58 protein-coding genes and 2 pseudogenes are annotated in these 57,671 nt (G+C 36.8%); 9 read left to right on the forward strand and 51 right to left on the reverse strand.

Features of this window, described 5'->3' with window-relative positions:
• Nucleotides 1–2,124, reverse strand: a 2,124-nt coding sequence (gene cpdB / locus KFD70_RS16550) for a bifunctional 2',3'-cyclic-nucleotide 2'-phosphodiesterase/3'-nucleotidase (RefSeq protein ID WP_431613247.1), incomplete at its 3' end; no start/stop codon positions are given.
• Between the two features lie 282 nt (nt 2,125–2,406).
• On the opposite strand from cpdB, the gene KFD70_RS16555 reads away from it, so the two are divergent.
• A complete protein-coding gene (locus KFD70_RS16555; protein WP_336450000.1) occupies nt 2,407–3,177 on the forward strand; it encodes a GDSL-type esterase/lipase family protein in 771 nt (256 codons plus the stop codon).
• Nucleotides 3,178–3,248: 71 nt separating this feature from the next.
• Nucleotides 3,249–3,695: a MarR family winged helix-turn-helix transcriptional regulator gene (locus KFD70_RS16560; RefSeq protein ID WP_336450001.1), complete on the forward strand. Its 447-nt coding sequence runs from the start codon at nt 3,249–3,251 to the stop codon at nt 3,693–3,695.
• Nucleotides 3,696–3,718: 23 nt separating this feature from the next.
• Here the strand turns inward: KFD70_RS16560 and KFD70_RS16565 are convergent, their stop codons facing one another.
• The 6 genes from KFD70_RS16565 to argC all read right to left on the reverse strand — a co-directional run bounded on the left by KFD70_RS16565 (nt 3,719) and on the right by argC (nt 9,195).
• Nucleotides 3,719–3,892 (reverse strand): hypothetical protein, encoded by a 174-nt coding sequence (locus KFD70_RS16565; protein ID WP_336450002.1) that lies wholly within the window; start codon nt 3,890–3,892, stop codon nt 3,719–3,721.
• Nucleotides 3,893–4,019: 127 nt separating this feature from the next.
• Entirely contained in the window at nt 4,020–4,973 is a 954-nt protein-coding gene (gene argF, locus KFD70_RS16570; protein WP_336450003.1) for an ornithine carbamoyltransferase, read from the reverse strand.
• 12 nt (nt 4,974–4,985) lie between these two features.
• Nucleotides 4,986–6,146 carry an acetylornithine transaminase gene (gene argD / locus KFD70_RS16575; protein WP_336450004.1) on the reverse strand — a complete coding sequence of 387 codons (1,161 nt, stop codon included), beginning with the start codon at nt 6,144–6,146 and terminating at the stop codon, nt 4,986–4,988.
• Entirely contained in the window at nt 6,143–6,910 is a 768-nt protein-coding gene (gene argB / locus KFD70_RS16580; RefSeq protein ID WP_336450005.1) for an acetylglutamate kinase, read from the reverse strand. Before argB ends, argD begins: the two co-directional genes overlap by 4 nt.
• A gap of 11 nt (nt 6,911–6,921) precedes the next feature.
• Nucleotides 6,922–8,145, reverse strand: coding sequence for a bifunctional glutamate N-acetyltransferase/amino-acid acetyltransferase ArgJ (gene argJ, locus KFD70_RS16585; protein ID WP_336450006.1), 1,224 nt, complete (start codon nt 8,143–8,145; stop codon nt 6,922–6,924).
• Between the two features lie 12 nt (nt 8,146–8,157).
• The gene (argC, locus tag KFD70_RS16590; protein ID WP_336450007.1) at nt 8,158–9,195 is read right to left on the reverse strand and encodes an N-acetyl-gamma-glutamyl-phosphate reductase; all 1,038 of its coding nucleotides are present in this window, start codon (nt 9,193–9,195) and stop codon (nt 8,158–8,160) included.
• 225 nt (nt 9,196–9,420) lie between these two features.
• Between argC and KFD70_RS16595 the strand changes: the two genes are divergently transcribed.
• The gene (locus tag KFD70_RS16595) at nt 9,421–9,606 is read left to right on the forward strand and encodes a YqzH family protein (protein ID WP_336450008.1); all 186 of its coding nucleotides are present in this window, start codon (nt 9,421–9,423) and stop codon (nt 9,604–9,606) included.
• Between the two features lie 29 nt (nt 9,607–9,635).
• On the opposite strand, the gene KFD70_RS16600 is transcribed toward KFD70_RS16595, so the two are convergent.
• Complete coding sequence (locus tag KFD70_RS16600) at nt 9,636–10,430, reverse strand: SDR family oxidoreductase (RefSeq protein ID WP_336450009.1); 795 nt, start codon at nt 10,428–10,430, stop codon at nt 9,636–9,638.
• Between the two features lie 9 nt (nt 10,431–10,439).
• Entirely contained in the window at nt 10,440–11,393 is a 954-nt protein-coding gene (locus tag KFD70_RS16605; RefSeq protein ID WP_336450010.1) for an MBL fold metallo-hydrolase, read from the reverse strand.
• Between the two features lie 167 nt (nt 11,394–11,560).
• Between KFD70_RS16605 and proI the strand changes: the two genes are divergently transcribed.
• Nucleotides 11,561–12,400, forward strand: coding sequence for a pyrroline-5-carboxylate reductase ProI (proI, locus tag KFD70_RS16610; protein ID WP_336450011.1), 840 nt, complete (start codon nt 11,561–11,563; stop codon nt 12,398–12,400).
• A gap of 52 nt (nt 12,401–12,452) precedes the next feature.
• Here proI and sdaAA read toward each other — a convergent pair whose 3' ends face one another.
• The 4 genes and pseudogenes from sdaAA to rnz form a co-directional block, all read right to left on the reverse strand.
• Nucleotides 12,453–13,331, reverse strand: coding sequence for an L-serine ammonia-lyase, iron-sulfur-dependent, subunit alpha (gene sdaAA, locus KFD70_RS16615; protein ID WP_336450012.1), 879 nt, complete (start codon nt 13,329–13,331; stop codon nt 12,453–12,455).
• Nucleotides 13,332–13,349: 18 nt separating this feature from the next.
• The gene (sdaAB, locus tag KFD70_RS16620) at nt 13,350–14,009 is read right to left on the reverse strand and encodes an L-serine ammonia-lyase, iron-sulfur-dependent subunit beta (RefSeq protein ID WP_207993132.1); all 660 of its coding nucleotides are present in this window, start codon (nt 14,007–14,009) and stop codon (nt 13,350–13,352) included.
• A 48-nt stretch (nt 14,010–14,057) separates the two neighbouring features.
• Nucleotides 14,058–14,422 (reverse strand): annotated as a pseudogene (locus tag KFD70_RS16625) (PTS sugar transporter subunit IIC); the annotation flags it as partial.
• Between the two features lie 284 nt (nt 14,423–14,706).
• Nucleotides 14,707–15,630 (reverse strand): ribonuclease Z, encoded by a 924-nt coding sequence (rnz, locus tag KFD70_RS16630; RefSeq protein WP_336450013.1) that lies wholly within the window; start codon nt 15,628–15,630, stop codon nt 14,707–14,709.
• Between the two features lie 188 nt (nt 15,631–15,818).
• Here rnz and KFD70_RS16635 point away from each other — a divergent pair, with 188 nt between their 5' ends.
• Nucleotides 15,819–16,070, forward strand: coding sequence for a DUF3932 family protein (locus tag KFD70_RS16635; protein ID WP_336450014.1), 252 nt, complete (start codon nt 15,819–15,821; stop codon nt 16,068–16,070).
• 48 nt (nt 16,071–16,118) lie between these two features.
• Here KFD70_RS16635 and KFD70_RS16640 read toward each other — a convergent pair whose 3' ends face one another.
• Complete coding sequence (locus tag KFD70_RS16640; RefSeq protein WP_336450015.1) at nt 16,119–17,357, reverse strand: DNA polymerase IV; 1,239 nt, start codon at nt 17,355–17,357, stop codon at nt 16,119–16,121.
• Nucleotides 17,358–17,517: 160 nt separating this feature from the next.
• Here KFD70_RS16640 and KFD70_RS16645 point away from each other — a divergent pair, with 160 nt between their 5' ends.
• Nucleotides 17,518–17,724, forward strand: coding sequence for a hypothetical protein (locus KFD70_RS16645; protein WP_336450016.1), 207 nt, complete (start codon nt 17,518–17,520; stop codon nt 17,722–17,724).
• A 53-nt stretch (nt 17,725–17,777) separates the two neighbouring features.
• On the opposite strand, the gene KFD70_RS16650 is transcribed toward KFD70_RS16645, so the two are convergent.
• Nucleotides 17,778–18,896 carry a tripeptidase T gene (locus KFD70_RS16650; protein WP_336450017.1) on the reverse strand — a complete coding sequence of 373 codons (1,119 nt, stop codon included), beginning with the start codon at nt 18,894–18,896 and terminating at the stop codon, nt 17,778–17,780.
• A gap of 127 nt (nt 18,897–19,023) precedes the next feature.
• On the reverse strand, nt 19,024–19,569 hold the full coding sequence (locus KFD70_RS16655; protein WP_026049154.1) for a GNAT family N-acetyltransferase: 546 nt from the start codon (nt 19,567–19,569) through the stop codon (nt 19,024–19,026).
• 201 nt (nt 19,570–19,770) lie between these two features.
• Between KFD70_RS16655 and prli42 the strand changes: the two genes are divergently transcribed.
• Entirely contained in the window at nt 19,771–19,863 is a 93-nt protein-coding gene (gene prli42, locus KFD70_RS16660; protein WP_016116231.1) for a stressosome-associated protein Prli42, read from the forward strand.
• 124 nt (nt 19,864–19,987) lie between these two features.
• On the opposite strand, the gene KFD70_RS16665 is transcribed toward prli42, so the two are convergent.
• The 19 genes from KFD70_RS16665 to KFD70_RS16755 form a co-directional block, all read right to left on the reverse strand.
• Complete coding sequence (locus tag KFD70_RS16665) at nt 19,988–20,227, reverse strand: DUF3894 domain-containing protein (RefSeq protein ID WP_336450018.1); 240 nt, start codon at nt 20,225–20,227, stop codon at nt 19,988–19,990.
• 63 nt (nt 20,228–20,290) lie between these two features.
• The gene (locus KFD70_RS16670) at nt 20,291–20,851 is read right to left on the reverse strand and encodes a L,D-transpeptidase (protein ID WP_336450019.1); all 561 of its coding nucleotides are present in this window, start codon (nt 20,849–20,851) and stop codon (nt 20,291–20,293) included.
• 205 nt (nt 20,852–21,056) lie between these two features.
• Nucleotides 21,057–22,025, reverse strand: coding sequence for an aromatic acid exporter family protein (locus tag KFD70_RS16675; protein WP_336450020.1), 969 nt, complete (start codon nt 22,023–22,025; stop codon nt 21,057–21,059).
• A 100-nt stretch (nt 22,026–22,125) separates the two neighbouring features.
• Nucleotides 22,126–22,848 carry an amino acid ABC transporter ATP-binding protein gene (locus KFD70_RS16680; RefSeq protein ID WP_336450021.1) on the reverse strand — a complete coding sequence of 241 codons (723 nt, stop codon included), beginning with the start codon at nt 22,846–22,848 and terminating at the stop codon, nt 22,126–22,128.
• Nucleotides 22,841–23,500 (reverse strand): amino acid ABC transporter permease, encoded by a 660-nt coding sequence (locus KFD70_RS16685; RefSeq protein ID WP_336450022.1) that lies wholly within the window; start codon nt 23,498–23,500, stop codon nt 22,841–22,843. The genes KFD70_RS16680 and KFD70_RS16685 overlap by 8 nt, the downstream gene beginning before the upstream one ends.
• Nucleotides 23,501–23,537: 37 nt before the next feature.
• Nucleotides 23,538–24,317 carry a transporter substrate-binding domain-containing protein gene (locus tag KFD70_RS16690; RefSeq protein WP_336450023.1) on the reverse strand — a complete coding sequence of 260 codons (780 nt, stop codon included), beginning with the start codon at nt 24,315–24,317 and terminating at the stop codon, nt 23,538–23,540.
• A gap of 554 nt (nt 24,318–24,871) precedes the next feature.
• Nucleotides 24,872–25,285 (reverse strand): BrxA/BrxB family bacilliredoxin, encoded by a 414-nt coding sequence (locus KFD70_RS16695; RefSeq protein ID WP_336450616.1) that lies wholly within the window; start codon nt 25,283–25,285, stop codon nt 24,872–24,874.
• Between the two features lie 140 nt (nt 25,286–25,425).
• The gene (locus tag KFD70_RS16700) at nt 25,426–25,833 is read right to left on the reverse strand and encodes a YjdF family protein (RefSeq protein WP_336450024.1); all 408 of its coding nucleotides are present in this window, start codon (nt 25,831–25,833) and stop codon (nt 25,426–25,428) included.
• Between the two features lie 126 nt (nt 25,834–25,959).
• On the reverse strand, nt 25,960–26,427 hold the full coding sequence (locus tag KFD70_RS16705; protein ID WP_336450025.1) for an NUDIX hydrolase: 468 nt from the start codon (nt 26,425–26,427) through the stop codon (nt 25,960–25,962).
• 296 nt (nt 26,428–26,723) lie between these two features.
• Nucleotides 26,724–27,902, reverse strand: coding sequence for an FtsW/RodA/SpoVE family cell cycle protein (locus tag KFD70_RS16710; RefSeq protein ID WP_336450026.1), 1,179 nt, complete (start codon nt 27,900–27,902; stop codon nt 26,724–26,726).
• Between the two features lie 411 nt (nt 27,903–28,313).
• A complete protein-coding gene (locus tag KFD70_RS16715; protein WP_336450027.1) occupies nt 28,314–29,015 on the reverse strand; it encodes a DUF421 domain-containing protein in 702 nt (233 codons plus the stop codon).
• 117 nt (nt 29,016–29,132) lie between these two features.
• Nucleotides 29,133–30,452, reverse strand: a complete 1,320-nt coding sequence (locus KFD70_RS16720; protein ID WP_336450028.1) for a dihydrolipoamide acetyltransferase family protein — start codon at nt 30,450–30,452, stop codon at nt 29,133–29,135.
• Nucleotides 30,453–30,467: 15 nt separating this feature from the next.
• Complete coding sequence (gene bfmBAB, locus KFD70_RS16725) at nt 30,468–31,451, reverse strand: 3-methyl-2-oxobutanoate dehydrogenase subunit beta (RefSeq protein WP_098490143.1); 984 nt, start codon at nt 31,449–31,451, stop codon at nt 30,468–30,470.
• A 13-nt stretch (nt 31,452–31,464) separates the two neighbouring features.
• Complete coding sequence (gene bfmBAA, locus KFD70_RS16730) at nt 31,465–32,466, reverse strand: 3-methyl-2-oxobutanoate dehydrogenase subunit alpha (protein ID WP_336450029.1); 1,002 nt, start codon at nt 32,464–32,466, stop codon at nt 31,465–31,467.
• Nucleotides 32,467–32,492: 26 nt separating this feature from the next.
• Nucleotides 32,493–33,914 carry a dihydrolipoyl dehydrogenase gene (gene lpdA, locus KFD70_RS16735; RefSeq protein ID WP_336450030.1) on the reverse strand — a complete coding sequence of 474 codons (1,422 nt, stop codon included), beginning with the start codon at nt 33,912–33,914 and terminating at the stop codon, nt 32,493–32,495.
• 4 nt (nt 33,915–33,918) lie between these two features.
• Nucleotides 33,919–35,022: a butyrate kinase gene (gene buk / locus KFD70_RS16740; RefSeq protein WP_336450031.1), complete on the reverse strand. Its 1,104-nt coding sequence runs from the start codon at nt 35,020–35,022 to the stop codon at nt 33,919–33,921.
• A gap of 89 nt (nt 35,023–35,111) precedes the next feature.
• Nucleotides 35,112–36,212 carry a leucine dehydrogenase gene (locus KFD70_RS16745; RefSeq protein ID WP_336450032.1) on the reverse strand — a complete coding sequence of 367 codons (1,101 nt, stop codon included), beginning with the start codon at nt 36,210–36,212 and terminating at the stop codon, nt 35,112–35,114.
• Between the two features lie 34 nt (nt 36,213–36,246).
• Complete coding sequence (gene yqiS / locus KFD70_RS16750; RefSeq protein ID WP_336450033.1) at nt 36,247–37,146, reverse strand: phosphate butyryltransferase; 900 nt, start codon at nt 37,144–37,146, stop codon at nt 36,247–36,249.
• Nucleotides 37,147–37,341: 195 nt separating this feature from the next.
• Nucleotides 37,342–39,414 (reverse strand): sigma 54-interacting transcriptional regulator, encoded by a 2,073-nt coding sequence (locus tag KFD70_RS16755; RefSeq protein ID WP_336450034.1) that lies wholly within the window; start codon nt 39,412–39,414, stop codon nt 37,342–37,344.
• Between the two features lie 138 nt (nt 39,415–39,552).
• Here KFD70_RS16755 and KFD70_RS16760 point away from each other — a divergent pair, with 138 nt between their 5' ends.
• A complete protein-coding gene (locus KFD70_RS16760) occupies nt 39,553–39,786 on the forward strand; it encodes a DUF2627 domain-containing protein (protein WP_336450035.1) in 234 nt (77 codons plus the stop codon).
• Nucleotides 39,787–39,825: 39 nt separating this feature from the next.
• Here KFD70_RS16760 and KFD70_RS16765 read toward each other — a convergent pair whose 3' ends face one another.
• Nucleotides 39,826–40,554 carry a glycerophosphodiester phosphodiesterase gene (locus tag KFD70_RS16765; protein ID WP_336450036.1) on the reverse strand — a complete coding sequence of 243 codons (729 nt, stop codon included), beginning with the start codon at nt 40,552–40,554 and terminating at the stop codon, nt 39,826–39,828.
• A gap of 49 nt (nt 40,555–40,603) precedes the next feature.
• On the opposite strand from KFD70_RS16765, the gene KFD70_RS16770 reads away from it, so the two are divergent.
• Entirely contained in the window at nt 40,604–40,750 is a 147-nt protein-coding gene (locus KFD70_RS16770) for a YycC family protein (protein ID WP_174099073.1), read from the forward strand.
• A 579-nt stretch (nt 40,751–41,329) separates the two neighbouring features.
• On the opposite strand, the pseudogene KFD70_RS16775 reads toward KFD70_RS16770, so the two are convergent.
• The 15 genes and pseudogenes from KFD70_RS16775 to accB all read right to left on the reverse strand — a co-directional run bounded on the left by KFD70_RS16775 (nt 41,330) and on the right by accB (nt 57,517).
• Nucleotides 41,330–42,653, reverse strand: a pseudogene (locus KFD70_RS16775) (glycosyltransferase family 2 protein).
• 291 nt (nt 42,654–42,944) lie between these two features.
• Entirely contained in the window at nt 42,945–43,739 is a 795-nt protein-coding gene (spo0A, locus tag KFD70_RS16780) for a sporulation transcription factor Spo0A (RefSeq protein WP_241814720.1), read from the reverse strand.
• 286 nt (nt 43,740–44,025) lie between these two features.
• Complete coding sequence (spoIVB, locus tag KFD70_RS16785) at nt 44,026–45,327, reverse strand: SpoIVB peptidase (RefSeq protein ID WP_336450037.1); 1,302 nt, start codon at nt 45,325–45,327, stop codon at nt 44,026–44,028.
• Between the two features lie 118 nt (nt 45,328–45,445).
• Entirely contained in the window at nt 45,446–47,185 is a 1,740-nt protein-coding gene (gene recN / locus KFD70_RS16790; RefSeq protein ID WP_336450038.1) for a DNA repair protein RecN, read from the reverse strand.
• Nucleotides 47,186–47,448: 263 nt separating this feature from the next.
• Nucleotides 47,449–47,898 (reverse strand): arginine repressor ArgR, encoded by a 450-nt coding sequence (gene argR / locus KFD70_RS16795; RefSeq protein ID WP_001032579.1) that lies wholly within the window; start codon nt 47,896–47,898, stop codon nt 47,449–47,451.
• Between the two features lie 142 nt (nt 47,899–48,040).
• Entirely contained in the window at nt 48,041–48,880 is an 840-nt protein-coding gene (locus KFD70_RS16800; RefSeq protein WP_336450039.1) for a TlyA family RNA methyltransferase, read from the reverse strand.
• 3 nt (nt 48,881–48,883) lie between these two features.
• Nucleotides 48,884–50,776 carry a 1-deoxy-D-xylulose-5-phosphate synthase gene (dxs, locus tag KFD70_RS16805; protein WP_336450040.1) on the reverse strand — a complete coding sequence of 631 codons (1,893 nt, stop codon included), beginning with the start codon at nt 50,774–50,776 and terminating at the stop codon, nt 48,884–48,886.
• Between the two features lie 349 nt (nt 50,777–51,125).
• On the reverse strand, nt 51,126–52,019 hold the full coding sequence (locus KFD70_RS16810) for a polyprenyl synthetase family protein (RefSeq protein ID WP_336450041.1): 894 nt from the start codon (nt 52,017–52,019) through the stop codon (nt 51,126–51,128).
• Nucleotides 52,019–52,249, reverse strand: a complete 231-nt coding sequence (gene xseB, locus KFD70_RS16815; protein ID WP_241814725.1) for an exodeoxyribonuclease VII small subunit — start codon at nt 52,247–52,249, stop codon at nt 52,019–52,021. The genes KFD70_RS16810 and xseB overlap by 1 nt, the downstream gene beginning before the upstream one ends.
• Nucleotides 52,239–53,597 carry an exodeoxyribonuclease VII large subunit gene (xseA, locus tag KFD70_RS16820; protein ID WP_336450042.1) on the reverse strand — a complete coding sequence of 453 codons (1,359 nt, stop codon included), beginning with the start codon at nt 53,595–53,597 and terminating at the stop codon, nt 52,239–52,241. Before xseA ends, xseB begins: the two co-directional genes overlap by 11 nt.
• A 26-nt stretch (nt 53,598–53,623) precedes the next feature.
• On the reverse strand, nt 53,624–54,484 hold the full coding sequence (gene folD / locus KFD70_RS16825; RefSeq protein WP_017150887.1) for a bifunctional methylenetetrahydrofolate dehydrogenase/methenyltetrahydrofolate cyclohydrolase FolD: 861 nt from the start codon (nt 54,482–54,484) through the stop codon (nt 53,624–53,626).
• A 23-nt stretch (nt 54,485–54,507) separates the two neighbouring features.
• On the reverse strand, nt 54,508–54,900 hold the full coding sequence (nusB, locus tag KFD70_RS16830) for a N utilization substance protein NusB (RefSeq protein ID WP_336450043.1): 393 nt from the start codon (nt 54,898–54,900) through the stop codon (nt 54,508–54,510).
• A 343-nt stretch (nt 54,901–55,243) separates the two neighbouring features.
• Entirely contained in the window at nt 55,244–55,636 is a 393-nt protein-coding gene (locus KFD70_RS16835) for an Asp23/Gls24 family envelope stress response protein (RefSeq protein WP_017150885.1), read from the reverse strand.
• A 23-nt stretch (nt 55,637–55,659) separates the two neighbouring features.
• Entirely contained in the window at nt 55,660–57,012 is a 1,353-nt protein-coding gene (gene accC, locus KFD70_RS16840; protein ID WP_174099063.1) for an acetyl-CoA carboxylase biotin carboxylase subunit, read from the reverse strand.
• 16 nt (nt 57,013–57,028) lie between these two features.
• The gene (gene accB / locus KFD70_RS16845; RefSeq protein ID WP_336450044.1) at nt 57,029–57,517 is read right to left on the reverse strand and encodes an acetyl-CoA carboxylase biotin carboxyl carrier protein; all 489 of its coding nucleotides are present in this window, start codon (nt 57,515–57,517) and stop codon (nt 57,029–57,031) included.
• Between the last annotated feature and the right edge of the window lie 154 nt (nt 57,518–57,671).

A 57,671-nucleotide genomic window follows, 5' to 3' on the forward strand; every position in this document is an offset into this window, starting at 1 on the left:
CCCATCTGGTTTTGTTGGGTTATCTCCGTTGTTATCCCCATCTGGTTTTGTTGGGTTATCTCCGTTGTTATCCCCATCTGGTTTTGTTGGGTTATCTCCGTTGTTATCCCCATCTGGTTTTGTTGGGTTATCTCCGTTGTTATCCCCATCTGGTTTTGTTGGATTACCTTCATCCTTCTTTTTCGTTAAATCAATTGCATATTTCGCAAACTCATTTTCAGACGGACCAACATATGAGATTTTTCCATCTTTCGTAATATATTTCTGTGCATTTGGTGAAGAATCAAATGTAGTATTTAATTTTTCAGCAGCGATTGGTTTAAACGCCCAGTTTTGGTCTGCTGTCGGATTAATAACAGGTGTTTCTTGCATATATTTCGCAATGATTTGACGTGTTTCATCTTGAGATTGATATACAACTTCACCTTTACTTACTCCAGGGAATGTTTGACTACTACCACGATAATTATTTGTAGCAACAATAAATTCTTGATTATCAGCTATCGGCTTTCCATTATATGTTATATTCAAAATACGATTTGCATTTTGGTTTACTACTTTTCCATCTTTATCATATTTTGCTGGTTGTGTAACATCAATTTCGTATTTTACGCCATCTAAAATATCAAAGTTATATGTAGGATAGTTTACATTTACTAATGACTGTTCTTCTGCTTTAGCTGGATCAATTTGATTGAACTGACCTGCAGACATTTCAAGCCATTCTTTTACTTGTGCGCCGTTTACTTTTACAGCATAAAGTGTATTTGGATACACATATAAGTCAGCAACGTTTTTAATCGCTAAAGTTCCAGCTGGAATATCGGTATAATAAGTTGCACCATTTCGGCCCCCTGCTTTAAAAGGTGCCCCTGCAGATAATACTGGGAGTCCTTTATATTTGCTGTACTGTCCATTTTCAGTAAATAGCTTTTCTACATACCATTTCTGAGCATTCGTTACAAGCTGTACAGATGGATCATCTTGTACAAGTGAAAAATAACTATTAATTGGCGCTGTCGTTTTACCGACAGGTGTATTTACATATTTAATTGTCGCTTCATGATCATCTTTGATTTCATCAACTAATCTCTTATCAGATTCTACTAACGCATTTCCTTTACTATCAGAAATTGGACGGACACTTGGAACCGATTTATCTTTTTGAACTTCCCACTTACCGTTTACCTTTTTCAGTTCCATATCAATAATACCTAAATTACTTCCGAAAACACCTGGCATTACAACTGGAACACCGTTAAAATTGTCCGTTATTACTGTATGAGAGTGTCCCATTAACACCGCATCCACATCAGGAACTTTCGCTAAATAATAGGATGCATTCTCCATCCCAGCATTATAACCATTTTTATCAACGCCAGAGTGCGCTAATGCAACAATGATATCTGCACCCTCGGCTTTCATTTTTGGAACCATTTTCTTCGCAGTTTGCACAATATCTTTCGCTTTTACTTTCCCTTCTAAATTCGCTTTATCCCACCCCATAATTTGCGGTGGTACAAAGCCCATTACACCGATTTTCACTTTTTGCTTTTGACCAGACTCATCTTCTACTTCTTTTTCAAAAATATGGTATGGTTTAAAATAATTTTTATCGTTTTCTTCATTATTATCGCCATCTTCTTTGTATACATTTGAATTAATAACTGGGAACTGTGTTTTACTAATTGCCTTATTTAAGTAGTCCAAGCCATAGTTAAATTCGTGGTTCCCAAGAGAAATGACGTCATACTTCATTAAATTCATTAAACGATATAGAGGGTGAACATAGTCCCCATCCAAACCTTTTTGCGCCACATAATCCCCAAGCGGTGTTCCTTGTATCGCATCTCCATCATCAAATAGCACAGAGTTCTTCGCTTCCTCACGTGCTTTGTTAACAAGGGTCGCAGTTTGAACAAGGCCGACTTTATTATCCGTTTTTGTTTGATAATAGTCGTAGTTCATTAAGTTAACATGAATATCAGAAGTTTCTAAGATTCGTAATTTAACTGTACTCCCCTCTGCTTGTCCCTCTGCATGAGCAACTGTTGGCAACACTTGCGGAGCCATAATGCCTAATGCAAGAGTTGTCCCCGCTAACACTTTCTTTGACTTCTTCACAAAAAATCCCCCTTATAAAATTGTCCCTTCAAAAACAAATAAAATGAGTTTCTCATCAAACTCTAATAAGGTATTCTCTGTTTTCTTCATATTAGAGCGACGTATCTTCACTTATCTGACATTATCATATCCAACATACTTTCATATCGTCAATTCATTTTGACATATTTCTACAAAATTTCTGTAAAGTTATTGTAAACTTTCCATAAAGATATAATAAGCCCTTCCATTGCTTATGCAGCTGAATATGATACAATTACCAATTATAAGGAGGATGGATTTATGAAAAAAGTCATCTTAATTATTGTTTGTCTCCTCCTTCTAATCATTTCTTATTCACATTTTGAAAAGAACGATGAGACAACAAAACAAAAAGAAAAATCAGCATCATCTACTCCTCATTGGATTGACAAACAAACGAATGACTCGTTTTATCATCTTGTGTTAGGTGATTCGCTTGCAAAGGGATATGGCTCGACACAAGGAGGGTTTGCTGAATTAGCTTCCAAACAAATAGAGGAACAAATTCATAAACCGATTAGAGTGGAAAACCTTGGAGTAAATGGACTTACAACAGATCGTCTCGTTCAAAAAGTTCAGGCAGAAGAAGTGCAACAAAAAATTAAAGAAGCGAATATAATTACCATTAATATTGGAGGAAATAATTTATTTCGTTTAAATCGCGATGTAGGTGTTATAGATGGTATTAAAATGTTAAATAAAGAAAAGGCTCATTTTGAAACAGACGTAAAAAACATTGTAAAGACAGTTCGGAACCTGAATCCGAATGCTTTACTCATTCTATCTGAACTCTATAATCCTTTACAACTCGATGATTCAATTGCTTCTTATGCAGATATGTTTTTAGATGGCTGGAATGATGCAGTTTATGCAATTTCAAAAGCGAATCAACCGTCCATTGTTTTACCAATTCGAAAGTTAATATCAAATGATAAGAAAGATTTACTATACGACCAAGTACATCCAAACGATAAAGGCTATGAGATTATCGCTAATGCATTTACAAAGCAAGTATTATCCTATAAATATTGAGGGTAAGCCGAACAATTCTATTTTTATACGATACCTTTTTTGTTACAATGATAATGGAAGGGGGCCTTTATATGGAATCACGTGAGTGGGAACGTATTGTTGATCATCTTCTTTCGTTAGTGCCTCTTTTTTATCGTAAATTTATGCTTCCTGGAGAATTTTCTTCACAAAGGCACATGCCACCGTCACATACACAGGTGTTACTGCTATTGCATGAACGTGGCACATTAGCAGTGTCAGAAATCGGAAAGCGGTTGGCGATTTCAAGGCCAAACATGACACCTCTATTAAACAAATTGATTCAGGAAGAACTCATAGAGCGTCATTATAGCGAAAAAGATCGACGGGTCATTTTAATTTCTCTTACGGCTGAAGGGAGATCATTAGTAAGTCAGTATCAACAATTTATTTTAGACAAATTAAAAGAAAACTTTCAAACATTATCTGAAAGCGATCGTGAACAACTCATTCACTCGCTTCAAACCATTCAAAATTTAATTTTGAAAACAAACGTGTAAAGCTGCTTCCAAAAGAAGCAGCTTTATGATTCATAATAATTTCCATAATATGAATTTGAATATGGCCATGTCATTAAGTACGGTCTTCTTCCCTGAGAAGGTTGCGCCTGTTGATATACTCCAACCTGTTGCCGTATATAAGGAGCGGGATAATAATTCATATATGGATATACTTGAGGTACATAGTAATAATACATTTATCTTCTCCCCCTTTTCCTTAAACATATTCAAGGTAGAAAATGAATGTGACATTCTTTATAGTTGTACAAGCAATTTATATACTGTAACACGTGTCTTTTCATAAATTATATATGGAAGACCTCTCTATTTAGAAAGGTTTTTCGCATTTTGAAATAAACTTACTAATAATGCTTTTTGAGCGTGCAATCGGTTCCCCGCTTGCTCAAAGACAACGGAAGAAGGCCCATCTATAATTGTTCCTGTTACTTCTTCTTCACGATGAGCAGGTAAACAATGTAAGAAACGATACGTCGCTTTCGCATGCTGAACAAGTTTTTCGTTCACTTGAAACGGCTCGAATAAATTATATTTCCCTTCCGTATCTTCTTGCCCCATACTCATCCAAACGTCAGTATAGATAAAATCTGCATTTTTCGCTGCCAACTCCGGGTTATTCAAAATTTCAATATTCGCTCCTGTCTCATTTGCAATTTCTAGTGCACGCTTTACAATTTGTTCATTTGGTTCATATCCTGGGGGAGTGGCTACTGTCATATGCATACCGACTTTTGCACTTGCCAAAAGTAAAGAGTGGCATACGTTATTTCCATCGCCTACGTAAGCTAGTTTAATTCCTTTAAATGTATGGACCTCTTCATAAATTGTCATCAAATCTGCTAATGCCTGACACGGATGATGATCATCTGTCAATCCATTGATAACAGGAATACTTGCTTCCTTCGCAAGCTCCTCTACATCCGCGTGTGAAAATGTACGAATCATGATCCCATCAATATAATGGGATAATACTTTTGCCGTGTCTGCAACACTTTCTCCTCTGCCGAGCTGCATTTCTTTTCCACTTAGAAACATTCCATGCCCACCGAGTTGTACCATCCCCGCTTCGAAAGAAACACGCGTACGAGTTGAATGTTTATCAAAAATGAGTCCTAATATTTTCCCGTTCAATAAAGGTTCATGCTTATTCTGTTTTAAATAAATAGCAAATTCAATTAGCGCAATTATTTCCTCTTGTGCTAGTTCTTCCAATGTTAAAAGATCTTTCGTTTGTAATTTCGGTACTTGAATAGTTGACATAGAAAATCCCCCTTATAATATTGATGATTTTTGCGAACAAATGACTTTTTTCATTATATTTACTGCTTTATCTATTTCTTCATTCGTTACAATGAGCGGTGGTAAAAGTCGTAAAACATTGGTTCCAGCTTGTAATACAAGAAGACCCTCGTGTTCTAACTGTTCTATCATTGATGCGACGTCACACTTACAAACGACTCCAATCATAAGGCCTTTTCCGCGAATATCAGTAATCCATTCCAGATCATGGAATTCTTTTTTTAGTTTTTGTAGTAAATATTCTCCTTTTACATTAACTTCTTGTAAAAAAGATGATTGCTTTATAATTTGTAGCACCTCTTTCGCTGCTGTCATTGCCATATAATTTCCACCAAAGGTAGAGCCATGCACTCCGGCTGTAAATGCAGCCATAAGCTCTTTCCCTCCAAGCATTGCCCCAACCGGAATACCATTTCCAAGCGCTTTTGCCGCTGTAACAATATCTGGGGATGTTCCCGTCTGTTCATAAGCAAATAATGTTCCTGTTCTTCCCATTCCGGTTTGTACCTCGTCGATTATATAAAGGGCTCCATAATGTCTACATAACTGTTCTATCTCTTGTAAAAAAGGGATATCAGCAGGTAAGACGCCTCCTTCTCCTTGAACAACTTCTACCATAACTGCAGCTACTTCTTCATTCATTGCCTCCCTAAGCGCTTCTATGTCATTAAAAGGAATATGTAAAAAAGACGGCAGAAGTGGTCCGAACCCCATTTTAACCTTCTCTTGTCCAGTTGCACTCATTGTTCCAAACGTTCTACCATGAAAAGACTGCTGAAATGTTAAAACAAGAGATCTTCCTGTATGCTTACGTGCTAATTTAAGCGCTGCTTCATTCGCTTCCGCTCCGCTATTACAAAAGAACACATAATCTAAATCACGCCCCTCTGTTAATAGTGCAGCTACCTTTTCTTGTACCTTGTGTGGAAAAAGGTTAGATATATGCCAAATTTCCTGTAATTGCTTTGTCATTGCTTCTACAAGCACAGGATGACAATGCCCTAAATTACATACAGCGATTCCAGAAGTAAAATCTAAATACTCTTTCGCATTCTCATCTATAACCGTTGTCCCAGTTCCTTGAACAATTTCAATACTGCGTCTCCCATATGTCGGAAATATATGGCTATTCATCCGATACACACCCCTTTTGTTACTGTCGTTCCAATCCATTCACCCGATGTTCCGATAAAAATTTTTGTACCATTTACAATGCTGACATGCTTAACTCCCATCTTTATTGAGGTAAGAGCTGCCTGTACCTTTGGAATCATTCCCCCTGTAATAACTCCTTCTTCTATGAGCTGTAAAAGCTCTGTTTCATCCGTATTCTTTAATAATTCTCCTTCACACAATATACCGTCTACATCCGTAATAAAGAGCAGTTCTTTTGCTCCGAGCGCATATGCAATTCCTGCTGCAGCAGTATCTGCATTTATGTTATAAACTTGATCTCCTCTTATTCCAATCGGAGCAATGACCGGAATATAATTTAAATCTAGTAATCCTTTTAATAGAGAAGTCTCTACACTGCTAACTTCACCAACATATCCAATCTCCTCATCAAGTGGCTGAACCCCAAGTAATTTCCCGTCACAACCAGAGACTCCAATTGCATGCAAACCATGCTTTTGAAAATTCATCACTACTTTTTTATTCGTACTTCCGCATAAAACCATTTGAACAATATTCATTACTTCTTTTGTTGTCACACGTAGCCCATTCTTTTTTTCAATTGGAATATTAGCTTGTTTTAGCTTTGCATCAATGTCTGGTCCCCCACCATGAACAACAATAACTTGATACTTTTGTTTCAGCTGCTTTATACACTCAAAAAACACATGGTCTAAACGATCTAACATACTACCACCGCATTTTACTACGATATACTCGCTCATTTTTTCTCTCCTTACGTGCGATAACAAGCATTTATTTTCACATATTCATAACTTAAGTCGCAGCCCCAAGCTCTTCCTTTTTCTTCGCCAAGGTGTAAATGAACATCTATAACGATTTCAGGTTGCTCTAATTTTTGTTTCATTTCCTTTTCAAGGAACACTTGCGGCTCACTCCCTTGTAAAACAGAAATAGACTGAACAACAATATCAACAGTGGTAGGTTCAATCGCAACTCCACTTTGCCCAATCGCACTAATAATGCGGCCCCAATTTGCATCTTCACCATACATTGCTGTTTTCACAAGACTTGAGCCAACAATTTGTTTTGCAACCTTATTCCCTTCTTCTACCGTTTGTGCTCCGTATACATTTACTTCAACTAACTTAGTAGCACCTTCACCATCTTTAGCAATTTGCTTTGCCAAGTCCTCACATACCTTTTGCAAAGCAAACATAAACTTTTCCCACTCTGCATGAGTTGTATCAATAGCGGTCGTCCCTGATAACCCACTTGCCATCACAACGACCATATCATTTGTAGACGTATCTCCGTCCACAGTAATTTGATTAAATGTATGATTCGTAACTTCTGATAATGCTCGCTGGATTGCTCCCTGTTCTATATTTGCGTCTGTTGTAATAAAGCTAAGCATTGTCGCCATATTCGGGTGAATCATACCAGAACCTTTTGCGGCTCCTGCAATCGTTACTTCTTTTCCTTCAATCATGAGTTGATAACACGATTGCTTTGTAACAAGGTCCGTTGTTACAATCGCTTCATAAAATGCAGTTGCTTTCTCTTCTTCTTTCGATGGTATAAGAGAGAGAATACCAGTGCGAATCGCTTCCATTGGTAAAGGAACGCCAATGACACCTGTTGAAGCAACTGCCACGTGATTTTCTTTTACATGAAATTGTTTCGCAGCCAACGTCCTCATTTCATACGCATCTTGTAATCCCTGTATTCCTGTACAAGCATTGGCATTTCCACTATTTACAACAATTGCTTGTAATTTCCCTTCCGCAGCGATACTTTCTTTCGTCACTTGTACCGGCGCGGCTTGAAACTGATTTGTTGTATACACAGCTCCGCAATTAGCAGGGACATCACAAACAATTGCTCCCATATCTTTTTTCCCTTTTTTCAATCCAGCCTGAGTCCCAATCGCCGAAAAACCTTTTGGTGTTACAATTGATCCACTTGCGACTTTTATAATAGAATCTACTCCAATCATCATTCTTCCCCCTTATAGATAGAGCGGTATATATTGTAATCCCTCTGTTTCCTCTAACCCTGCTAATAGGTTTGCATTTTGAACTGCTTGCCCAGCAGCTCCCTTCATCATATTGTCAATTACAGAAACAACTGTAATACGTCCTGTTCGTTCATCATAAGCTACTCCAATATCGCAATAATTTGACCCCCTTACTTCTTTTGGACTTGGAAACTCCCCTTTAGGACGGATACGAACAAAAGGAGCATGACAATACGTTTCTTCATATAGCTTCTGTAATATCTGTACACTGACATCTCGTTTTACTTTTGCATAGAGAGTAACCATAATCCCTCTTGATATTGGAATTAAATGTGTGCTAAATGTAATTGGCTTCGCCTGCACATTCCACTCAGTAAGCATTTGCTCAATCTCTGGAACATGTTGGTGCTCATTTACCTTATAGATACGGAAATTATCATACAGCTCTGGAAAATGAGTGAATGTTGTCGGTGTTTTTCCCGCTCCTGACACCCCTGATTTCGCATCGATGATAAGTGATTCTTCCTCTATCATCCTGCCCTGCATCAATGGCGCGGCTGCTAATAGTGCCGCTGTTGCAAAACATCCTGGATTTGCAACTAATTCTGCTTCTTGAATAGCTGATTTTTTCCATTCACTTAATCCATACACCGCCTTTTGAAGAATCTCTTCCTTTGCAGCAGGCTTTTTATACCATCTTTCATATGCATGAGGATCCAACATACGAAAATCACCTGATAAGTCAATAACTTTTAAGCCCGCCGCTAGCAAGCGCGGCGTCAGCTCCTTTGAAACCCCTGCCGGCGTTGCTAAAAATACAATACTAGCCTCCTTCGCTATCACATCCACGTCGATTTCTTGTAATGTATGGACAATAAAATTTCGCAAATGCGGATATGTATTTGTTATTTGTTCTCCTACTTGTGAAAAAGAGTGAAGAGATGTTATCGAAAAATATGGATGTTGATGTAACAACCTGATTAACTCAATTCCTCCATATCCAGTTGCTCCAATAATCGCGACTTTCATATGCTCCTCCTTATATCGATTCTTTAAATTAAGTATGATTATAATATTGTATATTTATAAAGTCAATTAAATATTTATTAATTTTAAAAGTTTTAAATTCGTAATTTTTCTAGAAAAGCAATAAGTTTACGCGAATTTTTATACAACATTAATGTATACTAGTATTTTTTATATACTTCAAGTACAATAAAAACAATACATTTATATATATGAGCGGAGAAAAACATGAATGAAAAATTAATCGAGAAGATGTTGATAAAAAGTTTTCGGCAATATCAATGCAGACCTGTTTCAAAAGAGGATGAGGAAGTTTTAATTCAAAGCATCCAAACAATGATTCGGTCAAAACCTAATATCGATGTATACGAAGCAATTGAGGATATTGTTTATGAATATATTACGGGAAAGTAAAAAATAGGAGATTTCCATTTGGAAATCTCCTATTTTTTACTTAATGATTTACCTGCTACACGTTCAAACAAACCCGGAAATAACGCAAAAATTTTTGGTCCGACACTCATCCATTTCGGCAAATTCACTTCACGCTTTTTCGTTTGCATCGCTTTGACAATTTGCTCCGCTACGTATGTTGGCTTTAACATGTAACGCCCCATATTTTTTACATATGTACCGGATTGATCCGCAATATCAAAAAAGTTTGTATCAATTGGCCCTGGATTAATTGCTGTCACATGAATATTTGTATTCGTTAGTTCCATGCGTAAGCTATTTGTAAACCCTAATACCGCATGTTTGCTTGCTGCATACGCACTAGATTTTGGCGTTGCAATTTTCCCTGCTAACGAAGCAACATTAATGATTTGTCCATTATTTCTCTCTAACATATGAGGTAATACCGCTTTCGTACAAGCGACTAACCCAAATACATTAACCTGAAACATATCTTTCACTTCAGCCATGGAGGCATCTTCAAACGTTTTGAAAATACCAAAACCCGCATTATTTACCAATATATCTATTTGCCCTACATCTTTTAATACTCTTGCAAAAACAGTATTAACCTCTGCTTCGTCACTTACATCTAATACATAATAATAGCAAGGCTTATTGTAAGTCGTTTTAATCTTTTCTGCTAATACTCGTAGTTTTTCTTCTGTTCGTGCTATCAATACAGGAATTGCGCCCTCTACTGCCACTTGCATCGCAACTTGTTCCCCAATTCCACTAGAAGCACCTGTAATGACGATTACTTTTTCTTGTAAACGTCCTATCATTGCTGTCACCTACTTTGCATAATAAATCCATTGTGGCGACGATTCATCAATCATCACTTGTTGATTATATGCTAAAAAGTCTAATTGTCCAACTGTTTCTGAAATCGTAAGTGGCAATTGCTCTTTATATAATACAGGGAATAATTTCACACATACTTCAAAGGCTGTCATCGGTTTTTCTTTTAGTAATTCTAATACTTTAAACGCACGTGTTTCTTGCTTTTGCAACCTTCCTTCTATCAGCTCGTTCACATTCACAATATCTTCACCATGACCTGATAAAATGCGTGAAATCTTCATGTTACTTAAACGTTTTAATGTTTGATTATATTGTAGTAAAGGCTGTGCCCGTTCTGTCTGCCCTTCATATGGGGGTTCTAATATCGGATTCGAAGAAATGTGACTAATTAAAGCATCTCCACCAATTAGCAACCCATCTCGCTCCCTGTATAATGAAATATGAGTCGAAGCATGCCCTGGTGTTTCAATAACTGTAAACTCAGGTAAAGATTCAATACTGTCTCCCTCTCGTACAGTATGTGTTAACGATCTATTACAAGAATATTTAAGCGTTTTCGTCGTAAGTAATGCTTCCCCTTTAAAAAATGCTTCCGGAACTCCGAACTGTAATGCGGCTTCTTTAAAAAATTGCTGATAACGTTTCAAGAATTGAGAATCCTGCGTAATCCATGGTTCATTCCACGGATGGCCTACAATATTCGTCTTCTCAGAAAATGTGTTTAAAAGCCCACAATGATCAGCATGATGATGTGTAATCACTACTGTTTCAATGTCTTCTATCTTGTAACCTAAAGTCTTTAATTGTTTTTCTAATGCCGATTTTGCCTCTTTTGTATTTGTCCCTGTATCAATTAATGTTAATGATTCTCCCTCTACTAAAAACACATTCACTGTCTCAACTGCAAATGGAACAGGAATCTCCATTCGGTGAATTGCTAGCATATTTATGCCCCCCTGTCTCTCTCCGATTCAAAAATGAATCCCTCTTCAGTTTACAACTTCTATAAAAATTTGTCATTATTTTCAGACAAAAAGAAGGTGTTTTCTATAATAAAACGAATGTATGTAAATTTATAAGTTTTTCTTACAAAAATGAAGGAGGCTTCATCATGTCTATTCAAAAAATTTCCTTTCTGGGTGCTGGATCTATAGCTGAAGCAATAATTGCTGGTTTATTGGATGCAAATGTCGTAAAGGGTGAACAAATTACAGTAAGTAACCGCTCTAATGAAACAAGGTTACAGGAATTACATACAAAGTATCATGTTAAAGGAACACTTAACAAAGAAGAGCTACTTACTCATGCGGATATTGTTTTCCTGGCAATGAAGCCAAAAGACGTCTCAGAAGCACTTCAACCTATAAAAAAATATATAAAGAATAATCAACTCGTCATTTCATTAATGGCAGGTGTTTCTACAAGTTCGATTACAAGCCTGCTTCAAAAAAAGGTTCCGATTATCCGTGCAATGCCAAATACTTCAGCAACTATTTTAAAATCAGCTACGGCTATATCTCCATCCTTGCATGCAACAGAGCAACATATTCATATTGCCAAATCTTTATTCGAAACAATTGGCCTTGTTTCAGTGGTAGAAGAAGATCATATGCATGCTGTTACTGCACTATCTGGAAGTGGTCCTGCATACGTATATTACGTAGTTGAAGCAATGGAAGAGGCTGCAAAACAAATCGGCTTAGAAGAGGCTGTGGCTAAATCGCTTATTTTGCAAACAATGATCGGTGCGGCTGAAATGCTTAAAGCGAATACAAAACATCCTTCTATTTTACGAAAAGAAATTACTTCTCCAGGTGGAACGACAGAAGCTGGCATTGAAGTGTTACAAAGCTTTGATTTCCAACAAGCACTTATCTCATGTATTACACAAGCTACAAAACGATCTCATGAACTCGGAAAAACATTAGAACAATTAACAAAAGAAAAATAATAAAGGAGCTCAGAAAATAAATCTGAGCTCCTTGTATCACAACTACATTCTCTTATTTGCTACTCTTTCCAAAAATCTCTTCTTGAATGCGACGTCCTGTTGGTGTTGCTGCTAGTCCACCTTCTGCTGTCTCACGAAGAGCAACAGGCATTGTTTGTCCAATTCTAAACATCGCTTCAATCACTTCATCGCATGGAATTGTACTTGTTACACCAGCTAGTGATAAATCCGCTGCAATCATTGCATTTGAAGCACCTGCTGCATTACGTTTTACACAAGGAACTTCTACAAGTCCAGCAACTGGATCACATACTAACCCTAGCATATTTTTTAAAGCAATCGCCATCGCTGTAGCTGCTTGCTCCTGCGTTCCTCCTGCCATTTCAACAGCTGCTGCCGCTGCCATTCCACTTGCTGAACCAACCTCAGCTTGACAACCTCCAGCTGCACCTGAAATACAAGCATTGTTGGCAACAACCATACCAAATGCTCCAGCTGTGAATAAAAACTCAATCATTTCTTCACGTGTTGGCTGTAATTTTTCTTTAAGTGCAAACAGTACGCCTGGTACAGTTCCAGCTGATCCAGCTGTTGGTGTTGCACAAATAATCCCCATCGCTGCATTTACTTCATTTGTTGCAACCGCTTTGCTCACTGCATCCAAAATCGTATGTCCAGATAAGCCTTTTCCGCTCTTCATATACTCCTGTACTTTAACCGCATCGCCGCCCGTTAAACCAGTTGGCGATTTAACACCGCGAATACCACGCTCTACTGCTTGTTCCATCACGACTAAGTTCTTTTCCATTCCAGCAAGTACTTCTTCGCGAGAGATACTTCTTGTCTCCATTTCACATTGAATCATAATTTCTGCAATTTTTACATTTTGTTCTTTAGCTTGTGCCACTAGTTCCGCTGCGTTCCGAAACATGGTGCGTCCCCCCTGCAATTAGTCCATAATAGTTACTTGACAAATATTTGATTGTCCTTTTATTTCTTCAATCACTTCGTCTGCCAATAATTCATCCGTTTCAATAACCATAAGCGCTCTTCTTCCTTTTTCCTTACGTGAAACACTCATTGTACTAATGTTAATTTCATGTTTCGCAAGTATAGAAGCTACAGATGCAATCGCTCCAAAGCGATCATTATTCACGATAAGGAGTGCCGGACTTGTTCCCGATAGCTGTAAATCAAATCCATTTAATTCTACCACTTCAATCTTACCGCCACCAATTGAACAAGCAACCACTTCAATCTCCTCTTCTCCTTTATACAAACGAATTCTTGCTGTATTTGGATGTGGCGCATTCGCTTCTTCTTCAATAAAGTCCACTTCAATCCCACGCTCTTTTGCAATTTCTAGCGCACTTGGGATACGTGTATCATCTGTTTCAAATCCTAGTATTCCACCAATCAACGCTACATCCGTACCGTGACCACGATATGTTTTTGCAAACGAGCCATATAACGAAATTGTAACTCTTTCTGGTTCATGACGGAAAAGTTGACGAGCAACTTGCCCCATTCTTGCTGCACCTGCTGTATGTGAACTCGACGGTCCAATCATAACTGGACCGATAATATCAAATACTGAGCGATATTTCATCATGATTCCCCCTAAATCTTTTATGAAAAATTACTTACTACTATTCTATTAAGCTGCCGATTCTGTTGCCTTCCCTCCCGTACCACGAATTTGCTGTGCCGTACGAATTGGATAGTTTTTGAATAGAAGTGAGCCAATATATCCTGAAATAATACCAGATACCATAATACATAAGAAACATAGCGTTACTTTCATTGGATCATTAAAGCCATACATAACCATAAGTCCGGCGATTGACGTTGCTGTTCCTGTTGCATTATTTACAAGATCGAACATGGAAATAATAATACCGGCTGTCGCACCACCAATAAAGTTTGTCACATAGACTGGAATTGGTTTGCTGAAATTAAATCAGCTTGCGTAAGTGGCTCAATTGCAACCGCAATCGTCGTTCTCTTATCACCAAACTTCATTATAGCTTGTTTTTTATGAAACGCTTACTTTTATTGAATTTTAAAATTTCTGAATTCATAACCACTCCTCTCTCTTGTACTAATATTATATAAATTTATTTATATAACAGCTTTTTAAAACAACCGATACTTTGTATTTTTTCCTATACATTCAAAATCTTTAAAGTTTCTGTATTATCTCATATAGCTATCAAATAATAACAGATTCATCTATTTAATAAAGAAAAAAATTTTTATTACAAATAAAACAATGGCAAACCTATGTTGCCATTGTTTGTAAAATATTACCGTTCTACTGGAAAATGTTTTAAATCCATTGCAATTTCTGTATTCGCAAACAATGTTTGTGCTTCTTTTAATAACTCCTTATAAGTGTCTCCTTGATAACGAGAACTAATATGAGTTAAAATTAACCGTTTTACATTTGCTTGCACTGCAATACGAGCTGCTTGCTCTGTTGTAGAATGAAAATAATCATGTGCTTGTCCTTCATCTTCTGCTGCAAATGTAGCTTCGTGCACAAGTACATCTGCATCTTGTGCTAGCTGACGACTAGCTTCACAATAACGTGTGTCTCCTAAAATCGTAATAATTCTTCCTTTTTGGGGTGGACCGATAAAATCCTTACCATGTAAAACTCTTCCATCATCTAACTCTACTGTCTCACCATCTTTTAAACGTTTAAAGATTGGACCTGGCTTCACGCCTTCTTCTAACAATTTCTCAACAAGGAGATGTCCTTGTATATCTTTCTCTACTATTCGATATCCAAAACATTCAATCCCATGTGATAATCGCTTCATTTCTACAGAAAATTGCTTATCTTCAAAAACAATTCCTTCCTCTGTAATTTCAACAATTTCAAGTGGATATTTAACGTGCGTTGTACTCACTGACAAGGCCACTTCAATAAATTGCTTAATTCCTTTTGGTCCATAAATCGTTAATGGAGTTGTTCCCCCTTGAAAAGAGCGACTTCCTAATAAACCAGGTAGACCAAAAATATGATCACCGTGTAAATGTGTAATAAATATTTTTTCAATGCGACGCGGGCGCACAGATGTATGTAAAATTTGATGTTGCGTTGCTTCACCACAGTCAAATAGCCACGTTTCCCCTCGTTCTTCTAACAACTGTAAAGCAATTGCCGAGACATTCCTTCCTTTTGAAGGGACGCCTGCACCAGTTCCTAAAAATACAAATTCCACTTTCTTTCCTCCAGCTCTTTATAGAATCTACCTTCCATCTTACGGAATGTTATTTCAAATGGCAAATGAATTCCCATGAACTACTCATCTAGACGACTAGATTACACGAACGATACAAATAAAAAAATAGCAATCGTTCGTGTTTTGTAGTAAAATAGTTGTACCATAAATAAAGGGAGCGTTTAACTATGAAAGAAGTATTTCGTTTACAAACTGATTTTTCATCTTCATTTGACCGCTGGGTAAGTTCTTTCGTTTCTGATCACCCAGCACAACTAGAATGGACGACTTTAAAAGAGTTAATCCATGAGTACACAACATTGCATACAAATCAAACGTTACCGGAATATATTTCTTCCTCTATCACATATTATGCACAACGTATTTCAACGGCAAATAATTCAGAAATTGTGATTTATGAAAATCCTTCTATCTCATAATCTATAAAAATAAAAAGTGTCATGAGTACTGAATTACCATGACACTTTTTACATAAATTTATTTCGTAACTTCTGCTGAAACGATTTCTCCTGTTTTCGAAATAGCTGACTTCCTCTTTGCAAAATAGGAATCCCATATTTATCATTGATTTGATCAATTACAGCTAACAGTGGTTCTTCTTTCGCATCTTCTTCAAATGAAAATAAATCCAGTTGCTTCATTGACTCTGTCTTCCACTCTAATTCAGTAGCTGTAACACCAAGCAACCTAATCGGATCTCCATCCCAATGTTGTTTCCACAAACGTGAAGCGGCTTGAAAGATATCATGCTCTTCCCAAATCGCATTTTTTAATTGTTTACTTCGTGTTATTGTACGCCGATCATAGTATTTAATCATAATTTGAATGTTATAGCTGACAAGGGTACGTTTTTGCAACCTTTTACTAACCGATTTCGATAATCGCTCTAACATATCGAGCAATTCTTTCTCTCCATCCATATCTTTTGAAAATGTTGTGGAATTCCCGATGCTTTTATGTTGCCCCATTTGATTTGGATCAACCTCTCTATCATCCATACCTTTTGCTCTTTTTTGTAAATCAACGCCATGCTTTCCTATTTTCGCACGTATCAAATGTTCTTCTCCCTTTGCCAACTGTTCAATGGTATGTATGTGGATTTCTTTTAGCTTTTCTGCTGTTCTCTCACCAATTCCATGCATCGCTTCAACAGGACGTGGCCAAAGTAACTCCTGAATATCTCGTTTTCGAAATACTGTAATACCAAGCGGCTTTTTCATATCCGACGCAGTCTTCGCCAGAAAGAGATTTGGCGCTATTCCAATGCTGCATGGCAACTGTAATTCTGTTAATAGCGCTTGTTGAATCATCTCAGCAATCTCGAGAGGCGTACCTAATCCGTAACAATCTGTTATATCTAAATAACCTTCGTCTATAGAAACTGGCTGTATTTTTTCAGTAAAACGTGAAAGGATTTGAAACATCTCAAATGACGCTTCGCGGTACAATTTAAAGTTTGGCTGCTTTACAATTAACTCTGGACATAATCGCTTTGCTTCCCAAAGTGGCATTGTTGTCCGCACCCCATATTCCCTCGCTTCATAACTACATGTTACAATGATTCCTTTTCGTTCTTTTTCGTTCCCTGCAATTGCTAATGGCTTTCCTTGTAGCGACGAATTATGCGCAATTTCAACTGATGCAAAGAAACAATTCATATCCACATGCAAAATAACACGACCGTTTTTCGGATACATTTCTCGCATATTTCTCACCCCCAAAAAGAACATTCGTTCCCTATTCTTATTATATCAAATTCCACAAAAATAATGGAACGATTCCGTTACAAAAACTATATTCTTTCCTACTTCTATTTTTGACATACTTATATTAAATATGGATAATACTGTAAAAGGAGTGGTGATTATGAAAAAACATAGGAACCTCAACTACACCTTCCTCGTTATTATATTAATTATTGCGATTAACTATTTATTACTACCAGTTTTCAATATTAATGTTAACACCTTCACACTTCTCCCTCACCTAGTGCACGTCGCAACAACATATATACTCCCATGGATTTTTCTCTATCGGCTCATTCGCCTTGTAAAAACAATTGAATCTAAATGAAAAAGAGCGTGTAACCTTCTATAGGTTACACGCTCTTTTTGTTTTCCTTACAATTATTTCGCTACTTCTTCAATAATTGCTACAACTAATTCAGCTGTTTTTGCTAATTCTTCAACAGGAATTTTCTCGTTTGTTGTATGAATTTCCTCATACCCAACTGCTAAGTTTACTGTTGGAATACCATGCCCTGCAATTACGTTTGCATCACTTCCGCCACCACTTTGGTGAAGAGAAGGCGTACGACCAATTTTTTCAGCAGCACGTTTTGCAACCTCTACAACATGATCGCCGTCAGCAAATTTAAATCCTGGATACATAACTTTTACTTCAACATCTGCTTGACCGCCCATTTCTTTTGCAGTTGTTTCAAATGCTTCTTTCATTTTTGCAACTTGCTCTTGCATTTTTTCATCTACTAAAGAGCGAGCTTCTGCGAAAATTTGCACATGGTCACAAACAATATTTGTTTGTGTGCCACCTTCGAAACGACCAATATTTGCAGTTGTTTCAGAGTCAATACGACCAAGTGGCATTTTTGCAATTGCTTTTGCTGCGATTGTAATTGCAGATATACCTTTTTCAGGTGCCACACCAGCGTGAGCTGTTTTTCCGCGAATAATCGCATTTACTTTTGCTTGTGTTGGTGCTGCAACTACAATTTCGCCCACTTTTCCATCGCTATCTAATGCATAACCATATTTTGCTGTAATACGTTCATGGTCTAATGCTTTCGCACCAACAAGGCCTGATTCTTCACCAACTGTAATAATAAATTCAATTTTCCCATGAGGGATATTTTTCTCTTTTAAAACGCGGATTGCTTCAAACATGGATGCTAATCCAGCTTTATCGTCTGATCCTAAAATTGTAGTACCCTCTGATACGATATAACCATCTTTAATAGAAGGCTTAATTCCTTTACCAGGAACTACTGTATCCATATGAGAAGTGAAATAAATTGTCTCTACTCCTTCTTTCGTTGCTGGTAAAGTACAAATTAAGTTACCCGCTCCATGTCCAGTTACACCCATTGTGTCATCTTCAAATACTTCAACACCTAAAGCAGTAAATTTTTCTGTTAACACTTTACAAATTTCTGCTTCATATTTTGTTTCAGAATCTACTTGAACAAGTTCCATAAATTCATTTACTAAACGTTCTTGATTAATCATGAAAATGCGCCTCCTGCACTACCATTATGTATGTAACATTGTTAATTATAACAGAATTTCGCAAAAGTTTCGAAAGACAAGATAAAAAACAGATGGTTCACACATCTAGATAACCATCTGCTTTCTTCTACTCATTTAAAAGGACCCAACGCATATGATCTTCCCAAATCCCATTCACCATTAACATTTTCCGGGACACCCCTTCATATTGAAATCCAATCTTCGTTACAACTTGAATAGATGCTAAATTACGAGGCATAATCGGAGCTTCAATACGGTGTAAGTGAAATTCTTGAAAAGCGACATCAATTGCTTTTCTAAGCGCTTCTGTCGTATATCCTTTATTCAATTCATCTTTATCTAATTTGTAGCCTAAAACGCAAGATTGATAAATACCTCTCACGATTAAATTGAAAGAAATGCACCCAATAATATTCTTATTATCGCCTTTCTTAAAAATCCATAATCGAATAATTTTCCCTTCCTTAAACTCTTTTCTATCTTTTTGCAATCGTTTCTTTTGATAGTCCAGTGTAAAAAAATCATCTGGTCGATATTCTTCCCACGCCTTTAAAAACTCACGATTTTTGTCGTAATATTGAAGAACTTGCTCTGCATACGACTCGTCAATTTCTCTTAATTGCAAACGTTCTGTTTCATATATTTTCATCATCGGATCTCCATTCTTCAGCTTGCAAAACTTTTAAAAAAGGCACCGAAAAAACTTGTGTCCATCCTTTTATATTCTCTATGCACTTTGAATTTTCCTGTTCTATTTTATATACACTTCTCGAATTTTGTCCTTACTCTCCCCTTGTCCATACTTTCGTTTCTCGTTACAATAAAGTTGTAATGATTGCAAGGAGGCCCTAATATGAATAAAAAAGCACAAAAAGTTATGATATACGTTATGCTAATTTCAATGCTTGTAACAACATTGCTTGCTGGAGCAAGTATGTTTTGGTAAAAAGGACGACGTGCTCGTCTTTTTTTATTTCCTACGTTTATGTAAATAGGCTGTTTATTCTCCTGACTAGAAAATAAACAGCCTGCTCAATCACCACATTATTTTAAAGAATCATATATATATTTTATTTTATTATGAGTAGAATCGCTACGATACTAAATGAAAAAGCCATCACAAGGGCCATAACAAAGCTTGTATAATGTTTCTGCTGAAACGCTCCTATAACAAAGGTTACATTCAGAAGTGCCATGAATACAATGGATACGAGAAAAGAACATATATTAAAAGTTGCCAATATGAAGGTAACAATGAATAGAAAACCAATACAAAATTGCATATAAGAAAGCCTTGGATTCAAGTACATATAAGCAACCCCTTTTCCTATTATCTTTGTATATTCTCATTAACGCATGGTTATGTACACATGTCAAGACACCTTAAAAGAAAAGAAAAAGCCAACTTGTAGGTTGACCTTTTCATAGGCGATAGCTCCTTTTTCTTTCGCAAGTTGCTGGAACGTTTTTTTTGATTTCACAATCGACACCTTTGTTCCAATCGGAATACGATCAAATAAATATTCCACATCTTGTTTTTTCATCCGAATACACCCTTGCGAAATATATTTTCCAATTGAGCTTGGCTGATTTGTGCCATGAATGCCATATTTACTCCCATCAGTCCCCCGCGCGTTAAACCCGATCCATCTAGATCCAAGGGGATTTTTGGGCGATCCACCAGGGATATTCTTTGCAATATAATAAGGATTTTTTGCTTTCATTACAACATCGAATGTCCCCTCTGGCGTTAATTTGTTTGTTTTTCCTGTCGCTACAGGAAAGACCTTTTGAATTTTCCCATCATTAATGTAAGCAAGCTTATTCGTCTGCTTATTTACAATAATGAATGGATCTCCGACCCGCGGGTTATCTCCAAGAGGCCAAATTGGTGAAAGAGAAAAACATAATAGCAAGGATAGAAGATACGACATGATTCATTCCTTCCTTCTATATATAAATCCACTTTAATTTTTAGACATATTAGATGCGGCTATGAAAACAAAAACTAATCTCCACTTATTTCCTCTTTTATTTTCACTCGGCATGGAGCTAAAAAAGGCACTGTCCGCTTCTATGCATGGCCGGATGCTCTCGCCCACCTAAAAAATGGTTTTATGTTGTTTTTATAATTTGGATTTATATAAGTACTTTCACATTATCCTTCCCCTTAAAACGACTTTTAATGAGTAAATATTGCTCCATTTCATAAACCAGTTGAACGAGCTTCGCACGCATTTCAAACTCTTCACGGGTCTCAGGAAGTGGCATTTCTCTAAAAATCTCTCGCATTTCTTGTAATTGTCTAAGTGAAATAAGCCCCGTACTTTCAGGGCGAATCGAATTCCCCACATTTTCAATTACTTCCGCAATCATACCTGCCTGCTCATATGACCACGATAATGAAGCAGCAAGAGGCATAATCCGTTCTAAAATTTCAAATTGTTGTCTACGCATATCAAAATATCGATAATAATAATCATCTTCTCGCATAAATTGATTTTCAAGTTTTTTAAAAGATAACTCTTTTGCTTCCTTCAAAATGTCCTCTGTTTCAATTAATTCTTTTCCAGACCATGTACTATCCCGATTTCGTAAATATACAGCCATCTCGAATAAAATGGTTTTAAAATTCCATTCTACTTTTTCCTGATAGCCTTTTAATTTCTTTTCCGCACTTGGCATATACATATTTACCAATAAAGCCACGCTAATTCCAATTGTTAAAATTGCAATTTCATTTTCAATCGCTGACCACGTAATCTGTTTTAATGAATACAAATGCATGACAATAACTGAACTTGTAACAATTCCTTCTTGAATTTTAAGCATAACAGCGGTCGGGATAAAAGTAAGTAATAACAAACTAATTGCAAGCGGTGTATAACCGATTGTTTCAAAAATACCAAACGAGAACACCATCGATAATAAGCAAGCTAAAAACCGATGCAAGGAGGCTTGAAGCGATTTTCGTTTCGTGTTTTGCACACACAAAATAACAAGAATCCCCGCGGAGCTATAAAATTCTAAACCAAATAGCTGCGCAATAAAAACTGCCGCACCTGTTCCAACTGCTGTTTTCACTGTACGATATCCAATTCTAAACATATCATTGCTCCTATATGTATAAACGTAGTTACGATAAGTATAAAAAAAGGATGACAAGCTGTCATCCTTTTCTCCTTATTATTCACGTAACTTTTACATGTTACAATATTTTTTGTAAAAATTCTTGTGCCCGTTTGCTTTTTGGTGCTGAAAAAAACTGTTCTGGATTTGCATCTTCAACAAGCTTCCCACCATCTAAAAAAAGCACACGATCAGCTACTTCTTTTGCAAACCCCATTTCATGCGTTACAATGGCCATCGTCATTCCTGTCGTTACTAAAGATTTCATTACTTCCAATACTTCTTTTACCATTTCAGGATCCAGTGCAGATGTTGGTTCATCAAAAAGCATGACTTCTGGCTCCATTGCCAAAGCCCTGGCAATTGCTACACGCTGCTTTTGCCCTCCTGAAAGACGGTTTGGATATGCATCCTTTTTATCGAGCAGCCCTACTTTTTCAAGAAGTTCCTTCGCTTTTTTCTCCGCTTCTTGTTTTGCTACTCCTTTTACATTTACAGGTGCGTACGTAATATTTTCTAATACGGTCATGTGAGGAAATAAATGAAAGTGTTGAAACACCATTCCAACATTTTCACGAACACTCATAATGTTTGTTTTTGGATTCGTTACTTCTTCATCCCCAATCCAAATGTCACCACTCGTGGGTGTTTCTAATACGTTCATGCAACGTAAAAATGTTGATTTTCCTGATCCAGACGGTCCAACAATCGCAACAACTTCCCCCTTTTCAATTGTTGTCGTAATTCCTTTTAATACTTCATTTTGTCCAAATGATTTATGAAGGTTTTCAATTTTAATCACTTTTCTTCATTCTCCCTTCAATTGCCTTCCCAACAAATGTAAGAATAATTACTAAAATATAATAAACAAGTCCGACAAATAATAGCGGTTCAAGATATTTAAACGTTTCACCACCTACAATATAAGCACGGCGCATTAAGTCTGTAGCACCAATTACTGTTACTACCGCTGACTCTTTTGTAAGTGTTGCAAATTCGTTTACAAGCGCTGGTAATATATTTTTTAATGCTTGTGGCAAAATAATATTTCTCATCATTTTTCCATATGGAACACCTAATGCCATTGCAGCTTCTGTTTGTCCTTTATCAACTGCTTGAATACCTGCACGAATGATTTCTGACATATATGCACCCGAATTTAAACTAAATGCAAGTACTGCTGCTAAAAATGCAGGTATATCATATCCAATCATTTGCGGAACACCGAAATATATAATCATTAATTGCAAGACGAGCGGTGTACCACGAAATATAGATGTATATAAATCAGCTGCGATATTTAATACTCTTATTCTAGCAATCTTGCAAAGTGCTAATAGCGTTCCTAATATAAAACCAGCTAAAGCAGATACTGCTACAATTTTCAGGGTAACTTCTAGGCCCTTTAATATATATGGTATCGACGGCGTAATTGCCGAAAAATCTAGGTTCATCTTTTGTCATTCCCCTCATTGAAAATAGAAAGGCAGCTTATTTCTCGCTGCCAAACCATTTCTTCACTAATTTATCCATTTCACCATTCTCTTGCATCTTCTTAATTACTTTATTAAATTCTGCTGTTTTATCACTATTTTTTGGAAGAGCAATTGCCGCTCCTACCTCTTCTGGTGCTTCCGGAATTTCAATGCCTTGTAAACTTTTCATTTTTTCCAAATAATTTTTAGCAACTGTATCTTCTAAAATAGCAGCATCAAAACGTCCAGCTTGAATTTCTTGCACGATTTCTGGAATGCGGTCACGACCTTCTGCCTGGAAGTCTACTTGCTTTTTGAATTCCTCTGCTTTTTCCTCTTGAATAGAACCTGTTTGCACCCCTACTTTTTTATCTTTTAAATCTTGTAATGATTGAATGCCAGAATCCTTTTTCGAAACGATCATATTTTTAGCAACAAAATATATATCTGTAAAATCCGCATTCTTCTTACGGTCTGGAGTTGGTGTCATACCTGCCATCACAAAATCAACTTTTCCTGAGTTAAGAGATGCTAATAATCCTCCAAAATCCATATCTTTTATTTTCACTTCATAACCAAGTTCTTTTCCAATGTACTTTGCAATATCTACATCAAAACCGATAATTTCATCACTCTTTGAAGCTTCTACATATTCATAAGGCTTATAGTCTGCTGAAGTTCCCATAATAAGTACTTTCTTATTTGTGTTCGCTTCTTTTGTTTCTCCCTTACTACAAGCACTAAACATACTTACGATTAAAATAAGTGCAAATGAAAGTGATAATAACTTTTTCATATTTCTTCCCCCTAACAATGTATATTTAAAAGTTTTATAGAATTTTTATTCGATGTTTGTATTGTATCAGCGTTTTTATTTTTATGCAATAATTAAAATAAAAATAAATGATATTTTTATTTATAATCTACATTCGATATGTTTTTCATGTATAAAATACTGCATAATAAATCTTTTTTATGTATATTCTCTTTCATGATATGCAAGTAAGAAGAAGGAAATTCAAATTCTATTAACCATTAAAGTAAAATTTTCTATATAAATCTAAATACAAAAACCCTTTCTTTTTGTGGGAAAGAGGATTCAGTCATGCATAGAAGCGGTCAGATCCTCTTCTACCCCATGCCAAGTAAAAATAGAGAGAGAACATCCTCTTTTATTTTTCATAGCATCAACTTATATGTCAAAAAATTAAAATGGATATATAGTCTTTCAATACTAGGAAGTGTCCAAATTTATCTACTACCTATCTTTCTCGTTCCTCTCTAAACCAGCAAGATACAAAAAAAAGTGGTACAAACACATGAGTGTCTGTACCACTTTTTTCTACCCTATTAAACCTCTTCGCAATTCTCTTCAAAATACGATTGTAATTTTGCAATAACTTGCATTGGATCGTGTCCTTCAATTTCATGGCGTTCAACCATCGTTACAATCTTTCCATCTTTTAATAATGCAAAAGACGGAGAAGATGGTGGATATCCTTCAAAATATTCACGCGCACGCGCTGTTGCCTCTTTGTCCTGCCCTGCAAATACTGTCACAAGGTGATCTGGACGTTTATCATAATGTACAGAATGTGCAGCAGCAGGACGAGCAATACCACCTGCACAACCACATACTGAGTTTACCATTACAAGTGTTGTACCATCTTTCTTGAATGCTTCCTCCACTGCTTCTGGTGTTGTTAATTCTGTATAACCGGCAGCTACGATTTCCTCACGTGCTTGACGAACAACGTCATTCATAAAAAAGTTAAAGTTAATCAAGGGTTTCCCTCCTCTAGATCTATCTATTTGTATCTTACCAGTATCCGTTTCAGAAATACAAGTAAACTTACTTGCATAAGAGAAAACACGTCTTAGAGCAAATTCTAAGACGTGTTTTCTTAATGACCACGATGTTTTTTCTTTGCTTTTTGCACTTTTATAAAACGTTTTCTCCTCTTTTCTGCTTCACGTTGTTCCTTAGATTGCACTCGTTTTTCTTGTTTATGCAATTCATAAGATAAACTAATTGCTTCTTGAGCTTTCGTAAAGCACTTTGTATGCATTTCTTTTGCTGCTTCTCTTATAATACGTTTTATACTTTTCGGACGTTTTTTCTCTTTCACTTGAATACCACATCTGGCAAAGTGATTAAAATATGTTAGCATCGTATTATTTACAAATAAAAGTATCTCTTCGTCCGATGGCTCAGCACCAAAAATATACTTTGCTGCGTATAAAGTCCCTTTATGTGTATTCTCAATCATTGCCACAAAAAATTGACCATCGTGATATACTGTCAATTGCATCGACAGCCCCTCCTTAGAAAAAATTAGAAATACTGGACATCCCGGAGGGGAAGGTTACTGGCATATTAGTATGCGTCTGGACTACCAACCAGAACTGTGTTTTTGTATCTCTATATTCATTATATATTATTTTTTACTTCCTTTTTCTATTTTCTCATATGCTTCGATCATTTTTTTATGTGATCCTACAATATAATCCGGTAGTTCTGTTATTGGAAAGAATTTGAGCTGGACTGCTTCTTCTTTATTCACAGATATTGCTCCTTCATACTCATTTGTATAATAAGCAGTCGTGACAGATTGAAACTCATCACCATTCGCTAATTTTGTAAAGTAATTTGCACCGGAAAATACATTAATGAGCTTTAAATTCTTTACATGAATCCCTGCTTCTTCATACACTTCGCGGTAAGCTGTTTCTTCTGGTGATTCTCCAAGTTCCATTAAGCCGCCAAGCAAACCCCATTTCCCATACGGTTCTGTTCGTTGTTGCAGCAGAACATGTCCATCTTCATTCAATACGAGAACAACAGCACCAACCAAAATTAAAGGGCGATGACCAACTACTTTTCGTAATTCTTCTACATATCCCATCGAAACAAACCCTTCTTTTTTTATTTCGTTGTCCACACTATTGTATCATATGCAAGAAATGGTAAAACGCGTTAATTATTTTTTAAATAGATTTATTTTGATTTTTCAACATATAAGTCATTGCTATGAAACGCAAAAGGTGACCTGCACTCTTTTGCTATCTTTGGTCTCATTCAGTATGAGGTCTTTCTATGCATGACCGGATGCTCTCTCCTACCTAACAATCGTTTTTTCAGTTTGATATGAAAAAAGCTGATTCGCATAAGAACGAATCAGCTTTTTTCAATGCATCAGATTTAACTAACTGAGAACATATACTTTTTATACGTTTTTCTTACCGACAATACAAGCCCCATCATCATCATATTGGAAAATAAAGAACTTCCTCCATATGATAAAAACGGAAGCGCAATCCCTTTTACTGGCATTAATCCAACAATCATACCAACATTTTGGAAGATTTGGAGAGTTAAAACACCAATTACGCCCGCACATAATAATGTACCGAACAAATTATCTGCTGAATATCCAATTATAATTGTACGGTAAAGAAGAAGAAGGAACATAAACACAATAAAAGCAGCTATTAAAAATCCACCTTCTTCAGCAATCGTAGCAAAAATGAAATCTGTATGTTTTTCAGGAATATAGACGTTTCCATATCCAAATCCTTTTCCGTCCATTCCCCCACTACCTACCGCTAAAATAGATTGTTGGGTTTGGTACCCTTGATCTGCATGTTCAAATGGATCTAACCAACCTAAAATACGTGATTGTTGATGTGGCTTTAACAGCGTAACTAACTTATTAAAAAAGATATCTGGGTACCTTACATATATAAATATTAGCGTAGATAATACCGTCACGGGAATAACTGTACATAATGCAATTAATTTCTTTTGAATACCTGACATAAACAAAATACATGCAATCCCTGCAGCATATAGGAAAACCATCCCTGTATCCGGTTGACTGTATACAAACAACGCTGGTGGAATCGATACTAAAATAATTTTACCTATTAAAATTAAATCGGTTTGAAATGTTCGTATCATATATTTTTCATTGTGTTTCACTGCTAAACTCGCAACTAAAATAAGCAATGCAATTTTAAAAAACTCCGATGGCTGGATTGCCCCAAGAACTGGAACCTTGAACCACCTTTTTGCCCCTAATATTTCAGGCGTTAAAGCTTTAAATGGTGAAATCTTAAGTATTATAATCGAAGCAAACCCAACAATATAAAATGGCCACGCTAATTTTTGCAATTGATCTAAATCAATACTTGCAACAAGTAGTAATAACACAATACCTATTACATAGTTAATCCCTTGTTTCATTGCAAAGTTCGAATCTCCATATTGCCCTGTTTGTTGACTACTATATATGGCAGCTATGCTGGTAATACATAATACAACCAAAATTAAAATTAATTTTACATCTAAACTTTTTAGAAACTCGATGCTCCTCTTCATGACATCCTCCTGAAACGTTGTTAAGGCAAAATAAAAAACCAGGAGTCAACATTCTTCATGCTTTGACGACTGATTGCACATTAATCTATAAAATACTTATATAGAATAACTTTCTTTTTCAAACAATACAATACATTATACTACAGTTTCATCAGTAAGATTTGCCAAAAAAATATTCTTTCTTTATTTTATATCTATATACAATATATCAGCAATGTATTTTCGTAAATTCATAATACATTGTCGATATATTGTAAGATTCAGTGTTTGTACTTTTGAGCTCTACTCACTTCACTTAAAAGAGAAATTCCCATACAAAAAACGCCTCCAAAATTACTCCTGTAAAGTGAACCTCCATCACTAATCGAGCTTTTATGGGATAAAAAATAAGAAACGCATAATAGACGTTTCTTATTTCTCAAGAATAAAACACAGTTTTTCATTTTGATCTAATGTTACCAGTACGGCTTTGGTGTATGTATCTTGTTCCTGTAATTTTTCTTGTAACCACTTCTCTGTTCTGCCAAACAAAGCAAGTGCTTCTTCATTTATTTTCCCCTCTTTCATTACAACAAATGGTATTGAAAAAGGCTGCGCCTCAATCATAGCCTCTTTTTTGGTTACAGGTTCATTCTCTTGTTTTAAAAAAGAAGAAATATTCCCTCCAGGTTCCCAAAGCGCAATCGCCACTTTTGTTATATCCTCAATCTTTTGCATACGAAGTTCTGAAAGCAGATAGTCTATAGAAATACGAGCTTTCTTTAAATTCTTTAATACAATATTCCCATTTTGAATCAAAATAAGTGGATCTGGTTCTAAAAAACGCCTCCAGCTTTCCCATTTCAAGCTCAAAAAGGCAGTTAAACTATACAATATAATAAGCACAGCTGTTGTAGTCATCGAACCAATCATTCCTAATTTCTCATCTGATAACGGATGCGCTAAAATGTTCCCTAAAATTAAAGCAGTAATAAAATCAAGAAAACGGAGTTGAGAAATAGAACGCTGGCCCATAAATTTTGCTACAGCTAGTAAAAAGAAATATGCAATAACGCTACGTAAACCCCATTCTAAAATCGAAAGATGTTCTCGCTCAAAAAAGAAGTTCCACATCTCTATCCGCCTTTCCTATCATGTTATTTTTAGTGTGTGCTACCATTGCTTCTATATACAAAAAAAGCTAATCCTACAAACGGATTAGCTTTTTAAAGTTTCATTTTATTATTCTAATTAATAGACGGACGTATTATCCTCTGATACATTTTCAAGAATTTCTTTTACACGTCCTAAGAATTTACCACAAATTAAGCCATCAAGGACACGATGATCAAGAGATAAACATAGGTTAACCATGTCGCGTGCACCAAACATGCCATTATCCATAATCACTGGTCGTTTTACAATCGATTCTACCTGTAAAATAGCAGCTTGTGGATGATTAATAATCCCCATAGACTGAACCGATCCAAATGATCCTGTGTTATTAATTGTGAATGTACCACCTTGCATTTCGTCCGCTTTTAATGATTTTGTGCGTACTTTCCCTGCAAGCTCTGTAATTTCACGAGCAATTCCTTTAATTGTTTTCTCGTCCGCTTGTTTAATAACCGGTACGAATAATTCACTTTCTGTTGCAACTGCGATAGAAAGGTTGATATCTTTCTTCTGAACGATTTTATCGCCAGCCCACATTGAGTTAATTTGTGGGTATTCTTTTAAAGCTTGTGCAACTGCTTTTACGAAGAATGCAAAGAATGTTAAGTTGAAACCTTCACGTTTTTTGAATTCACCTTTAATTAAGTTACGATATGATACAAGGTTTGTTACATCTACTTCAATCATCATCCAAGCGTGTGGTGCTTCATGTTTACTACGTAACATATTCGCAGCAATTGCTTTACGCACACCTGTTACTGGAATCTCGATGTCTCCAGGTACTGTTGGTACAGAAACTGGTTTTACCGCTTCCACTTTTGGTGCTGATGGTGCAGGCGCGGCTTTTGGTGCTTCTTGCGGAGTCGGTACAGATACAACTACTTCCTCTTTTTTTGCACCTGCTTGCGGAATATTTCCAGATTCCACAAGTTTCAGTATATCTTTACGTGTAATACGTCCATTTGCTCCTGTACCCTCTACTAAATCTAAATCAATATTATGTTCACCTGCAAGTTTTAATACAGCTGGTGAGAATCGCGGTTTACCATCAGTTGGTTGCTTCACTTTTGGTGCTTTTTCAGCTGGAGCAATTTCTGCTTTTGGTTCCTCTTTTGTTTTCTCTTCTACAGCTGTCGCAGCTACTTCATCTGCGCCCTCTACTTGGATTACACAAACAACCTCACCTACTGCAAGTGTGTCACCTTCACCAGCGACTAATTCTTTCACAATTCCTGTGAAAGAAGATGGTACTTCTGCGTTTACCTTATCTGTCATTACTTCTGCAAGCGGATCATATTTATTTACGTGATCGCCAACATTTACGAGCCATTTACTAATTGTACCTTCTGTAACGCTCTCCCCGAGCTGAGGCATTGTGATATTTTCTACAGCCATGTATAGTCCCCCCGATTAAAATTCCGCAAGTTCACGCATTGCTTTTTCAACTTTATCTGGATTTACCATAAAGAATTTTTCCATTGTTGGTGCATATGGCATTGCTGGAACGTCTGGACCTGCAAGACGTGCAATTGGTGCATCAAGGTCAAATAAACAGTTTTCTGCAATAATTGCTGCTACTTCACTCATAATGCTTCCTTCTTTGTTATCTTCTGTTACAAGAAGAACTTTACCTGTTTTAGAAGCTGCTTCAATAATCGCTTCTTTATCTAATGGATATACAGTACGTAAATCAAGAATGTGAGCAGAAATACCATCTTGCGCTAATTTTTCAGCAGCTTGAAGAGCAAAGTGAACACATAATCCGTATGTGATAACAGTAATATCATCACCTTCACGTTTTACATCTGCTTTTCCAATTGGTAATACGTAATCATCTTCCGGCACTTCACCTTTAATTAAACGATATGCGCGTTTATGTTCAAAGAATAATACTGGATCTTCATCACGGATTGCCGCTTTTAATAATCCTTTTGCATCATATGGTGTAGAAGGAATAACAATTTTTAAACCTGGTTGATTTGCGAACATTGCTTCTACAGATTGTGAATGATACAATGCACCGTGAACACCGCCACCAAATGGTGCACGCACAGTGATTGGACAAGTCCAATCATTGTTAGAACGGTAACGAATTTTTGCTGCCTCAGAAACAATTTGGTTTACTGCTGGCATAATAAAATCAGCAAACTGCATTTCAGCAATTGGACGCATTCCGTACATCGCTGCTCCGATTGCTACCCCGGCAATTGCAGATTCTGCAAGTGGTGTATCTAGTGCACGATCTTCACCAAATTGATCATACAATCCATTTGTCGCTTTAAATACGCCACCTTTTTTCCCAACATCTTCTCCTAATACAAATACTTTCTCATCGCGTTCCATTTCCTCGCGCATCGCTAATGTAATTGCGTCAATATAAGACATTACAGCCATGAAACGTTCCCCCCTATTCTGCGTATACGTGCTTCAATGCATCTTCAGGTGCTGCATACGGAGCATTTTCTGCATATTCTGTTGCTTCGTTTACGATATGCATAACTTCATCTATCATTTGTTTTTCAGATTCCTCTGTTAACACGCCAACTTCTTTTAAGTAAGCCGCAAATGTAAAGATCGAATCTTTTTTCTTCGCTTCTTCTACTTCTTCCTTATCACGATATACACGATCATCGTCATCACTAGAGTGTGCTGTTAAACGGTATGACACTGTTTCAATTAAAGTTGGACCTTCTCCGCGGCGTCCACGGTCTGCCGCTTCTTTTACAGCTTTATATACTGCAAGTGGATCGTTTCCGTCTACTGTGTACCCTGGCATACCATAACCAATTGCACGATCTGATACATTTTTACATGCTAATTGTTTTTCAACAGGGATAGAAATTGCATATTTGTTATTCTCACACATGAAAATAACAGGCAATTTGTGTACACCAGCAAAGTTTGCACCTTCGTGGAAATCACCTTGGTTAGAAGAGCCTTCACCAAATGTTACAAACGTTACTAAATCTTTCTTTTCCATCTTTCCTGCTAATGCAATCCCTACTGCATGAGGTACTTGCGTGGTAACTGGTGATGAACCTGTTACAATACGATTTTTCTTCTGACCGAAGTGACCTGGCATTTGACGGCCACCAGAGTTTGGATCTCCTGCTTTTGCAAAGCCAGATAACATAAGCTCTTTTGCTGTCATACCAAATGCTAGTACAACACCCATATCACGGTAGTATGGCAGTGCATAGTCTTTTTCACGATCAAGTGCAAACGCTGCGCCTACTTGTGCAGCTTCTTGTCCTTGACAAGAAATTACGAATGGAATTTTTCCTGCACGGTTTAATAACCACATACGTTCGTCAATTTTACGCGCAAGCAACATTGTGCGATACATTTCTAATACTTGCTCATCACTTAAGCCAAGTTCTTCATGGCGCTTTTCTTTTACTTCTGCCATTTTCATAACCTCCTAAATCCACATTTTTATGCGTGTAACGCTTTTCCATCTACCGCTAATGCAGCTTCACCAATTGCTTCAGATAAAGATGGATGCGGATGAATTGTATGTGCAACTTCCCAAGGTGTTGCATCAAGTACTCTTGCAAGACCCGCTTCAGAAATCATATCCGTTACATGTGGGCCAATCATATGAACACCAAGAATATCATTTGTTTCTTCATCAACTACAAGTTTCACAAAACCATCTGATTCTCCGTATACAAGTGCTTTTCCGATTGCACGGAATGAGAACTTACCTACTTTTAACTTATAGCCTTTTTCTTTTGCTTCTTGCTCTGTTAAACCAACAGAAGCAACTTCTGGACTACTGTATACGCATTTCGATACCATTGAGTAATCAATTGGCATAACTTCTTTACCTGCAATATGTTCTACAGCTACAATCCCTTCATGAGAAGCAACATGCGCAAGTTGCAGGCCACCAATTACATCACCAATTGCGTAAATATGTGACTCTTTCGTTTGGTAAAATTCATTTGTTTGAATGTATCCTTTTTCTACGATGATATCTGTATTCTCTAAACCGATATTTTGCGTATTTGCTTGCCTTCCTACAGATACAAGCATTTTTTCTGCTTTGAATTCTTTATTTTCACCATTGTGCTCGGCTTGAATCGCTACTCCATTATCTTTTACCAATGTTTCTGGTAATACTTTTGCACCTGTCACCACTTTAATACCTTTTTTCTTTAATAAACGTTGCATTTCTTTTGAAACATCCTGATCTTCAAGCGGCAGGACATGTTTTGCGTATTCTAATACAGTAACTTCTACACCGAAGTCAGCAAGCATAGATGCCCATTCAATTCCAATTACGCCACCACCGACGATAATAATTGAACTCGGAAGCGTTTCCATTTTTAGGGCATGATCCGATGACATTACGTACTCTCCGTCTAATTCTAATCCTGGTAATGAATTTGGACGAGATCCTGTTGCAATCAGAACATTTTTTGGAATCAACATTTCATTCTCTTCACCACTTGCCAATTCAACTGAAATTGTTCCTGGCATTGGAGAGAAGATAGAAGGTCCAAGAATTCGGCCGATACCTTCAAACACATCAATTTTACCTTGCTTCATTAAATGTTGAACACCTTTGTGAAGCTGCGTTACAATCTTTTCTTTACGCTCTTGCACTTTTGCAAAGTTTAATTCTACATTACTTGTTACAACACCGAATTCTTCACTCTTTTTCGCAGTCGCATATACTTCAGCACTACGTAGCAATGCTTTACTAGGAATACAGCCTTTGTGCAGGCAAGTACCTCCCAGATTATCTTTTTCAACAAGTGCTGTTTTCAGCCCTAATTGTGATGCACGAATAGCAGCAACATATCCACCAGTACCGCCGCCAACGATGACTAAATCATACTCTTTTGCCATTATCTCAACCCCTAGCTACCGTTTCTTTTTCTCGTACAACATACTCTTTTGGATCTTCTTCTTCACGTAATACGCGAAGTGCTCCTTCTGCTAATGCTTGTAATTCATCTTCTCCAGGATGTACAATCACATCTGCAATCCAATGAACACGATCTTTGATCTCATCAACAAGAATTTTGCTATACGCAAGTCCTCCTGTTAAAACGATGGCATCGATTTTCCCATGAAGAACGCTGCTTGCTCCACCAATTTCTTTCGCAACTTGATATGCCATTGCTTTATAAATAAGAGTTGCCTCAGGATCGCCTTTTTCGACCATGTTTTCAACTTTAATTGCATCGTTTGTACCAATAAGACTCACTAATCCGCCTTGTCCAACAATCTTTTTCATCATTTCATCGCGGTAATAGTCACCAGAGAAACACATTTCTATTAACTGACCAACCGGTACTGTTCCCGCACGCTCTGGACTAAATGGCCCTTCTCCATTTAAGCCATTATTTACATCAATGACTTTCCCTTGCTTATGAGCACCAACTGTAATTCCACCGCCCATGTGTGCAATTAATAGGTTTAAATCTTCATATTTACGACCAAGTTCTTCCGCGACTTTACGTGCCACTGCTTTTTGGTTTAACGCATGAAAAATACTTTTTCGCTCCATGCCAGAAATTCCGCTAATGCGAGCGATTGGCTCCATTTCATCAACAACAACTGGATCAACAATGAAAGCTGGAATATTTAACCCAGAAGCAATTTCATACGCCAAAATACCGCCAAGGTTTGAAGCATGGTGGCCACTATATCCATTTTTCAAATCTTCTAACATAGCTTCGTTCACTGTATACGTACCGCCTTCAATCGGACGAAGTAATCCTCCGCGTCCACAAACAGCGTTTAATTTTGAAATATTAATGCCATGAGAATGTAGAACCTCTAAAATTGTTTCTTTTCGAAATTCATATTGATCAATAATTCGTTTATATTCTCCAATTTTATCTACATCGTGACGAATTGTTTCTTCTAAAACGGGTCTTTCATTATCAAAAACACCTATTTTTGTAGATGTACTTCCCGGATTAATAACAAGGATGCGATTTAAAGACACTGTTGCTACCTCCACCTTATAAATTCAAAAGGCAGTGGCAACCTCATAAGAGGTAACCACAGCTTTTGTAGAAGTTGTATATGAAAGAATTAGCGACGGCTAATGATGTCATGTCCGTTGCGTAAGTACGTGCTGCGAGTATTTTTCAAGCTTGCGATACGCTCTTCAGCTAGTCGGTCTGCTGCAACATAAGTTGGTATACCATCACGTTTTGAAATCTCAATTACTTTTGCAATTGTGTCATAAATTGACTCTACTCGTTTTAATGCACGTTCTCTATTGTATCCATATAATTCATCTGCTACGTTAATTACGCCGCCTGCATTAATTACATAGTCCGGTGCGTATACAATTCCCATTTCATGAATTGTGTCACCATGACGATCTTCTTTTAATTGGTTATTTGCAGAACCTGCGATTACTTTTGCTTTAAATTGTGGAATTGTTTCGTCATTTACTGTTGCACCTAATGCACATGGCGCATAAATATCGCATTCTACACCATAAATTTCATTTGGTTCAACTGCTGTTGCACCAAATTCTTCTACCGCACGTTGTACCGCTTCTTTATTGATATCTGTAACGATTAATTGTGCTCCTTCAGCGTGTAAATGTTTGCATAAATGATATGCTACGTTACCAACACCTTGAACAGCAATTACTTTACCTTCTAGGCTATCTGTGCCAAATGCTTCTTTTGCTGCTGCTTTCATACCACGATAAACACCATAAGCAGTTACTGGAGATGGGTTACCAGAAGAACCGAATGAAGGTGAAATACCTGTTACAAAGTCAGTTTCTTCGTGGATAATATCCATATCATCAACAGTTGTACCAACATCTTCTGCAGTAATGTAGCGTCCGTTTAATCCTTGAATGTAACGTCCTAGTGCACGGAACATCGCTTCACTTTTATCTTTACGTGGATCACCGATGATAACTGTTTTTGCACCACCTAGATTTAAACCAGCTGCTGCATTTTTATATGTCATCCCTTTTGCAAGGCGCAATGCATCTTCAATCGCCGCTTCTTCAGAATCATATGTCCACATTCTTGTTCCACCAAGAGCTGGTCCAAGTGTTGTATCATGAATTGCAATGATTGCTTTTAATCCAGACTCTTTATCTTGACAAAATACTACTTGCTCATAATCATATTTTTCTAAGTATTCGAAGATTTCTAATGTCATTGTCATTTCCCCCTAATTGTTTTACCCTTTTGGTTTATTTAGAAGCAGTCGCAACTGCTAAAGCTAATGAATATACTTTTGTTTCTGCTGAATCAGCACGAGATGTCAAAACAATCGGTGCTTTTGCGCCAGCAATCATCGCTCCTACATTTGCATTTGCAAAATAGACAAGCGATTTATATAGCACGTTTCCAGCTTCAATCGTTGGGACGAGTAAAATGTCTGCCTTACCTGCTACATCACCTACTATGCCTTTATGCTCTGCTGCAATTTGTGATACAGCATTATCTAAAGCAAGCGGTCCATCAACGATACAATCTTTAATTTGTCCACGACGATTCATTTGTGTTAACATCGCCGCATCGATTGTAGCCTGCATCGCTGGGTTAATAACTTCCACCGCTGCAATTGGAGCCACTTTCGGCAATTCGATTCCTATTGCCCGGGCAACTTCCACAGTATTTTGTATAATGGCAGCTTTCTGCTGTACATCAGGTGCAATGTTCATAGCTGCATCTGTGACGAAAATAAAGCGATCATAATTTGGAACTTCAAACGCTGCAACATGTGATAACACGCTACCTTTTCGAAGCCCCCACTCTTTATTTAATACTGCTTTTAAAATACTTGCTGTTGGGATGTTTCCCTTCATAAGTACATCTGCTTCACCATTTCTTACAGCTTTAACAGAAAGTTCCGCGGCCTCAGCATCTGATGATGCCGCAATCACTTGAACATGTTCTGAAACTTGTAAGCCACGCTCTTGTAGCATACCCATAATTTTTTCTTGATTTCCATATAGACGAAATTGAGCTAACTGTAATTGAATAGCTTTAGCTACCGCTTCAATTACTTCATGATCTTCAGCTACTGCTACAGCCACAGTTTTTTTAGGTTGTCCTGCCGCTTGATCAATTAGATGTTTTAACTTCATATTTTGTAATCAACCCTTTCCGTCGTCCCTCGTCTATTTAATAAGCAAATACCGTGCCAACTTTTCAAATTGGTCCTACCAATAATGAAAACGCATACAAAATACAGTGAAATCAGTACTTTATAAATTTACATAATATTCTGTCCTAAATTGTCGTTTTTTGTATACCATGCAATAAATTGCATGGTACGCAATTTATTGCATGCTATTTTTTGCATGGTCATACTTTTCTAACTTATAATATAAATTTCGAACTGAAATTCCTAACGCTTTCGCTGTCTTTGTTTTATTCCCATCAAATTTCTCTAAATATTCATGTATGATATTCCCTTCAAACTCCGTGACTAAATGTTCAAGAGACTTCTCCTCTAACTCTGGTAGTAAATTACTTCCTTTTAACTCCACTTGGTCTTCTTTATGCAAAGAAGGCAAATGATGCACATCAATATACATTTCATTATAGTTCATAAAAATAATTGCCCGTCCCAAAATATTCTCAAGTTCTCTGACGTTTCCCGGCCAATCATACGATTGCAAATATTCAATAGCCGATTCCGTTAACCCTTCTACATTTCGGCCATAATCTTGATTGATTTTTTGAATCAATCGTTCTGATATTACTGGAATATCTTCCTTTCGCTGACGAAGAGATGGAATTTGAATTGGAATTTTATTTAAGCGATAATATAAATCTTCCCGAAATTCACCTTCCAAAATTGCTTTTTCTAAATTCACATGCGTCGCTGCAATAACCCTAACATTGATAGGAATTGGTTTTGTCCCTCCAACTTTCACAATTTCTTTTTCCTGCAAAACACGTAATAGTTTTGCTTGCGTATTAGCAGACAACTCACCAATCTCATCTAAAAAAATACTTCCATTATTCGCTTCTTCAAAGAAACCTCGTTTACCGCCTCTTCTCGCTCCAGAAAAAGCACCTTCTTCGTAACCGAACAATTCGCTTTCTAATAAAGTTTCGGAGATAGCGGCACAATTCACACGCACAAACTTATTATATTTCCGGTTACTCCCATTATGGATAGCATGTGCAAATAACTCTTTTCCAGTCCCTGATTCTCCGCGAAGCAATACTGTTGCTGGTGTATTTGCTCCAAGCTTTGCTTGTTCTATTGCCGCCATCGTTTCATCAGACGTTCCTACGATATCCTCAAAAGAATATTTTGCTTCTAGCGTCCGAATAATTTGTCTTGCCCGATTTAATTCATGTGTTAACTTTTGAATTTCTGAGACATCACGAATAACACCAACGCTACCTTTCAATATGCCATCCACAATAACCGGTGCAACATTTACAATTACATCACGTTTCTTCTGACCGATTTTCATATGAATTCCTCGTACCGCTCTACGCGTCCGAAGTACTTTCATATGCATACTTTCACCCTCTACAATATCAGTCGTTGCAGGTTTTCCAATTATGTCATCCTCTGTAAGGCCTGTTAACTTCGTATAGGCGGGATTTATAACAAGACCTCTCCCCTTCTCATCTACAACAGAAATTGCTTCCTCAGATGAATGAATAATCGCTTCCAGTAAGGTTTGAATTTCTTTTAGGTCCGTAACCTCTTCTGCCAAATCTACAACTTCTGTAATATCTTTAAAAATAGCAAAAGCTCCTTGAACCTCTCCATCTTCTTTTAAAATAGGAATACGAGTTGTAATAATCTTTTTTTCATTCCCTAACGTCAACTCATGATTCACTTCTATTTGTTTCGTTCGTATAATACGAAGTAATTTACTAGTCGGAATTACTTCTAAAATATATTTCCCTACCGCATCTCCAGTTTTATAACCAATTATACGTTCTGCACTTTTATTAAACAGCTTTACATAACCCTCTGCATCAATAACGATCATTCCGTCATGGGTAGAATTTAAAATCAAATTTCCTTGCTGTGTTTGTTCTTTCAGTTTTTCAATTAAATCCTCTTTCTCATGCGCCAACTTCGTAACGATTTTCGCAATATCCCCTGGTATAAGAAGTGTATTTTCACGCTTTTTTGCTAAAAGAACTTTATGTAAATGATAATCTCCCGTCATATCAAACATTACGTCAATATCAACTTCCAAAAAGGGCTCTATATCCGCTCCAATTGCAATATGTTGCTCCTTTGCAAATTGTAACCCTTTCGCCTTTGGATTTATATCAATCATCCCTATAATTTCAAATATATTCGAAGTCTGTAGCAAGCTTAGAATCGTACTTCCACCTTCGCCTGCTCCAATAATTAACACTTTTTGTTTCACACATTTCACTTCCCCTCGAAGTATCTCTGCAAAATTTTTCACACCTTTATCTTACTCGTTCAGCAACTACTTGACAAATCCCCTTTCGATATAACATCATTTAATATATACGAAATTATCTGAAAAGGAGCGTTACCTATGCAGCGTTACCTTGCTCTTCTATTAGCACTCATTCCTATTTCATTAGCAGTGCTAGGTATAAAATTAATGCGAGATACTGTATTCGGTATTCTTTTATCTCCAATCCCTGTATTATGGTTACAATTTTTAATGGGTATATTCTGCTTTGCAATTGGTTTTTATATCTTCGGTGGGTTCGTTTTATACCGCGATCGTAAACGAAACAAAGTACAAGCTCGTTTTCGAAGATAGGTAAACATAAAAAAATGAGACCTTTTCTAATAAGAGGTCTCATTTTTTTACTGGCAATAACGCTCTAGCCGTTTCTGGATAATCTGTAATAATTGCAGAAATGTTCATATCAAAATATTTCCGCATAACTGTTTCATCATTTATTGTATAAGGACGAACCTCTACCCCACTATCCATTGTTAATTCAGCAATCGCATCTTGGAGATAGCGATGATTCGGATGAATAGCAGTAGCTCCCATTTTTTTCGCATACGCCCATGGGCTATGTAAACCTTCTCGGTATAAAATAGCCGTTTGAATATCCGGAGCCATCATATGACATCTTTTTATACTGTAATGATTAAAAGACGAAAAAACTGTCCTCTCTTCTAAATCAAATTTTCGTATAAGTGTTATAACCTCTTCTTCTAAACCACGATACGGAATTTTATTATTTTTAAATTCAATATTCAGAAGTAATCGATTAGATTGCAGCCACCCTAATACTTCTTCTAATAAAGGAATCGGACAAAAACCTACCTTTTCCGAAAACTTGTGACTCGCATCCAATTTTCGCAAATCTTCATATAAGTAATTACGAACAGCTCCCTTTCCATTCGTTGTACGATCGACAGTTTCATCATGAATTACAACAACTTTTCCATCCTTCGTAAATTGCACATCTAATTCTATCCCATCTGCTCGAAACGATTCCGCAGCTTCAAATGAAATCATTGTATTTTCTGGATACGTCCCCGCCGCACCGCGGTGCGCAAATATATGAGTCATCCTCACTCCTCCAATCTATGCTATACTATACGAAAAAGGAGGTACTTCTATGAAACCATTACAAATTTCTCCAGAAACGGCAATTCGTCTATCAAAAGCTCTCGGTGTTCCACTTGAGCAAATCATGCATATGCCGCAGCACATTTTAGTTCAAAAGCTAGTTGAATTAGAAAAACAAAATAAAGATGAAGAGTAATATAGTCCTGTTTTTGCAGGGCTTTTTATTATTTCTCTTTACTATATTTTTATCTTATATATCATAATATCACAAGTAGTTTCTTACATAAATTTAAGAAACATATGTATAACAGAAATAGAGTTAATTAAATAAAGTGAAACTTTAATCAGTGGGGGTTTTCTTCATCCCCCACTGATTATCAGCCCTCACCAATCGGGCTTTTACTGGCAGTTTATCTCCCACTTAACTTCTTTAGAAAAGCGGAAGCGGCTCACTTAGAATCGCAGGACGCCCGCGTCCTAGGCAGAGAGGTGCTTTTTTCCTCGTTCAAAGGGGCAAAACGACCGGAGATTCTAGCCGCTAGAGCTGGACATTACTCCCGCCAAATTTTGAGGGGGAAGTATTACTGCCCGTTAATGCGGATAAATTAAATTTCTTCACCCTTTATTCGTCTTCATTATTTAAGCTTCTACTGACACCTATTTACTTCTATTAAACTTTATGACCAGGAATCCACTAACTAAAACAAGAAGGAGAGGTATCAGACAGCATCTCTCCTTCTTATCTATTTTTTATTCATAATAAACTGCGTGGTTATTATTTGCCTTCTTTATGGTTTATAGATGTTTTGTTATGTTCCGTTTTCACCCATGTATGTTGTTGTTTCCACTTGATTAATTCCATAATTTGGGCATATATAAACGTGTATGCATAATAGAAAATTGAGAAACTCATCTGAAGCAGTTTATATTTCCGATTTGTATCTACCTTGACTGCATAATACATACAAACAACAAATTGATAAGTAAACAGTACCAAAGAAATAATACTGGCTCCCAAAATCAGCGCCACGAGTCGTTTCCCTATATCCGGAATATCCTGATATGATTTCGTCACAATCACATAGCCAATAGCAATTAAAATTCCCATTAAGGTTATCGTCATTTGAACTGCACGTGTCATACCAAATAAGTAAAATAACTGGTCAATAATTTTCATCTTATCTTTTTCAGTAAATAATTTTCTCATCATCGGTTTAAAGTTCGTAAACGCTACATACCAATGCCCCTGCGACCAACGTGTGCGTTGCTTAATACTTACTTTAAAATTATCCGGTTTTTCATCATACACACGGACAAAATGATTCCATAGTATCCTTCCGTTATCTTTAACAATTTCCATTTCTAACTCTAAATCCTCTGTTAAAGAATCAAAACAAAAACCTCCATGTTTCATGAGGTACTCCATTTTAACAATAAATCCAGTTCCACCAATAGCATTCGGTAACCCAACACGATATTTCGCTAACTGGAAGAAACGATTTGTTAAATAATAACTCATAGCGTATCCAAGAGACAAATTAGTCGCCGAATTTTTGGAATCTAAATATATTTGAATCGCTTCTGGTTTTCCCTTTGCAATGTACTGCGAATTTAATTCTTGTAAAACATTAGAATCAATGTGATTATCGGCATCCAGAATCATTAAACAATCATATTTTCGTGTTAACTCTTCAAACCCTAAATAACGTAATGCATATTGCATTCCTGCTGGCTTACCGACTCCCTCGCGTGTAAATAACTGTTCACTTGTATTTATATATTGCATTCCTTTTTCTTCACAAATAGCACCTGTTCTATCAGAACTATTATCATTTACAACATAAATGTCATATAAATCGTCACGATATTGAATTTTTTTCAAATTGTCAATAGTTGAGCCAATTACCTTCTCCTCATTATGCGCTGCTACTAAGATTAAAAACTTTGTCTTATCTTCGACTAATTCATAATCCCGTTTTGCTCTACTAAAGCCAAAAAAAGATAATATCACATAATATAGAGTATTAACGTTAACATATAAAGTAATAAAAAAATATACCTAATAACACCGTTACTACTTTGCTGCCCACGAATTCCATTTTGATCCTCCTACAGCTTGCGTTTTAATTGAATATTCAGTCATTTTAAAGTGGAATAACAAATTATATACAATATTCAACCAATTTTTAATATGAACGAATAATTGTAACTATATAAAGGAAGGAAACTACTCAAATTCAAACAAAAAATACCACCAATCGTTTGATTCAAAAATTAATACAGGACAGTGTTTATCGCATTACATTAAATGTTATTTGTTGGCATAAAAAGAAATTTAGTGGTAACTTTACATTACCACTAAACACTAAAAAACCCTATAATATCACCCTTTATGATGCCTTATGTTCAAGCCTTAACTTATCTGCAACCATTGCGATGAATTCGGAATTCGTAGGCTTTGCTTTTGACATCGATACAGTATAACCAAATAAGGACGAGATTGAATCAATATTCCCACGACTCCATGCTACTTCAATCGCATGACGGATTGCTCGTTCCACACGGCTCGCTGTCGTGTTATATTTTTTCGCAATATCCGGGTATAAAACTTTTGTGATAGAGCCAAGGAGCTCGATATCGTTATATACCATAGAAATTGCCTCTCGCAAATACATATATCCTTTAATATGAGCTGGTACACCAATTTCGTGAATAATGCTTGTAATACTCGCATCTAGATTCTTCGGTTTTCCATCTACTGTTGTTGCAGATCGGAAAGATGGTAGTGGACGTTTAATTGCAGTATTCGCTTTACCGCTCACTTGACGAATATGACTCGTTAAATTTTCCATATCAAATGGCTTTAAGATGAAATAAGAAGCACCTAAATCAACTGCTTTTTTCGTTACATCTTCTTGTCCAAAGGCTGTTAACATGATGACATTTGGCTGCTTTAGTCGTTCAATATGTCGCATTTTCTCTAGTACCGCTAAACCATCTAAATGAGGCATAATAATATCTAAAACGAGTACATCTGGTTGTTTCTCTTTCAGTAAATTTAAACACTCTTGACCGTTATAAGCGATTCCAATCACTTCCATATCGTCTTGAGCAGCAACATAACTTTCTAACATTGATACGAGTTCCTTATTATCATCCACAAGACACACTTTAATTTTCTCCACAGCTTTTCCTCCCTTACCGAATCGATTCTCCCGACATGTGTAAGCTTCTAGGCTACATGAATTGTTCGACAATTGTGTGAAATTTCCCTTTTAAAGTTTCTTAATTTCCGATAAAATCACAAAAAAATATGTTTATCGTTCATTTATTTCCTTTCTTTACACATTCCATCATAGGATTACAACGAAACGTTCACTCTTTTCTTTTATTTTACAACAAAAAGCAGCTCTTGCGGAGCTTTTACAAAATTTCAACGAATTTCTCAAGAAAAAAGCAAGCTGATATGAATCAGCTTGCTTTTTTCTCTTGCTCATAAATATTAATTCCTGCTTCATGTAACATCCATTCAATATGGACACCATATCCTGAAGTTGGATCATTAACAAATACATGTGTAACAGCACCAATCATTTTTCCATTTTGAACAATCGGACTACCACTCATCCCTTGAACAATACCACCCGTTTTGGCCAACAGACGTTTATCTGTAACTTTTACAACCATTCCTTTTGTGGCTGGAAACTTTTGTGGTACTGTGCTTACGATCTCAATATCAAATGCCTCTACTTTATCTTGATCGATAACTGTTAATATTTTCGCTGGTCCTTCTTTCACTTGATGTGATAATGCAATCGGCATCCCTTCATCCATTATGCCATTTTTTATACCTGTATTTAACTTACCAAAAATACCAAACGGACTATTTGTTGTAATATTCCCAATCACTTCACGATCCGGTGAAAATCTTGCTAATTTCTCTCCTGGATTTCCATGACTACCACGCTCGATGGAAGTAACTGTCGAACGCACAATTTGTCCATCCTCTACTTGAATTGGTTTTTTCGTATCGTTATCAGAAATAACATGACCAAGCGCTCCATATTTCATGGAATCCGTATGAACAAAAGTCATCGTTCCAATGCCAGCAGCTGAATCACGAATATATAAACCAATTCGATAGGACGACTCACCATTATCTTTTTCTGGGGTTAGTTTTGTACGAATATACTTACCATCTCGTAATAAGACAAGGTTAAGTGGTTCACCTGTTTTTCCACTGTCATGAATGAAAGGTGCTACATCACTCATTCTCTCAATGGTTTTTCCATTAATTTCAGTAATCATATCCCCAACTTGTACACCAGCTACTTCTCCAGGTGATACTTTTCCTTTTTCAGTTTGAATTAAATGATGCCCAACAACAAGCACACCTTTTGTATTCAATTTCACTCCAATTGATTGCCCACCTGGAATTACTTTAAAATCTTTTAATACTTTAACATTTACTTTTTTTACCGGAAAGCCAGCAAGTTGAAAAACCATATCTGCTTCACCATTTTGGTGCGAATTTACTACAAGTCCAGATTTCTGTTCTTTATTTGAACTTACTGTAAAAACATTATGATTTGTGGATGAAGCCTGAAAAACCGGAAATGATGCTATTTCTGATTGTTGTCCCTCAAAAATAACGAGTTGCTTCGGGGATGAAATAAACGTACGAAGCGGTTTAAAACATCCGATAAAAATTAATGAAACAAGGAGACAAAGACCTATTATTTTTCGGAATTGCTCTAATTTCAATTCGTTCACTCTCCTCGCTCCTACCCCACATTCAGCCTAACGACTTCATCTTTTAATCTCTCCTTGCAATGCTCTGTTTATAACCGGAAGAATTAAGAAATCATCATTTGAGCAAAAAAGCTATCCATTATTGGATAGCCTCTGCTGTCTGTTTAAAACGATGTGCTTGCGTAAGTAACTCTTTTGCATGTTCCGTCGTTAAATCGGTAATTTCCACACCAGAAATCATTCGAGCAATCTCCGTTACCTTATCCTCTGTACTTAATACAGTAACTGATGTAATCGTCCGATCATTTGCAACTTGTTTACGAATAAATAAATGCGAATCCGCCATCGACGCTACTTGAGGTAAGTGCGTAATACAAAGTACTTGCGAGTTTACAGATACACGATAAATTTTTTCCGCAATCGCTTGTGCCACTCGACCACTCACGCCTGTATCTACTTCATCAAAAATAACAGATGCAACACCTTGATGCTTAGAAAAAATGCTTTTCAAAGCTAAAATAATGCGGGATAATTCTCCGCCAGAAGCTACTTTTGAAAGTGGTTTTAAAGGTTCACCTGGATTTGTTGAAATATAAAATTCCACATGATCATAGCCATCTACCGTAAGTTTCACTGGCGTCCCATCTACAAGCGGATCATCCATGATTCCGTCTCTTTTTGCAATCCTCACTTCAAATTTTGTTTTTTCCATATACAGTTCTTTTAATTCTTGGTGGATTGCGTTCGTAAGATGATCTGCAAGCTGATGGCGCATATTACTCAACAGCATTGCTTCCTTCAAAATCACGCTTTCTAATTCTTTTAATTTCTTTTTCGTCGTTTCAATATGTACATCTTTATTTTCAATTGTAAAAATTTCTTGCTCTATTTTATCAGCATACGCTAAAATCTCTTCTACAGTATTTCCATACTTTCTCTTTAGCATACGAATTTCATTTAAACGCGTTTCAATTTCATCTAAACGATTCGGGTCATACTCCATCATATCTAACTTTTCTCGAAGCTGATAGGCAACCTCTTCCAATAAGTAGTAGCTATTTGCAATCGAATCATGATTCTCTTGATACGCCTCATCTAGGTGCGTAATACTCTCCATTTGTCCCATTGCATTTCGTACATGGTCAAGTCCACTACCATCTTCACTTAATGAACGATATGCATCACCAAGCGCTTTATAAATTTTTTCGAAATTTGAGATTTTTAATCTCTCTTCCGTCAATTCATTTTCTTCATCAGCTTTCAAATCTGCTTTACGAATTTCTTCGTGCTGAAATTGAATTAAATCTAACCGATGTGCCATCTGTTGCTCATTCTCTGTTAAAGATTTAAGTTGTTTTTTTAGCTGCTCATACTCACCGTATACATCTTGATATATTTCTAATTGATTCGTAATCCGATCTCCATCGAAATGATCAAGCATAAACAAATGGCGTTCCTCATTCATCAAATCTTGGGTTTCATGCTGTCCATGAATATCAACAAGCGTTTTTCCAATTTCTTTTAATATACTCAATGTGACAAGCTTACCATTTATACGGCATACACTTTTTCCATTCGCAGCAATGTCACGCTTTAAAATGATCATCCCATCTTCAATTTCAATATCCAGCTCTTCAGCCTTCGCAATACACGGATGTTTATCATCCTCTATATAAAATAAGCCTTCAATTTCAGCTTTCTCTGTTCCGTACCTAACAAACTCTGCTGAACCACGGCCCCCAACAAGTAAGCTAATTGCATCAATAATAATTGATTTTCCGGCACCTGTTTCACCACTTAAAACTGTTAAACCTTTTTGAAAAGAAATATTTAATGACTCAATAATAGCAAAGTTTCTAATCGATAATTCCGATAACAATGCCCCATTCACCTCGTTATAAACTAATCCCCTACTAAGGGCTTTCGCTGAGCGCTTTTCACTCAAATAGTTATTATATGTACCATTTACTCTTCTAGCCCGCTTCATTGTACCAAACATTTGTTTTACGGGTCAATCCATCGATTCTCTAACTTCATTCTAAAAACTACAATACTTCGCTTTACATTTATCTATTTTCCCATAATAAAAAATATCTTGTTTACTTTCTGCTTTTAGCAAAAAAGTAAACAAGATTCTTTTTGTTACAACATATTTAAGAAACGATCTGATACAACACCTGTATCTTCAGGCGTACGGCAAATAATTAAGCAAGTATCGTCACCACAAATGGTTCCAATAATCTCATCCCATTCTAAATGATCAATAAGTGCTCCAAGCGCATGCGCATTACCAGGTAATGTTTTTAACACAAGCATATGTCCTGCTGTGTCTAACTTTACAAACGAATCCACGAGATTGCGTTTTAATTTTTGCAAGGGATTAAACCGTTGATCTGCTGGTAAGCTATATTTATAGCGACCATCATGTAATGGAACTTTTACTAAGTGCAACTCTTTAATGTCACGTGATACGGTTGCTTGCGTTACATTAAAACCTTCATTACGTAAGATATCAACTAGTTCATCTTGTGTTTCAATTTCTTTATTCGCGATAATTTCTCTAATTTTAATATGGCGCTGACCTTTATTCATACATTTGCACCTCACACTATCTCTTACCATAGTTTAAACATTGGTATACTTCACTTATTTATGTTAACTTATAATCGTTTACTTGTACATAATTGTTTTTACAATCATTATACAATTCCAACAAAAAGAGGAACAACAACAGTTATTCCCCTTTCCCTTTTTGTTTTAAAATTTCATGAGCTTCTGTTACCACTTGTCTTACAGAAGCTAGAGAATGATTTTCACCACTCTCACGCTCACCATGCCATTTTAAATGAATTAAAAACTCAATATTTCCGTCCCCACCTGTAATTGGAGAGAATGTTAAGTTTTCAACATCATATCCTTCTTTTATTGCAAAATCCACTATCATTTCTACGACAGCTTCATGAACTTTACGATCACGAACAATGCCTTTATTCCCAACTTGCTCTCTTCCAGCTTCAAATTGTGGTTTAATTAAAGCCGCAACATCACCATTTGGAGTCAATATCGTTTTTAAGACTGGAAGAATTAATTTTAATGATATAAATGAAACATCAATGCTAGCAAACTGCGGCAAACCACGCTCTAAATCAGCCGGTGTTACATAACGAAAATTCGTTCGTTCCATAACAACAACGCGCTCATCTTGACGCAATTTCCAAGCAAGTTGATTGTAACCTACATCTAAAGCATAAGATAGCTTTGCACCATTTTGCAACGCACAATCTGTAAAACCACCAGTTGATGAACCAATGTCTAACATAACTTTATCTTGTAAATCAAGGTGAAAAGTCTCTAATGCCTTCTCTAACTTATAACCACCACGGCTTACATATGGCATAACTTGTCCTTTTACCGTAATCGGTGTATCTTGTGGAACTTTTTCCCCTGGCTTATCGAGTCTCATTTCATTTGCATATACAAGTCCCGCCATAACAGCGCGTTTTGCCTTTTCACGCGTTTCTATAAGCCCTCGTTCTACTAATAGTACATCTACTCTTTCTTTTTTTACACTCATTTGTTACGCCCTTTTTTGTTTTGATGGAATCATTGTATGAATACGGTCCACAACAGCATCTGTCGTTAAACCAATTTCTTCTAATAGCTTTGTAACACTACCATGCTCAATGAAATGATCCGGAATACCCATTCGTTCAATTAAATTACTATGATACCCATGGTCAGTAGCAAATTCAACTACACCTGTTCCAAATCCGCCAATTAAGCAAGCTTCCTCAATGGTTAAAATTGGCATATTCTTACCTAAAAGTTCATGTAAATACGTTTCATCCATCGGCTTAATAAAGCGAGCGTTTACTACTTTCACTGAAATACCAGCCTTTTCAAGACGCTCCGCTGCTTCCATCGCCATCGGAATTGTTGTACCAAACGTTAAAATTGCCGCTTGCGTGCCTTCTTTTAACGTTTCCCATGTCCCAATTGGAATAGCCTGCAATTCGTCATCCATTGGAACACCAAGCCCATTTCCACGTGGATAACGCAGAGCAATTGGACCATCTTCATATTGCATTGCCGTGTACACTAAATGCTGACCTTCATTTTCATCTTTCGGCATCATGAGCACCATATTCGGCAAGTGACGTAAAAACGCAATATCAAATACACCTTGATGCGTTTCACCATCCGCTCCAACTAGTCCTGCACGGTCAATTCCAATGAAGACATTTAAATTTTGACGACATATATCATGAACAACTTGATCATATGCCCGTTGCAGGAATGTTGAATAAATCGCTAAAAACGGCTTCATTCCTTGCGTTGCCATTCCAGCCGCCATTGTTGTCGCATGCTGTTCAGCAATTCCAACATCAATCATACGATCTGGAAACTCTTGATGAAATTTCTCAAGTTTAGATCCAACTGGCATCGCTGGTGTAATAGCTACAATCCGCTCGTCCGTTCTTGCAAGCTTACGAACTGTCTCACTCACAACGGCACTCCATGCTGGTGCAACTTCTTTCGGCTTCACAAAATCACCAGATTCGATTTTATATGGACCTGTTCCATGCCAAGTTCCAATTACATCGCTCTCTGCTGGTTTATATCCTTTTCCCTTTTTCGTAATCACATGAACAAGTACCGGGCCTTTTGTTTTCTTTGCATATTGAAGCGTTTCAAATAGGTTTTCATAACTATGTCCATCCACAGGACCTAAATATGTAAACCCTAACTCTTCAAAAAAGACACCTGATACAAGCAAATATTTTAAGCTATCTTTTACTTTTTCTGCTGTTGCTGCCACTTTCCCGCCAACTGCTGGGATTTTCTTGAGTAAATATTCTAACTCATCTTTCACCCATTGATATTTTCCAGCAGTACGCAGACGGCCTAGAACATTATGAAGAGCGCCAACATTCGGAGCAATCGACATTTCATTATCATTTAAGATAACAATCATATCTGTCTTTTCATGCCCAATATGGTTTAATGCTTCTAAAGCCATTCCACCAGTCAAAGCACCATCCCCAATAATCGGTATAACACACTCTTTCGTTTTCTTTAAATCACGTGCTAGAGCCATTCCCATTGCAGCGGATAATGAAGTCGAACTATGACCTGTTTCCCATACATCATGCTCACTTTCACAGCGCTTCGGGAAACCACATAGGCCTCTATATTGTCTTAATGTGCCAAACTCTTTTGCACGCCCTGTTAAAATTTTATGTACATAGGATTGATGTCCTACATCCCATAAAAATTTATCTTTTGGACTATCGAATAATTTATGCAGAGCAATTGTGAGTTCTACTACACCTAAGTTAGGAGCAATATGTCCACCCGTTTGAGAGAGCTCTTCAATTAAAAACTTCCGAATATCCTCACTCAATGCCTCTAGTTCACTGATAGACATATCTTTCAAAAAACTAGGGTTTTGAATTTGCGTTAGATCCACATGGATCACTCACTTTCGTTTCATAATCTGTCAACATGTAAAATACTGTAAAAACATTTGCAAAACACAAGAAATTCTTCAATATCTTTCCTATTACGCTCTATTCTATCGTGCTTGAATAGACAATCTGCCATCTTTCTCTACGTTCTTAGAAAGCGAGATATGCCTTTCAGCTAAGAAGCCGCCAGTTATCGTCACTTCTCTATCGATGAAAAAAGAGCCGCTAACACAAAGTGATAACGGCAACGTAATCTAGATATATTTTTGCCAATAACAAGTAAAGAAAAACCTTTTTCTACATTTATACCACAAAATGATAAATGACTCAACAAATGAAAACGCTCTTACATTAGTTATTACGCTTTGCGATTAAATCACAAATAGATAATAAATGCTCATCTTTTAATTGTAAAGATGCAATCGCATCTTTCGCCTTGACAATTGTTTCTTCTAAGATACATTTTGCCTCATCTATAGTAAATAACGTCGTATATGTACTTTTTTCATTGGAAGCGTCACTACCAATAGGTTTTCCGATTTCTTCTTCTGTACCTTCTACATCTAAAATATCATCGCGAATTTGGAAAGCCAGACCAATATATTTTGCAAATGCAAGTAGTTTTTTCTCTTGTTCTGGTGTTGCTCCTGCAAGTATAGCTCCTGCAAGCACAGCATATTCTAATAATCGGCCTGTTTTGTGCTTATGAATATATTCTAATTCTCTAAGCGTAAGCTGCTTTCCTTCCGCTTCCATATCTGCTACTTGTCCAGCAACCATCCCTTCTGGCCCAGCTGCTTTTGCAAGTTCAAGAGCAAGCCTTAGCTTTGTTTCTGTAGAAACATCTTGATAATTGTACGCTGTCACTGCCTGAAAAGCATAGGTCAACAAGCCATCTCCTGCTAAAACGGCCATCGCTTCACCAAACACTTTATGGTTTGTTGGTTTTCCTCGTCTTAAATCATCATCATCCATACATGGTAAATCATCGTGAATTAACGAATATGTATGAATCATTTCAAGAGCACAAGCTGCTCCTATACCTAATTCTCTTTCTTTTTCAAACGCTTGCAACGTTGCAAATAAAAGTAACGGACGGAGACGTTTTCCGCCCGCTTCCAATGAATATATCATCGCTTCGCGAAGTACATTTGGACATTGTAATTGATTTGCATAGCGCACAAGCTGCTCCTCAACGAAAGCTTTACTTTCTTTCACAAAAGCATCAAAAGCTACATATGCCACTATGCTTCATCTCCTACAGCAGTAAATGGTTTAAGTTCTCCATCCTCTCCAAGGATAACTGCCATTTGTTCTTGAACATCTTTTAATTTCTCATCACATAGCTTAGATAACTCCATACCTTCTTTAAAATATGAAATTGCCTCTTCTAATGGAACATCACCTTGTTCAAGCTTAGAAACAAGTTGTTCAAGCTGAGAAATCGCTTCTTCAAAACTTAATTTATTTTCCATTGTTCAATTCACGCTCCTCTATGCCCGATACGTTACAATCTAACACTCCATCTTGTAATTGTACGGAAACACCCTCACCAAGGCTAACATCTTTCACGCTTTTTAACACTTGCTTTTTCTCGCTATATACGAGCCCATATCCCCTCATCATTACTTTAAGTGGACTAAGTGCTTCTAGTTGCTGAGCCGCCCTCATAAAAGTAAACTCTTTCGTTTGCAGCAATGTTTGCATTTCACGTTGTAATTGCTTTTGCAACATTTCTACCCTTGTCTTCGTTTGCAAAATCTTTTGAGATGGATGATGCTTCTCAACATAAAATGAGAGCTGTTTCAATTGATTTACCTTTTTCTCTATATAACGTTCTTTCGCTAAAATAAGCTGCTCAAGAGTGCGATCTAACTGCTCTTCTTTTTGCTCGTACACTTGCTTTGGATAACGAAATGCATACGATTTTTGAAGGGTTTGCAGTTGTTCTTGCTTTTTATATAACATCTCTCGCATTGCTCTTTGCATACGAAGAGTTCTTTGTAACACTTTCTCTTGTAATTCAAGTATATTCGGTGCTGCAAGTTCTGCTGCTGCCGTTGGAGTTGGCGCACGTAAATCTGCTACAAAATCAGCGATTGTAAAATCTGTTTCATGCCCAACAGCTGAGATGATTGGAATTTCACTTGTAAAAATCGCCCGTGCAACACTTTCTTCATTAAAGGCCCATAGTTCTTCAATAGAACCACCCCCACGACCAACAATCAATACATCTATCTCTTTCATCTCATTCGCTGTTTGAATCGCTTGTACAATTGAGGGAGCCGCAGACTCCCCTTGTACAAGTACCGGAAATACAATCACATTCCCAATTGGATAACGGCGTTTAATTGTCGTTATAATATCTCGAATCGCAGCTCCTGTTGGTGATGTAATGACACCAATTGTTTTGGCATAGGCAGGAATTAGTTGTTTATAAACTTGAGAAAACAGCCCTTCCTCCTCTAATCGAACCTTTAATTGCTCGTAAGCTAAGTGAAGATTCCCAACCCCATCAGGCTGCATATCCTGAATATAAATCTGATAGGAACCACTCGCTTCATAGACAGAAATTTTCCCTTTTACAAGTACCTTCATTCCATCTTCTGGTCTAAACTTTATATTACGATTATGCCCCGCAAACATAACCGCTGCTATCCTTGCATTTTCATCCTTTAATGTGAAATACATATGGCCACGGCTATGATATTTAAAGTTTGAAATTTCTCCTTTTAACCAAACAGACTGCAGATGCGGGTCATACTCTATTTTTGTTTTTATATAGCGTGTTAATGCTGTAACGGTTAAATATTGCTTTTCCATCTCTCTCTCCTCATAGCCGATTCAAATTATTTACAAGCAACTCCTGCACGTTTTGCAGATTCAACTGTATTATGAAGGAGCATTGTAATTGTCATTGGGCCGACTCCTTTTGGTACTGGTGTAATATAGCCTGCGATATCCAGTACATTATCAAAATCAACATCACCGCATAGTTTTCCTGTTTCTAAGCGATTGACACCAACATCAATTACAACTGCACCTTCTTTTATATAGTCAGCTGTTACCATTTTTGGTCTTCCAACAGCTACAATTAAAATATCAGCTAACTTTGACAATTCTTTTATATTCTTCGTTTTGGAGTGACAGTATGTTACAGTTGCATTTTCATTTAAAAATAGCTGTCCCACTGGTTTCCCAACGATATTACTTCTTCCAATCACCACAACATGTTTTCCTGAAATATCAAGATTTGTTTCTTTTACTAATTCCACGATGCCATGCGGTGTACACGGAAGGAATGTATCTTGACCTGTCATCATACGGCCAACGCTGATTGGATGGAATCCATCTACATCCTTTTCAGGTGAAATTCTTTCAATGATAGCTTTCTCTTCAATATGTTTCGGTAAAGGTAATTGTACTAATATTCCATTAATACGGTCATCCTCATTTAAGCGATCGATTTCAGCTAACAAACGCTCTTCTGTAATTGTATCTGGAAACTCAATTAACTCTGAATAAATCCCAACTTGTTCACAGCCCTTTTCTTTTCCTTTTACATAAGAACGAGATGCTGGATCTTCTCCAACTAAAATAACTGCTAATCCTGGTACAATCCCTTGCTCTTTCAACTTCACAACTTCTTCTTTTAATTGTGCTCGTTTTTTCTCCGCAACTTCATTTCCTTTGATGATTACTGCTACCATTTTAAGATTCCCCCTTAAAGAAATTAAAGTGTGTCTTTTATATTAGATAAAACGCCGTTTATAAAACGACGAGATTCCTCATCCCCAAATGTTTTTGCAATTTCAATTGCTTCATTAATTGTTACATTGTGTGGAATTTCTTCCATGTACTTCATTTCATACACAGCTAGACGTAAAATACTGCGGTCTACAATACTAATACGTTCTAATTTCCACTTTTTTAAATTTTGACGAATTGCTTCATCAATTGTTTCTTTATGTTCTACAAAACCAACAACAAGTGATTCTAAAAACTCATTTGTTTCTTCGCCTTCTTCTAGCGTATTTTCCACCGCTACTTTCGGCTCTAATTCTCCAGTAATGTCCATTTGATATAATGCTTGCATGGCTCTTTCTCTAGCCGTCCTACGTTTCATTGTAACTCTCCTTTATGCTTCAAGTCTTTCCTTATGTTTTGTTATATTATTATAATTTATAAGCCGTCAATTTACTTACTCTTACAGTTTTCATTGATTTTTCAACCTTATAATACAATGATAATAACACAATTTGTCGTTTCATACACGAGTTACAAGGCTGAAAAATAATAAAAAGATTAACTTCAAGTTCCATATCCTATCACAATGTACGTTTTTTGGAAAAACGCATCATCTCTTTTTATATTTTTTATTTTTGAAATAGTATAATAATTAGAGTTTTTGTGCATGAAGAGATGAAACGAGAAAAAAGGTGCCCATTTGACAAGGCACCTTCCCATTTTTACACTGGCTCGATTTCTGTTTTTTGCGTTTCGAATGTTACGCCAACGATGTGAACATTCACTTCTTTCGGCTCAAGACCCGTCATTGTAAAGAGCGCTTGGCGAATATTATCTTGAATTTTTTGTGCAACAACTGGGATGGCTACACCAAAATACATGACAACATAAACGTCAACGATAATATCGTCGTTTACTAATTCAACCTTCACGCCTTTACCGTGATTTTTCTTTCCTAACTTCTCAACAACATCTGTAGCAAAGTTCCCACGCATTGCTGCTACACCATCTACTTCAGCAGCAGCGATGCCTGCGATTACTTCAATTACTTCCGGTGCAATTTCTACTTTTCCAAGGGTTGTATCTTGACCCATATCTAACATATGTTCAGCCATGAAAAAAACCTCCTTTAAATGTATCACTGCGTCACAAGCTCATGCTCTTCCAAGAATTTCGTATTAAATTCCCCTTTTATAAAGTCAGGATGATCTAGCAATTGTAAATGGAACGGGATTGTCGTATGTACGCCTTCAATGACAAATTCACTAAGCGCTCGCTTCATTTTTGCAATTGCTTCTTCACGTGTTTTCCCATGAACAATTAATTTTGCAATCATTGAATCATAAAAAGGTGGTATTGAATATCCAGGATAAACAGCTGAATCGACGCGAATACCATATCCTCCTGGCGGTAAATACATTTCTACCTTACCTGGAGACGGCATAAAGTTTTTGGCAGGGTTTTCCGCATTAATTCGACATTCCATTGCCCAACCGTTAAATTGTACTTCTTCTTGCTGTAACGATAGTGTTTCCCCAGAAGCAACACGAATCTGTTCTTTAATTAAATCCACCCCTGTTACTAGCTCTGTAACCGGATGTTCTACTTGAATTCGTGTGTTCATTTCCATAAAGTAAAAACTTTTCGTTTTATATTCATAAATAAACTCAACCGTACCAGCACCTGTATAATCAACCGCTACCGCTGCTTTTACTGCCGCTTCACCCATTTCCTTGCGAACGTTGGCATCAAGTGCAGGCGAAGGACTTTCTTCTATCAATTTTTGCAAACGGCGCTGAATTGTACAATCACGCTCTCCTAAATGAATCGCATTGCCATGTGTATCTGCCATTATTTGAATCTCAACATGGCGGAAATCTTCAACGTACTTTTCTAAGTATACACCAGGGTTTCCAAAAGCGGTACTAGCTTCTTGCTGTGTAATTTGAATTCCTTTTACAAGCGCCTCTTCATCGCGAGCAACACGAATTCCTTTTCCGCCGCCACCCGCAGTTGCTTTAATAATGACCGGATATCCAATTTGATTTGCAAGTTCTATCGCTTCTTCTGTGTTTTTTATAATTCCTTGTGAACCTGGTACAATCGGAACCCCTGCTTCTTTCATTGTATCACGAGCAACGTCTTTTGTACCCATTTTTGAAATTGCCTCAGGACTAGGACCAATAAAAATTAAATTACACTCACGGCATAGTTCTGCAAAATCTGCATTCTCCGCTAAAAATCCATAACCAGGATGAATTGCATCACAGCCTGTTAATTTTGCAACGCTTATAATATTTGTCAAATTTAAATAGCTTTCTTTCGACAGTGTCGGTCCAACGCAATACGCTTCATCTGCGATTTGCACATGAAGTGATTCTTTATCCGCTTCTGAATAAATAGCTACTGTTTCAATATTCATTTCTTTACAAGCACGAATAATTCGTACAGCAATTTCTCCACGATTGGCTATTAATACTTTTTTTATCATCACAAAGACTCCCTTATTACGCTTTTACAAGAAATAGCGGTTGTCCATACTCAACAAGTTGTCCGTTGTTAACAAGAATTTCAACAATTTCTCCAGTTACTTCTGCTTCAATTTCATTAAAGAGCTTCATCGCTTCAACAATACAAACGACTTTCCCTTCTGAAACACGATCACCAACACTTACATATGCAGGCGTATCCGGCGAAGAAGAAGCATAGAATGTTCCAACCATCGGCGATGTAATTTTATGTAAATTTTCATCTTGAACAGTTTTCTTTTCTTCCTGCTTGGGTGCTTCTACTTGCGCCGCTGCTACCGTCGTTTCAAGTTCTACCGCTGGTGTTTGTAATGCTGTTTTTGCCGCTGGAGCTGCTTGCACAGAAACAACTTCATTACCACGTTTTTTCATTTTTATTGTGGTACCATCTTTTTTGTATTCAAATTCATCAATGTTAGAGCTATCAATTAACTTAATTAATTCACGAACTTCTTGAATTTTAAACATGTAAAATCCACTCCCATATACTTGTTTGTCTCGCTCTTACAGATACGAACATATAAAAACAAGCTACGTTGTCTGTAAAGATACGATTCATTCTACTAGAAAAATCATTCCTATCACATTTTCTAATAGAAACTTTTGCTACTCTCATCTTACG

The sequence above is a fragment of the Bacillus pfraonensis genome, assembly GCF_050768835.1.
Lineage (GTDB): Bacteria > Bacillota > Bacilli > Bacillales > Bacillaceae_G > Bacillus_A > Bacillus_A pfraonensis.

What these genes read in the sequence shown, in the direction of transcription:
- KFD70_RS16650 (WP_336450017.1), bottom strand. Translation starts at nt 18,896, where the DNA reads ATGATTAATCAAGAACGTTTAGTAAATGAATTTATGGAACTTGTTCAA.
- KFD70_RS16685 (WP_336450022.1), bottom strand. Translation starts at nt 23,500, where the DNA reads ATGAACCTAGATTTTTCGGCAATTACGCCGTCGATACCATATATATTA.
- argB (WP_336450005.1), bottom strand. Translation starts at nt 6,910, where the DNA reads ATGAGCGAGTATATCGTAGTAAAATGCGGTGGTAGTATGTTAGATCGT.
- yqiS (WP_336450033.1), bottom strand. Translation starts at nt 37,146, where the DNA reads ATGAAGTTAAAACATCTAATTGATCAAGCGGCAGGACAACCTAAAAAA.
- KFD70_RS16670 (WP_336450019.1), bottom strand. Translation starts at nt 20,851, where the DNA reads ATGTCGTATCTTCTATCCTTGCTATTATGTTTTTCTCTTTCACCAATT.
- KFD70_RS16645 (WP_336450016.1), top strand. Translation starts at nt 17,518, where the DNA reads ATGAAAAAACATAGGAACCTCAACTACACCTTCCTCGTTATTATATTA.
- accC (WP_174099063.1), bottom strand. Translation starts at nt 57,012, where the DNA reads ATGATAAAAAAAGTATTAATAGCCAATCGTGGAGAAATTGCTGTACGA.
- KFD70_RS16690 (WP_336450023.1), bottom strand. Translation starts at nt 24,317, where the DNA reads ATGAAAAAGTTATTATCACTTTCATTTGCACTTATTTTAATCGTAAGT.
- xseB (WP_241814725.1), bottom strand. Translation starts at nt 52,249, where the DNA reads ATGGAAAATAAATTAAGTTTTGAAGAAGCGATTTCTCAGCTTGAACAA.
- KFD70_RS16705 (WP_336450025.1), bottom strand. Translation starts at nt 26,427, where the DNA reads ATGGGATATGTAGAAGAATTACGAAAAGTAGTTGGTCATCGCCCTTTA.
- prli42 (WP_016116231.1), top strand. Translation starts at nt 19,771, where the DNA reads ATGAATAAAAAAGCACAAAAAGTTATGATATACGTTATGCTAATTTCA.
- argJ (WP_336450006.1), bottom strand. Translation starts at nt 8,145, where the DNA reads ATGATTGGAGTAGATTCTATTATAAAAGTCGCAAGTGGATCAATTGTA.
- argF (WP_336450003.1), bottom strand. Translation starts at nt 4,973, where the DNA reads ATGTCAACTATTCAAGTACCGAAATTACAAACGAAAGATCTTTTAACA.
- sdaAA (WP_336450012.1), bottom strand. Translation starts at nt 13,331, where the DNA reads ATGTTTCGGAACGCAGCGGAACTAGTGGCACAAGCTAAAGAACAAAAT.
- KFD70_RS16605 (WP_336450010.1), bottom strand. Translation starts at nt 11,393, where the DNA reads ATGCTAGCAATTCACCGAATGGAGATTCCTGTTCCATTTGCAGTTGAG.
- argC (WP_336450007.1), bottom strand. Translation starts at nt 9,195, where the DNA reads ATGAAAGTCGCGATTATTGGAGCAACTGGATATGGAGGAATTGAGTTA.
- KFD70_RS16720 (WP_336450028.1), bottom strand. Translation starts at nt 30,452, where the DNA reads ATGGCTGTAGAAAATATCACAATGCCTCAGCTCGGGGAGAGCGTTACA.
- KFD70_RS16640 (WP_336450015.1), bottom strand. Translation starts at nt 17,357, where the DNA reads ATGCGAGAAATGTATCCGAAAAACGGTCGTGTTATTTTGCATGTGGAT.
- KFD70_RS16635 (WP_336450014.1), top strand. Translation starts at nt 15,819, where the DNA reads ATGAAAGAAGTATTTCGTTTACAAACTGATTTTTCATCTTCATTTGAC.
- xseA (WP_336450042.1), bottom strand. Translation starts at nt 53,597, where the DNA reads ATGGAAAAGCAATATTTAACCGTTACAGCATTAACACGCTATATAAAA.
- sdaAB (WP_207993132.1), bottom strand. Translation starts at nt 14,009, where the DNA reads ATGAAATATCGCTCAGTATTTGATATTATCGGTCCAGTTATGATTGGA.
- proI (WP_336450011.1), top strand. Translation starts at nt 11,561, where the DNA reads ATGTCTATTCAAAAAATTTCCTTTCTGGGTGCTGGATCTATAGCTGAA.
- KFD70_RS16745 (WP_336450032.1), bottom strand. Translation starts at nt 36,212, where the DNA reads ATGACATTAGAAATCTTCGAATACTTAGAAAAATATGATTATGAGCAA.
- KFD70_RS16765 (WP_336450036.1), bottom strand. Translation starts at nt 40,554, where the DNA reads ATGACTCATATATTTGCGCACCGCGGTGCGGCGGGGACGTATCCAGAA.
- KFD70_RS16560 (WP_336450001.1), top strand. Translation starts at nt 3,249, where the DNA reads ATGGAATCACGTGAGTGGGAACGTATTGTTGATCATCTTCTTTCGTTA.
- KFD70_RS16835 (WP_017150885.1), bottom strand. Translation starts at nt 55,636, where the DNA reads ATGGCTGAACATATGTTAGATATGGGTCAAGATACAACCCTTGGAAAA.
- KFD70_RS16565 (WP_336450002.1), bottom strand. Translation starts at nt 3,892, where the DNA reads ATGTATTATTACTATGTACCTCAAGTATATCCATATATGAATTATTAT.
- lpdA (WP_336450030.1), bottom strand. Translation starts at nt 33,914, where the DNA reads ATGGCAAAAGAGTATGATTTAGTCATCGTTGGCGGCGGTACTGGTGGA.
- KFD70_RS16555 (WP_336450000.1), top strand. Translation starts at nt 2,407, where the DNA reads ATGAAAAAAGTCATCTTAATTATTGTTTGTCTCCTCCTTCTAATCATT.
- KFD70_RS16665 (WP_336450018.1), bottom strand. Translation starts at nt 20,227, where the DNA reads ATGTACTTGAATCCAAGGCTTTCTTATATGCAATTTTGTATTGGTTTT.
- KFD70_RS16760 (WP_336450035.1), top strand. Translation starts at nt 39,553, where the DNA reads ATGCAGCGTTACCTTGCTCTTCTATTAGCACTCATTCCTATTTCATTA.
- KFD70_RS16800 (WP_336450039.1), bottom strand. Translation starts at nt 48,880, where the DNA reads ATGAGTGTAAAAAAAGAAAGAGTAGATGTACTATTAGTAGAACGAGGG.
- KFD70_RS16715 (WP_336450027.1), bottom strand. Translation starts at nt 29,015, where the DNA reads ATGTGGAACTTCTTTTTTGAGCGAGAACATCTTTCGATTTTAGAATGG.
- KFD70_RS16600 (WP_336450009.1), bottom strand. Translation starts at nt 10,430, where the DNA reads ATGATAGGACGTTTACAAGAAAAAGTAATCGTCATTACAGGTGCTTCT.
- argD (WP_336450004.1), bottom strand. Translation starts at nt 6,146, where the DNA reads ATGAATAGCCATATATTTCCGACATATGGGAGACGCAGTATTGAAATT.
- KFD70_RS16770 (WP_174099073.1), top strand. Translation starts at nt 40,604, where the DNA reads ATGAAACCATTACAAATTTCTCCAGAAACGGCAATTCGTCTATCAAAA.
- accB (WP_336450044.1), bottom strand. Translation starts at nt 57,517, where the DNA reads ATGTTTAAAATTCAAGAAGTTCGTGAATTAATTAAGTTAATTGATAGC.
- KFD70_RS16595 (WP_336450008.1), top strand. Translation starts at nt 9,421, where the DNA reads ATGAATGAAAAATTAATCGAGAAGATGTTGATAAAAAGTTTTCGGCAA.
- KFD70_RS16700 (WP_336450024.1), bottom strand. Translation starts at nt 25,833, where the DNA reads ATGCAATTGACAGTATATCACGATGGTCAATTTTTTGTGGCAATGATT.
- bfmBAB (WP_098490143.1), bottom strand. Translation starts at nt 31,451, where the DNA reads ATGGCTGTAATGTCTTATATTGACGCAATTACATTAGCGATGCGCGAG.
- folD (WP_017150887.1), bottom strand. Translation starts at nt 54,484, where the DNA reads ATGGTAGCAGTAATCATCAAAGGAAATGAAGTTGCGGAGAAAAAACGA.
- KFD70_RS16710 (WP_336450026.1), bottom strand. Translation starts at nt 27,902, where the DNA reads ATGAAGAGGAGCATCGAGTTTCTAAAAAGTTTAGATGTAAAATTAATT.
- KFD70_RS16675 (WP_336450020.1), bottom strand. Translation starts at nt 22,025, where the DNA reads ATGTTTAGAATTGGATATCGTACAGTGAAAACAGCAGTTGGAACAGGT.
- KFD70_RS16695 (WP_336450616.1), bottom strand. Translation starts at nt 25,285, where the DNA reads ATGAATGACGTTGTTCGTCAAGCACGTGAGGAAATCGTAGCTGCCGGT.
- nusB (WP_336450043.1), bottom strand. Translation starts at nt 54,900, where the DNA reads ATGAAACGTAGGACGGCTAGAGAAAGAGCCATGCAAGCATTATATCAA.
- argR (WP_001032579.1), bottom strand. Translation starts at nt 47,898, where the DNA reads ATGAATAAAGGTCAGCGCCATATTAAAATTAGAGAAATTATCGCGAAT.
- KFD70_RS16655 (WP_026049154.1), bottom strand. Translation starts at nt 19,569, where the DNA reads ATGATGAAAATATATGAAACAGAACGTTTGCAATTAAGAGAAATTGAC.
- bfmBAA (WP_336450029.1), bottom strand. Translation starts at nt 32,466, where the DNA reads ATGGCAGAAGTAAAAGAAAAGCGCCATGAAGAACTTGGCTTAAGTGAT.